The following is a 57,671-nucleotide window of genomic DNA, read 5'->3' on the forward strand; positions in this document are numbered from 1 at the left end:
CTAAAATAGGGCATTAGCGTAGGGTGGGTTAGGCGGCTAAAACCTAGACTGTGAAAGCAATCTATCAATCCGCCGTAATATCAAGTTCGCTTATTCATGTCCGCGAAGCGGAAATACCCTAATTAAAAATCCAGGGAGCAAGATGCTCCCACTCCAGTCATCTCAAGGGATTTGAGGAGTGCGGGCATCTTGCCCGCTTCTTAACAAATTTTCATGTCCGCTTGCGGAAACCGGACTTGATATAACCCACCATTTTAGGGTTATCACGGCACTACCCATCTGACCCCAAAAATCAACCTTTCTGAAACACAACCGAAAGATTATTAGCTGGCATTTCTATCGTCTCTAAATGACGTAAATCGTGACTCTTAGCAACCTCAATCACATCCTCTAAATTCCGCACACCCCAAAGCGGATTAGAAGCGCGTAGAGAGCGATCGAAAGCTTCATTACTCGCAGCCGTATGTTCCCCATTTTGTTTATAGGGTCCATATAAATATAAAATCCCTTCAGAAGGTAAAACCTGTTCAGCGCCAGCCATCAACCCCAAACACACCGCCCAAGGAGAAATATGAATCATATTAATACAAACGATCGCCGCAATCTCTGCTTCATAACCCTTTAAATCCCAAGGTATATTTTCGGCATCTAAACCAATCGGAGGATACAAAAAATCACAAGGATCGTCCCCTTGCCAAGCCTTAATACTCTCTAGAGACTGGGGATTGCAGTCTGAAGGTAACCAAGATCTCGGTTGTAAGCAAGGGGCAAAAAACACCGCATGTTCCCCCGTTCCACTAGCCACTTCTAAAACTGTTCCTGTAGGGGGCAATACCCGTTGTAAAATCTCTAAGATCGGTTCTCGGTTCCGTTGAGTTGCGGGGGCATATTGTCGTAAATTAGCAGTCATAGATTCAGAATTGAGTTAACTTCAGGTAATTTTTATTTTAAGATTACCTGACTAATATTGACAATCCCTTTTACCTGTGCCACAGTATGCAAAATCTCACCTGACAATCCTGATTATGGTTTACCTAAAAAAAAATCCTTTTTTTCCTTAATTTTGGCTGCCCTGATTTCCACCCCTCTGTTAATTAGTTGCAACTCAGCATCCGATTCAGAAACAACCGCCACAGAAGCTGAAAATACAACCCTTCAATCAGGTGAAGCTTGCGCCCCAGAAATAACTGAGATCAAATTTGGAATTTTAGCGGCTGAATCAGAAGAGAATTTAGACGCAATATGGACTCCCTTATTAGAAAAAATGCAAGAGGCGATCGCCCGCCCAGTTTTACCCTTCTACGGAGACTACAATAACCTCATTAGTGGCATGGCAGAAAACGAAATTCAAATCGCTTGGTATGGCGGAAAATCCTATATTGAAGCCGTAGAAAAATCCCAAGCAGAAGCCTTTGCCCAAACCGTCAGCAGTCAAGGTTATTTAGGGTATTATGCCCATTTAATTATGCATAAGAATAATTCATTGTTGGAGCAAATAGACCTCGAAAAAAGCAATGGAGATCAAGTTTTTTTACAAAATTCAGAGAATTTGAACTTTGCGTTTAATGACCGTCAATCTACATCCGGTTTTCTCGTTCCTACCTATTATCTATTCATTCAAAATAATCTTGAACCCCAAGATATCTTTCAATCAGTATCCTTTTTAGGCTCCCATGAAGATACGGCTTTAGCAGTTGCCAATCAAGAAGTCGATGTGGCAACGAATAATAGTGAAGCCCTACAGCGCCTACAACAATCGAATCCAGAAGCGTATGAACAGATTCAAGTCATTTGGACTTCTCCCGTTATTCCTGGAGATCCCCTAGCCTATCGTCGAGATTTACCCGATTGTCTGAAAACCGAAATTCAGGACTTTTTCTATAAATTGACTGACCCAGAAATCTTGGAACCTTTGATATGGTCAGGATTCGATCCAGCCACAGATCGTACTTGGAATGTGATTCGAGAATTGGAAGTAGCTAGAGAGATTGAAACGGTTAAACAGGATGATACCCTCAGTACAGAGGAAAAAGCGACTAAACTAGAAGCATTGCAAGAACGACTTAAAGAACTTCAGTAAACCATGTCTATTCGTGTCAAATTTATCCTGGTTACTCTAGTGTGTTTAGTGGTTGTCATGGCCACTGGCGCTTGGTATATCAATCAACTACAAACTCAGGTTTTGGAAAAAGAAGCCCAAAACCGGACTGAACTGGTGCTGCATTTTACGCAAGCCACCCAAGACTATATGACCCACTCCCTACGACCTGCGGTAGAGCAAATAACGGATAATCTACCCATTGAGGTGTTATCTGCTAATTTTGCTACTCGTGAAGTGGTTGAGGAGTTCAATTTAGCCTTACCTGAGTATACTTACAAACCGGCCACCATTAACCCAACCAATCCTATAGATACTGCTAATGAATTTGAAGTCAGCATTATTGAAAAATTTCGTCAAAATTCTCAGCTAGAAAAATTAACCGGTTACATAACATTAGATCATGAAGAACGGTTCTATTCAGCCAGTCCAGTTCAAGTTTTTGCGAGTTGTTTGCGATGCCACGGAGATCCAAAGATTGCACCTAAACCTGTTATTCAACGCTATGGATCTATCAATGGTTTTGGCTGGAAAGTGGGCGATATTGTCGGAGCTTTAATGATTTATGTTCCCATTGCTGATTTGCGAGCTAATTTTGCTTCTACTTTGAATAATCTATGGATAACTTTTGCCCTATTAACTATAGTAGCCACTATGGTGATTTACTTTGGGTTTGGCCAATTGGTTGCTCATCGTTTAACCCGGATTTCTGGAGTGATGAGTCAAACCGCAGCTAACCCGACTTCTAAGTTAACCCTTTATGACCGTACTAAAGATGAAATTGGTCTGATGGTTCGGTCATTTAATCGTATGTCTGAAGGTCTCTATATTCTCTATACCCAACTTGAAGATAAAGTGCGAGAAAGGACTGCACAGTTAACTGAAGCGAATGACCAAATTAAAACTCTAAATCATAAACTAAGTGCGGAAAACTCTCGGATGAGTTCGGAGTTGGAAATACTCCAAAAAATGCAGGCAATGATTTTACCAAAAGCTTCGGAGTTATCGAAAATAAAAGATTTAGATATTTCTGGATTTATGCAGCCAGCAGAAGAGATTGGCGGTGATTATTATGATATTTTGGAAACGGAAGGAGGGGTGACTATTGGCATTGGAGATGTAACCGGTCATGGCTTAGAGAGTGGGATTTTAATGGTGATGACACAAACGGCGATTCGGACCCTGAAAGAAAGTGGTGAACAGGATTTGATTAAGTTTGTTGATATCCTCAATCGGACGCTATATGATAATGTGCAGAGGATGGAAGCGGATCGAGATTTAACCTTATCAATTTTGAATTATGAGCAGGGAACACTACAAATTACTGGACAACATGAGGATATTATTGTGGTTCGTGCATCTGGAGAAATTGAGCAGGTGAGTACGGTTGATTTGGGTATTCCCATTGCTTTTGATGAAGAAATTATGCCGTTTTTAGATCAAGTCTCTCTTGAGTTAAACCCTGGAGATGGGATGGTTTTATATACGGATGGGATTACGGAAACAACAAATAGTCAACAACAACCTTATGGAATAGATCGTTTATGTGATGTCATTCATCGCTATTGGAGTTTAAGTGTTGAAGAGATTAAACAAGCGATATTGAATGATTTTTATGAGTTTGTTGACCATCAAAATTTAGTGGATGATATTACCCTTTTGGTGATTAAGAGGAAGGAACAGAACTGAGTCCGGCTACTTGTAATTTATAGGGAGGTTATGGTAACAACAGAAAAGTGAATCGCGATTGCGGATAGTTGCTGATTATTTTTTTTAGTGCTATAATCGAGGATTAGAGGAATTTTGATGTCATATTGCAAGAGGAACAATGACGATTACAGAAATACGAGAGGATGATTACTGTATTCAATATGATTCCTCATTAACTACAGTATACTTTGAAGGTAAACTAAGTCTCAGAGATCCTTCGGAGTACAGTCCTATCACTGACTTTCTTGAAAATGTAGTCAGTTCCCAATCAGGGGATTTAACCTTAGATCTTCAGAAGCTGGAATTTCTTAATAGTTCTGGAATTCGAGTCCTTTCTAAATTTGTTTCTAATATCCGAAAAAATAAGATAGATATTCAGCTAAAGGTGTTAGGCTCGAAAGATATTGCCTGGCAAAGTAAGTCTTTGAGAAATTTACAGAAGTTTATGCCAAATTTGGTTTTGGCGATTGAATAGTATCAGGGGTAAGAAAAGGAGGATAAAACACAAAAATTGACTTTTGTTGTTGGGTTTCACTACATTCTACCCAATCGGTCTATTATCTATCTTGTTTGTTTAATTTATTACTAATGTTTATGGTTGACTCCCTCGATTATCTTGAATTTCCGTCCTCTAGTCCATCCCCCCAGGGTGTAGTCATTTTTCTCCATGGTTGGGGAGCAAATGCCCCAGATTTATACCCGTTAGCTGAAGTGCTGAATTTACCGGATTATCATTTTATTTTTCCTAATGCGCCTTTTCCCCATCCGCAAGTTCCGGGAGGACTGATGTGGTATGACTTAAATTTTCCTAATCCTCAACAACTTGAAGCTTCTTATCAGCAGCTCAAAGGGTTTTTAGAAGGGGTATCAGAAGCCACCGGAGTTCCTTTAGAAAAAATGGTTTTAGCTGGATTTTCGCAAGGGGGAGCAATGACGTTGCAAGTGGGGTTTTCTTTACCCTTAGCGGGGTTAATTTGCATGAGTGGTTATTTACATTCAGAGGTTAAATTTTCTTGTCAACCTCCGGTGTTTATTTTTCATGGTCGTTTTGATCCGGTGGTTCCCCTGGCTAAAGGAAAAAATGCCTGTGAGGAGTTACAAAATAAAGGAATTGCGGTAACCTATGAAGAGTTTGATATGGCCCATCAAATTATTCCTGAAGAGTTGGAGCGGGTGCGCCAAGTGTTGCTTGATTTGTTGGGATAGTTTAGGAAATTAAGGGGAAGTTACGGATGGTGAATGTAAGACAAAGAATCTGGAGTTGGGGGGCGATCGCCGCTTTAGCTGTCTCTTTTACGGGTTGTGGCTCTTCTCCAGAGGAGATGGGTGCTTCTCCTGCTCCTGTGGAACCGGTGACGCTGACTCCGGAAGAAGTGCAAAATTATGCTAGAGTGATTCTAGAAATTGAACCGATTCGCGAAGTGGCCCTTGGCCAAGTGCAAACCTTAATTGATAGTGGTGTCGCGCCGATTATTATTTGTAACGATCCCCAAAGTCTGGCAGGTTTATCTTCGGAAGTGACGGAAGTGATAGTTAATTATTGTACTCAATCTAAGGAGATTAATGCTAAATATGGCTTTACTCCTACGCGCTTTAATGATATTACCCGTAATTTAAATACTGATGCTCAACTGAAAGCTCAAATCGATCAAGCCCTGTTAGCGCAAGTAATGAACCCAGAGATGACAGCACCGGAGGCTTCTCCATCAGAAACACCCCCACCGGAAACTCCAGACTTAGGCCTGTAAATTTAAGCTGGAATTTAAGCTTGAAACTGTTGCATTAACCAAGCGGTGGTAGCTGACTGATTTTCTTGACGCGATCGCACTAAAGCTTGCTCTAGGATCTCTAACCGCAATCCCGGTAATACTTGCGACTCGCGGATGCGTCGAGAACTGCCATCGGGGGCGATCGCAAACGCGATAATTTCCTGCTCTTGCACATTCACAATCCAATATTCGGGAATTCCTAACTCCTCATATTGCAATCGTTTTGCTCCCAAATCGTCCCCTAGAGAGGTATCCGAGATTTCAATCGCCAAACTCGGTAAAGGGTACATCTCTACATCAATCACCCTCGTTCCCCAAGGAATGACATCTGCATTTTCCCCAATATAATAAGACGCATCCGGCTGAAACTCAGATACTCCTGATCGACGATAGGAACAATTATCTTTTGCTGTCATTGGTATGCGCTGATGAGCCGCAAAAAAGGAAAGAGCAAACAAAATTAAAGCATGATCGTTAGAATGATCGGAGCCAGTAGCCATGGTTTCAAATCTCATCCTTCCCTGATAATAATAACTTTTGAGCTTGTCTGATTCTGGGGAATCAGCCTGTTGTACAAACACATCCCAGGGAGCAGATAGCCAAGTATTTAACGGGATTTCTGTGGTTAATTGCAATAGAGTCGTCATATCAATTAAAAATTAAAAATTAAAAATTAAAAATGGTATAACCTGCAAGTACGATTAGGTTGATTATAGCTTCACTCCTTGAGGTTGGAGAAATGGAATAAGAATCTGGGCAGTTGCGGGAGCGAGTAGTACGCCATTACGATAATGTCCAGTAGCAAGCCATACTTGCTCATGACCGGGAAGTTGACGAATAATGGGCGCGGGTTGGTTGTGGGGACGGGGGCGTAAACCTGACCATTGCTGGGTAATATTTAAATGTTGGAGACCGGGACAAAAGCCGATCGCCGCTTCAATCACCCCATTAAGCAACTGCTCATCTGCCATCACCTCACCTTCTTCGTCCGGAAATTCCACCGTAGCCCCCACCCAATAGCGACCTGCTTCTAACGGAACGAGATGCACATCACCAGAGGTAATCACGGGTTGAAACTCCGGATCGCCTAAAATTTCCCCTTCATAGGCGATCGCCTGACCCAAAACTGGGCGAATATCTAGAGGACTCTGCAAATATTGGGCGAGAAATGGACTGCCTAAACCCGCAGCAATAATCACGCGATCGCCTTGCCATGCCTGAGATGCCGTTTGCACAGTATAACCCCCATCATCCTCCGCCACCAGATTAACCACCTCTTCCCCAAACTCAAACCGCACCCCCCGAAGTTGAGCCGCCTGAATCAAACATTCGGTTAAAATTTGGGGGTGAACCTGGCGATCTTGGGGAGAATACACCGCTCCCAGACAACCCTCAACCATCAAATGGGGACACCGTTCTTGTAGGGTTTCTCGACTCCATAATTGCAGATCCCATCCTTGTTTTTGGCGAGTTTCGGCTAATTTCTGTTTTTGCTGCCACTGTTTTTCATCGCTACAGAGCATCAAAATCCCTTGGCGGTTATAGGGAATTTCCCGCTCACAGAGGGCTTCTAGTTCGGGGATTAAGGTATCATAGCGGCGAATACTGGTCTGTCGCATTTGCCAGGCTCTACCCTTAGTTTTCTGGCTAATGCATCCCATCAGCACTCCCAAGGCGGCGCTAGTACAGCCTTGCACTCCAGGGGTGCGATCGATGACGGTAATTTCAACTTCTGCAACAGAGGAGAGTTCATAGGCGATCGTTGCCCCAATTACACCCGCTCCAATAATGAGGATTTGCGTCATATCAAGTTCGCTTAAATACCCTAATTAAAAATCCAGGGAGCGAGACGCTCCCACTCCAGTCATATCAAAGAATTCGAGGAGTGCGGGCATCTTGCCCGCTTCTTAACAAATTTTCATGTCCGCTTGCGGAAACCGGACTTGATATCATATCAAATCCAGCTAAACAGTTGTCATTGCGATCGCACAGAAGCAATCCCTGAGATTTGGATATTGTAGAGATTGCTTCATTCCGCTTCACTCTATAGCTAGTCTAAATGAGTTGTACAACATCAGGCGTTTTTGAGAAGATTCCTAAAATAATAGCTTCTTGCCGGTGAATAGCAACGACTAATGCCGGTCTGAGCTTATAACTAGCGAGATTACTAAAAGGAAAAGCCACTAACCAGATTTCATGAATTTTAGGATTCATAAATCTCTTCCTCTGGATCGTTCCATTCTGGGAAACCGGTTTCAGCCAGTTGCATGAATTCTTTGGCTTCCAGAGCTTCTCTAATTTCCTCAATCAGTTGATTAATTTCTTCTACCGGTAATTGTAGAATCATAGATTTGATTTGTTCTTGAGTCATGTTCTGAGTGGCCATAATCACTCAACGAATATAAAGTAGCAATCTATACACTTTGTCGTCTTAGAAAGGGAATCAGAGCCTCGCAGACTTTTTCCGGCCAGTCTTCTTGGGCATAATGACCCACTTCTTCTAAGGCAATAAATTCGGCTTGGGAGACCTTAGAAATTGCCTCTTTTGCGCTCGACTGTAATAACCAGGGATCGTTTTCTCCCCAAATGACTTGCAAGGGTTTTGACCATTGGGGGAGGGTGCTGCTAATTGTGGCTAAACTCGATTTTAGGTTCAGATTTCGCAAGGTTGCCAGTAGAGCGCGTCCAGCGGCCGAACTTTCCAGGAAGGGACGACGATAAACATTAAGGTCTTTGTCATCGACTTGATAGGGCGATCCTCCTTCCAGGGTGCGATCGACAATGAGGGGATCTTGGGTCATCATTTCCCCGGCTAGGGGTAGAGTAAATTGCTGGATTTTCCAGGGGAGTTTGTCCTGGGGACTTAGGGGCATGTTAATCAGGCTGAGGCGATGGATGCGATCGCCATTTTCCAGAGCATAAAGCAGTCCGGGAACACTGGTGTAGCCTTGCAGCACCAGGGAAACTTGCTCCAATTCTAGACTATCGATGAGGTCACCTAAAGCTTGAGCAAAGGCTTCTGGAGTATAGGCAAAGTCCCGCTTTTCTGGTTGTGATGATTTCCCCGCACCGATCCAGTCGGGGGCGATCGCCCAAAACCCTTGTTCCGCCAAAGACGGCATCACCTCCCGCCAACTATAGCCTTGGGAGAGTAACCCATGGAGCAAGAGAACCGGGGGTTTATCAGTAGCTTGCATCGGTTGCGCTTGGCGATAAAACCACTCTAGGGAACCGACTTTAATTTGCTTCTCCTCTATAGACACGCTTGTTGCTTGGCTCCATTTCATTGTACTGGCACGGAGTTAGCATACCGTGGTTTTTGTCTCCCTGAATAGCCCATCCTTCCTGAGTCCAATTGTTAAATTTTGTTAAAAATCGTCATTTTGTAGCGTTGACTACAAAATTATCTGATATAGTTAAAAATGTAAGGAAAAAACCACTTAATAAAACAACTGGAGAAAAATTATGTTATCTACTAACGATCAAGCCCGCGCTTTAATGCACCGCCATCATCACCTCGTAAAAAACCGTCAACAGTCCATGCTCAACCGCTCTGCTGCTGAAGTAGGACTAGACACAACCGGCGACTACTGGAATAACATTCAAGGCAAACCCGTTGGCGGAGTTAGTGAAGCTTATGACCGCAGTGGTTCATCCATGAGCTAGATCCCAAAGGGATGAGAAACTTAAATAAACCCTTTGTATTTGAATAATATCGGTAGGACGTTTCTGAATCAGAAGCGTCCTTCGTTTTATGGGATGCCAAGAGTGCGGGCATCTTGCCCGCTTCTCTTTTCCCATTACCCGCTTCTCTTTTCCCATTACCCGCTTCTCTTTTCCCATTACCCGCTTCTCTTTTCCCATGAACCGCTTCTCTTTTCCCATGAACCGAACTTGATATGAGAAACCCGGTTTTGATCGCAACAATCTAAGCGCTGCCCGCTTTCACCAAATCAACCGGTGAGCTGGGTTGATTTTTCTGGTAATCGGTGACAATTTTGCGGAATTGATCGCCCTCGATGGTTTCTTGGTCTAATAAAATATCCACCAGTTGATCCATTAAGGGACGATGTTCTCGGAGCAATTTCCGAGCCTGTTCATGACAACGGACAGCAATTTCCCGCACTTGGCGATCGATTTGGGTGGCGACTTCTTCCGAATATTCGGAACGAGTCATTAAATCTCGGCCTAAAAAGACCTCACTATTGCCACTTTCGAGGGCTAGAGGCCCCAAATCAGACATGCCATAACGGGTGACCATTTCCCTAGCGAGTTTAGCCACACTTTCGATATCGCCACTGGCTCCTTTGGTGACTTCGGCATAACCAAATACTTCTTCTTCAGCCGCTCGTCCACCGAGCAAGATAGTAATTTGATTGAGTAACCAAGCGCGGCTGTAGAGTCCACTGTCGATGATATCTTCATTGAAGACTTGTTGGGCAAAGCCGCCAATGCCTCCGGAACGGGGAATGATGGTGACTTTGTTCAGGGGATCGGCTTTTTTGAGCAGGGTCATTAAGAGAGCATGGCCGGTTTCATGGTAGGCAATGAGGCGCTTTTTCTTGCTGTCGAGCAGGGGATTTAGGGTGAGGCCGATGGTGATGCGATCGATCGCATCATTAATTTCTAGAGGAGTGATGGCTTCCTTGCGCCGTCTAGCGGTGAGAATAGCCGCTTCATTGAGCAGGTTAGCCAAATCTGCACCAGAAAAACCAGGGGTGCGTTGGGCGATCGCCTCTAAAGACACATCCGCCGACACCTTCTTATTGCGAGCATGAACCTCTAGAATCCCCAACCGGCCCTTATAGGTGGGTAAATCCACCGTTACCTGACGGTCAAAACGACCGGGACGCAACAAGGCCTGATCCAGCACATCCGGGCGGTTAGTCGCGGCAATTACAATCACGCCACTGTTACCTTCAAACCCGTCCATTTCCGTCAACAATTGGTTCAGGGTTTGCTCCCGTTCATCATTCCCCCCGCCAATACCCGCACCCCGTTGACGGCCCACGGCATCAATTTCATCGATAAAGACTAAACAGGGAGCATTTTCCTTCGCTTTCTTAAACAAATCCCGAACCCGCGAAGCGCCGACTCCGACAAACATCTCCACAAACTCGGAACCGGAGATGCTGAAGAAAGGAACACCCGCTTCACCGGCGATCGCCTTCGCCATCAGGGTTTTCCCGGTTCCCGGAGGCCCCACTAATAACACCCCCCTAGGAATTTTCGCCCCAATCGCCGTAAACCGCTCCGGTTGCTTCAAGAAGGTGACCACCTCTTGCAACTCTTCTTTGGCTTCCTCCACTCCAGCCACATCATTAAACACCACCCCAGTTTTGGCCTCCATCTGGAACTTGGCCTTAGATTTGCCAAAATTCAACGCATTACCGGCCGACTGGGAAGAGCGCTTAATAATCATCATTAACCCAATCACCACCAACAGGATTAACAACAAATTGGCCACACTACTAACCACCATCCGATTATCAGCGCTGGCCTGTTCCCCAAAGCTCACTTTATTGGCTTTCAGGGCTTCAATCAATTCGGGGTTGCGCTCAAAAATCACCACATTTTGCTGGCTCTCCGATCCCTCTAACTTGACTTGGGCGCGGTTTTTAGTGGGGTCAATGTCCACATGCTCCACTTCTCCCGCTTCAATTTTGTCCAACAATTGAGTATAACTGAGGGGCTGGGACTGAGCCTGGACGGGACGATTTAAGAGACTCCAGGTGAACAACAGGGAACTACTCAGGGCTAAGGTAGCGCCCAGAGACATTCCTTTACGTTTGAAGGTTTGAGCCATGGTTTTGAATTGAGAACTGTTCATAGCGTCAGATCGGGTGGTGCGATCGCCCAAGAATAATTAAATGGATACTTTCAGTTTAACTGGGTTATGGGTTATGGGTCATTTCTCTCCATCCCCCCATCCCCGAATCACCCCTTGACCCCGGAGTAAGCCCGTATTGGCTCCCGGACAGATATACTCTAAGGGTTGATCTTTAAAAATCTCGCGCAACCGTTGGACGCTGGCCAGTTGTCGCTTCCAGTGGAAGGTTTTGCTCGTGCGTAGGGGAGTGGGATAACCTTGGCTATTGGGGAGCAGATGGCGACCCGTAAACAAGATTCCCCCTAGGGAAGGATCGTAGAGACATGACGATCCGGGAGAATGGCCTGGAGTCCATAAGGCTCGCATTTGTTCCTCAGAAAAGGTTAATTCGTGGTGGAATGGGGTTACACTCAAGTTGGGTAACAGATAAGCCTCTTGTTCTTGGATGATGACTTCACAGTTAAAGGTTTGTTGAATTTCACGAACTTTGGCGATCGCCCCCCGATGAGTCAAAAATAGAAACTGTACTCCTCCTTGGTTTTGTAAGAAGTCTTGGTTGGTCTGATTCCAAGCAGGACAATCAATGAGGATATTGGCACAGTTGCCTACAATAAAATAAGAGGTTGCTCCCAAGGTCTCTCGATTGGGGGGAAAGGCGAATCGGTTTTCTAGAATTACCTTGGGTGATTTCGGAGACTGGCTTTGCTCCTTGGGATTTGCATGATTTAAAGATGCCATGATTTTGTTATTTCTACTGTTACTTGGACTAATCACTTATTTCATTGTGCAGCGTGGTGTGGCCAGCAGCACAACGACTCCCGTTTGGATGTTGTGGTTGGTGATGATGACTCCAGCTCTGGCCTGGACGCTGTGGATTTTGATTCAAGGAGAGGATCAACCGCCACCTTTGGGGCTGATGATTGCCTTGTTCCTCATTTCTTCTTTGTTATATTTATATCTGATTCAGGCGGGACGGTCTTCACCGCCCGATCCTGCTACAGATGAAGGTCAAGAGCAGTCTAGAGTTACTTCTACGTCTAGTTTAACCGTAGAACAACAGAAACAATTACAACAGTGTTTTCCTTGGTCTGCCTATGCGCTTCATGAGACGGAGTTTAAGGGCCAGGTAGTCATTTGTCGCGGTCAGTTGCGGACTTCTTCGGAGGTGGCCTATCAGACGGTGCGGGAGAAAATTGAGGCTCAGTTTGGCGATCGCTTTTTGATTGTGTTTCAAGAGAGTTTCGAGGGTAAGCCGTTTTTTATCTTGATTCCCAATCCCCAGTTTGAAGCGAAAACCCCCCAACCTCGCCTGACTCGACCGATGACTGCTTTGGGATTGTTGGCGCTGACAGTGTTAACGACGACATTGATGGGAACTCTGGCATTTTCCGATCTGGTGTCTCCAGAATTGGAAGCTAACCCCAATTTACTGTTGGAAAATCCTAGTCTTCTGGCTCCGGGTTTGCCCTATGCGATCGCCTTAATGACCATTTTGGGGATTCATGAGTTAGGCCATTATGTTATGGCTCGTCGTTACAAAATTAAGGCCACATTGCCCTATTTTATCCCTGTGCCCTTTTTCCTGGGAACCTTTGGCGCTTTTATCCAAATTCGCTCCCCCATCCCGAATCGTAAGGCCTTATTTGATGTCGGAATTGCTGGCCCCTTGGCCGGTTTGGTGGCAACCCTTCCCATCTTTCTTTGGGGATTGTCCCTCTCGGATGTCATTGCAGCCTCGGAAAATACGAGCATGTTTAATTTTGATTCCCTCAATCCTAAAGCAACAGTGGTGTTAGCAATTTTGAGTAAAATCGCCCTGGGAAATCAGTTAACGGGGGATATGGCCCTGAATCTGCATCCGGTGGCAGTGGCTGGATTTTTAGGTTTGGTGATTACTGCTCTAAATTTGATTCCCGTGGGTCAATTGGATGGGGGTCATGTGGTTCATGCGATGTTTGGTCAACGAACGGCGATCGCCATTGGTCAAATTTCTCGCTTATTGGTGTTAATTTTGGCTTTTTTACATCAAGAGTTCCTCTGGTGGGCGATCTTTTTGTTGCTGATGCCGATCGCCGATGAACCGGCATTAAATGATGTGACAGAATTGGATAATGGGCGGGATTTCCTGGGATTATTGGCTTTGGTCATTCTGGTGATGATTGTCCTACCCGCTCCCCCTACTTTAATTGAATGGTTCTATGGCTGAGGATATTCGACAGTGGTTAGATCAAATTCGTCAATTGCAAGAGCAAATGAGGGATTTGCAACAGGAGTGCGATCGCGCTTACGCTAGTGCAGCTAATTGGCAGCGTTTGTATGAAACGGAGGCCCAACAGCGCCGTAATGATACCCAGCGCACGGGAGAAAAGATTAAGCAGCTTAAAAGTCGGGTGCAGAGCTTGCAGCAACCTAAAGCTCAGTTATCTGGGAATATTGCTCCAGTGGAAGAGGAGGTAGAGAACTTGTCCCCAGAGGAGATGAAGGTGAAGTTAGTGGAGATCTTACAAGAGCGCGATCGCCTTTTGCAAACGGTTAGCGCTCTCTCCCAAGCCCTGGAAAGGGAGAAAGAGCAACACAGTCAAACCCGTCAGAACTTAACTTCAGCCTTGGGAGATGCGATCGAGCGTTTGAATCAATTGAAAAATCGGTAAGCTCTATGGGGATGTTTTCCCTTGGCTGGCTTCACAAGGGTTATCCTCGAATCTTTACATCATTTTATTAGGATGATTCATCTTCAAGAGGCGATCGAGTTTCTCGTTAGATACTCTCCTCTGTCTTCACTTTTCATCCTCAGCATCTGAAGGCAAGGCTAACTTGATGTTGATATCAATAGAGATGGTATGTTGTTCAACCCCTAAATTGACAATTTTGACCAATGGCTCAATAGGTACAGAAGAATTTGTCTTAGATTTTACAGCAGATTCAGATTGCCTTTTGTATCCCGCATCTTCCAGCAAGTTATCAATATTTCTCCAGTTCTCGATCTTCTGGCTCGGTACATCCGGAAGTTGTTTGAGGTATGGATATAAAGTTTTACAAACATAGACTTCGACTCCCTTGCCACTGAGAACCAGTTTCTTGGCTATCTCCCTAGGACTGCAACCACAGAGCAACCCCCGCAAATACAGCTTTTCCCGTTCAGTCAATCCCTTTCTAGCACGAGGTACACACTGCCGTTTTGCTTCTGCTAAATCTCGGTACAGCCGTTCGAGATCCCAACGATCTGCTGCCTCAGAAAATATCTCATCGGTAGACATTGCAAGGAGTTTAGGTATCTTGATAGTGTAATCCTAACCAAAACTTACAGTCTCGGTTAGTCGTTGAATAGTAGTAACTAGCTTAACATGGGTAGTGGCGACCAGTCTATTTTCAGTCTAAGTGAATTTTTCTCAGGGCGATCGCTCAAAGGCAGCCAAAGACAGGGTAAGCATGGAAAACATGGCAAAAGTAACAGAGTGTAAAGTTTTTGAGTATCAGCCCAAGCACAGTGGCTTGAATATCGCTTTACTTCCTCAATCTCTGCTGGACAAGCTGCGTCAGCTTTGTGATACCGATCCTGTCTTTGTGGAAATCACATCAGTTCCTAACGGTACGATAGCTTATGGCTATGCCTGGTATGAAGAAAATGAGCATTTGGAGAATCCTAGCACCGATCAGTGCGCGATCGGACTAGAGCCAACTTTGATGGATACTTGCTTAGTCAGTCCGGGGGATGTGGTTCAATTAAGAGCGTTGAGAACAGATGAAATTCAAAATGCAGTTAGCTTAGAAGTACAATTACTTGGTGAAAACAAGGACAAAATCCAGACTGAAGAAGATTTAGAATGTGTCAAAAATCGTATCCTAGGAGGGGACGTAATCTTAGCTAAAGATAGCCGATTTATTGTACCAACACGAATTGCTCAAGTAACGCATCAATTGCTTTTTCGAGTCTTAGAAGTAGAACCATCAGATATACCCGTAAGATGTTACGACAAAACAATCATACAATTTAGGGATATATCTATCAAAGCTAAAAAATCGACCGTTAGCTTTGCCGATGTTGGCGGATTGAAAAAGCAGATCGGTTTACTCCGAGAGGTAATTCAGCTACCGATGGAGTACCCAGAAGTTTTTGTGAAATTGGGCATTAGTCCCCCCAGAGGTATCCTTCTCTATGGCCCTCCTGGTAATGGAAAGACCCTTCTAGCTCGCTCTTTAGCTAATGAGATAAAAGCAAGTTTCCATACTATCAATGGGCCAGAATTAATGTCTAAATTTGCTGGCGAAGGAGAAAGAAAGCTGAGGCAGGTTTTTGAAAAAGCTCGCCAGAATGCACCCAGCATTATTTTCTTTGACGAAATTGATTCTTTCGCTGGTAAGAGAGATTCGTTTACAGCAGAATTTGAAGTTCGGTTAGTTGGTCAACTCTTGTCCATGATGGACGGATTAGCAGATCGAGGTAATGTGGTGATCATTGCAGCTACTAATCGTCCAAATTCTATAGATCCTGCATTACGCAGGCCTGGCAGATTTGACCGCGAAATTGAAGTTAGCTTGCCTTCGGAATCAGATCGACTAGAAATTTTGCAAAAATATGTTAGAGGTATGGATTTAAATCCAGACATTAATCTCCAATCTTGGGCTAAGAAAACTTCTGGTTATGTTGGAGCAGATTTAGCGGCTTTGGCAAGAGAAGCAGCTATTCGTTGTTTAAGGCGAGTGTTTGAGCTTGCACCAACAGGAAATTATGCTCAAATTGGAGAAGTTTGTATCACTAATCAAGACTTTTCAGAAGCATTCAAAGAGTTACAGCCCACTACTTTAAGAGGTTTACCCAGTCAGTCCGATCCTAAATCATGGGATGAACTGCTAGGCTTGACTAGCATTAAAAATAGACTTTTAACTCTGATAGAGCCACCGATTAATACTCCAGAGCAACTCAAAGAGATAGGATTAACACCACCGACAGGAGTGCTTTTAGCAGGTTCTCCTCAATCAGGAAAGAAATCTTTAGCTTTAGCTCTAGCGGCTAAACTCAATATTCAGTGCATTTCTGTAAAAGGCTTGGATTTTATCCATCCAGACCCTAATAACTCACTACCAACACTGGGAGAGATATTTCGTAAAGCTAGGTTATCAGCACCAGCCATTATTTTGCTAGACAAAATAGACCTAGTATTCTCCACACAGTTTAGAGAAACAAGAGAAAGCTTTTTGTTCGCGGAGGATTTAGTTGATGAAATAAGAAGAAATCGGCTGTATGAAAATGTCTTTGTCATTGCTACAGCCAGAACGGTTGAAGGTTTACCACAAATTTTGCTCGATCCCTCTGTATTCGGTCATGTCCTTTATATACCCATTCCTTCCCAGGAGGATTATGAAGTGATTATCAGATCTAAACTGGGTAACTCCTTCAGATCTGACATAGAGTACAAGGACTTAGTAAAAGCTGTGAAAGGTTTAAATAGTGGAGAGGTAATTTATGTTTGTGAAGAGTGTCTGAGAATGTCTCTGAGAAATGGGACAGCAAGTCTTGATGATTTTAAGAAAGCTGCCCAAATCGTAACAGAGAGTAAGACCAAAATTTGTTCGCCATAATGACAACAAGTATTAAGTTAAAGAGGAGTATATCACGATGGATCAACGACAACAACAAGAGCAACTTCAGTTTAATCTTCAGATAACTGACGATACATGGGAACGTTTACTTTGTGCATTGGAACGTTTGGAACAAGTAACTGAAGGTCAGCAGAGTCCCCATGCAGTTGCTACTCGTCTAGATCGACATAAAGACAAAGGCAATATACAAGAGTCTGTCCATGAAGTAGAGCTTGAAGTACAATTGCAGATTCAGGCATTCAAATATGTAGTCTCTCCTGTACGTGGAGAAGCTGTACCATGGCTTGTGAAGGACTTTGCTGGTTGGATGGCAGGGCGTAAAAGACTGCCTTTAGGCCCCACAGATGATTACGCAATACCAGTTCTTCAGTGCATTATTGGAGAAAAATTCACCCTTCCAACTCTTACCGAGTTACCATCGACTCCAACTTCTGAACATGATATTCGAGAAACAGTAGAGCAAGTAGGAAAAGATCTTCATGAAACTGATAAAATTCAGGACAGTTTTTCAACAAATCAAAGTCAAGAAGCTTCTCAGCACCTGCATGAACGAGGTGGATTTGTGGATGGAATGGATCGTATAAAAGAAATTGCAGAGTCGCAAAGACAACATCGCTGGTTCAAGCGTTTTTGTGATGCCAAATATTGGAAGACAACAGAATAAATCTAAATCTCAATAATTTTACCTATAGGATGGTTGTTTTTCAATCATTTTTTTGAAAAAACTTTGAAAGCATAGCCCTTACAAATGACCACATATTACGATTTAAGAATTCGCTGTCCTGCTTGCATGAATATGGGGTTATCTGGGGGCGTTCCTTCCTATTGGTATCACGATGGATGTGGTGGAAGGCTTCAGGTTGGCAATAATGCTTGCTATAGATGCAGTATTTGTGGATATACCTCTCACATCAAAAACTGGCGATATGCTTGTGCATCTCATCAAGGTAGTTTTCGGGAAACTAGAGCGAATCACTTCGCTACTGCTATTACAACTGCTGCTCAACTGGTAAATACTGGTGGAAAACTCTGGCTGCTCACACTTTTACACAACTTGGAAGATTGGTAGACTCATTAATTTATTAAAGGATGAGGTATCTTGAAATGGCTACTTACTATGATTTGATAATCCGCTGTCCTGCTTGTCTAGCTGATAACAAGGAACCGGGACCGGCTTCCCAATGGTATCATGGAAAACCTGGTTGTAATGGTAAAATTCAGATTGGGGACGATGCACAAATGAAGTGTGCTAGTTGTGGGGAGGCTTTTCACCTCAAAGTTGCACGATATGCACACGAAGGCTATCACTCTGATTATAGAGCAACTACACCAGCACACTTTGCTAGTGCTATTTCCACAGCAGGTCAAGTCACAAGCATTGCTGGAAGACAATGGCTGATCAAGCTACTTGAAAACATGGGAGAGGATTGGTAAACACGATGTCTACAGATCAAGATCAACCAACAACCGTTGAATATCATGACTTAGTGGCCTATCCTCCTGGGTCAGAATCGACAGAACAGCACCAATGGTTACATTTCCAATGTGAAAATCCTCTTCAGATTGGAAATGATGGCACAATTCGCTGCGAAAAATGCAATATACAGCAATCAGCATTAACTTGGTACAGAAGAGATGAAATTCATTTATCAGAAACTGCTCCGGAAGTCAAACAACTAGATATGCCATCTGTCGTATCATTTGGTGGTCAGATAGCAAGTATAGCTGGGGCAAAATGGCTGAGAGAATTTCTGAGTCGCTTGACGGAGGAGGAATAACGAGGGAAACTTGTAACCATCTTTCCGCTTGGTTGGGAAGTGTCTATAACCAACAAGAGGCGATCGCAGCGATCGCCTCTTGTTGGCACACTTTGAGTCAAATCTGATTCAAGGCTTCATCGACAGATAAAATGGGAATCAGTATATTTGGAAAACCTGTATCACGAGTTACAACTCCATCTAAACCTTGATCCATGGCACATGCGACCTGGACAGCATCTTCAAAATCAGTACAACCAACAGTCAATGCTGATTCTAAAGTTTCTCGATTAACTGGACAAATGGCCATTATGTCAAGTGTGGCAACAACAGCCTGTTGAGCCTTATCAATACTTGCTGTATGCCTTCTGGCAATATAAAAAATATTGGTTAGAGTAGTGGCAGTAACATATCCTATAATGTTATTGTCATGAATGGCTTGAAACAGTCGTTCTGCATCTTGATAAAATGGTTCTCGTTGCAATAAAAAATCCAATACAATATTAGTATCGATTAAAAATTCCACCTAAAAGTACCTCGCAGTTTTTTGTGCCTAAAGATACTTATTTATCCGCCTCTCTTCTAGCATCGCCTCCACTTCCTCATCAGTCGGTGCAGGTTTATCGGTTTTTAACAAGCCTCGCATTTGTTCAATTGCCTTAGAGCGTTCTGCGGTAGAACTCCTCGATTCGGGTAGAGAATCAATGATAAAACTGACTAATGATAGACGTTCTCTCACCGAGAGCTTTACTACTTGCTGTTTAACTTCTTGTAGTGACATAACACTTCTGGAATTGACTGGATCTTGTAGTTAGTAGTATAGCCTTTCTCGATTACATGAGATATCGCCCTCTCCCCCAACCCCCTCTCCCACGGGAGAGGGGGCGAAAAATTTTTCGCCCCTACAGCTCTGATTCTAAAACCAATCAATTCATAATCTCAATTTCACCCCCCTTGTCAGCCACCTCATAGCCAAAAACGCGGGAATAAAAGTAAAATTCCCCATCAAGAGCGCGTTTAATATTTTCGGCTTTGCGGAAGCCATGTTGCTCTCCTTCAAAGGCAACATAAGCAACGGGTAAACCCTTTTCTTTTAAGGCATTAACCATCATTTCTGCTTGGTTGGGGGGCACGATTTTATCTTCGAGTCCCTGGAAGAAGGCGACGGGACAGGAGAGTTGTGCGGTAAAATGAATGGGCGATCGCTCAACATAAACCTCCTTACATTCAGGATACGGCCCAATCAAGCCATCTAAATAGCGTGATTCAAACTTATGGGTATCCGTGGCTAGAGCTTCTAAATCGCTCACTCCATAGTAACTCGCTCCCGCCTGAAACGTATCCCGGAACGTTAGAGCGCACAGGGTGGTATAGCCTCCCGCGCTTCCCCCAGAGATGGCTAACCGATTTTCGTCTACCTTACCCTGCTCGGCCAGATATTTGGCTCCATTGGCGCAGTCATCCACATCCACAATACCCCAAGCGTCATTTAACCGTTGACGATACTCCCGACCATATCCCGTACTACCGCCATAATTAACATCCAAGATAGCAAAGCCGCGACTTGTCCAATATTGCAGCTTAAGATTAAAACTACTCGAAGTTGCAGCCGTGGGGCCTCCATGACTTTTCACCAATAAGGGCGGTTTTTCCCCTGCTGGTGCTTGATAGTCCTTATTTTGGGGCGGATAATAGAACCCATAAGCGGTTAAGCCGTTTTCTGTGGGAAAGGAAATGGACTCTGGAACGGAGAGATAACCGGGATCGATCGCAAGCTGGCTAGACTTATAAATAATCTCTAGATTGTCGCCCGATATATCCAGTTGAATTAAGGCACTCGGTTGGGTTGCTGATGCTGCTGAGAGGATAATCTGATTTCCGCGCACTTGGGGAGCAGACAGACTCGTGTAGGGAGTGGAAATAACCTCTAAAGTTTTGCTGCGGGTGTTCAGTTTAGCCAGCGTATCATTGCCATTTTCCGAATAAATACAGATGATGGTTTCTGCATCAGCAAACGTATAGGTACTCATGCCAAATACCCATTGAGGAAGGCCAAACTCTGCGTTTTTGGGGAAGAGAGGGTCTACAGCACTACCTTTCCAGCGATAGAGATTCCACCAGTTGGTGCGATCGCTCACAAAATACAATACCCCATCCGGTGACCATTGGGGTTGAAAGATCGATTCCGTCGTACTTCCCGCCACCAAGGTTGCTGTGCCTAATGTACCATCCTCATTCACTGGCGCAATCCATAGCTCAGTTCCGTCCCAAGGCATATTGGGATGATTCCAGCAGATCCAGCAGAGTTGGGAACCATCCGGACTTAACCGGGGACAAGCGTAAAAATCATAGCCTTCAGTCAGAGTAGTAGGGTTACCCGTTTCTAGGTCAATGCTAACGATGCGGTTAACTGGTTCTCCCTCACCGCTATGGTCTTCTTGCACAGAAATCAAACCGTTGCGGCGCGAGTCTAAACGGAAATCAGCATAACGGCATGAACCTTCACCTGTCAAGGGTTTGGGGTCTTCCCCCACCGGTTGCCGATAGAGCCGTTGATCGGAAAAATTCACAAAATAGACCACTCGTTCGTCTATTAAGTAAGCGCCTCCTCCATATTCATGAACCCTGGTTCGCACATTGTAGGAAGTGGGGGTAATATCCTGGGTTTGTCCGTCTGGAGTGCGTTGGACAATGACGCTACGTCCTCCTTCACTCGGACGACCTTCTGACCAGTATAAGTAATCTCCATCGATTCGAGGGCCGCCAAGGGCGATCGCACCTGCCACAATTAAGTCTGAGGTAATGGGAGATCTCCAAGATCCATAGGGACTCATTTGGGGTTCAGTCATAGGGGAGAGGGTCATAAGGTCTGCACCGTTTATGGTAATCGGGAATGGGAAAATGGGAAATAGCACCGTCTTGGTGTTAACTATCTTTCTTATAATCTGAGTGAAGTTTAGAGGAAGTCTAGTCTGATGTCTGATGTGATTACGGCTCAAGTGAGCGATCGCATTTGTAAGCATATGAATGAAGATCATGCTGATGCGATCGCCCTATATGCAAAAACCTTTGGGCAAATGCCCTTAACCGATAGCGCTAAGATGGAGGCTATTGACCCGGATGGCATGGATCTGACCGCTCAGGTCGAAGGTCAATCAGTTTCCTTACGGATTGCCTTCGACCATCAATTGGTGGATTCTGAAGATGCTCACCAAACCTTAATCGCGATGGTCAAACAAGCCAGGCAAAAGTCTTCGGCTTAAGGGTTGGGGCGATGGGTTAGGCGAGACCACTCCATCGCCCATTCTGAGAACAAAATGATAGACTTTGTAAAGTTTTGTATCATTTTCTTTCTCACTTCCCATTATGCAACTTGAATCTCACCGATCCTTATCCTACGATCTGCACCAGTGGAGCCAAGGTTATCAATCTCAACCCCATGAATATGATTATTGGATCGAAGATATTGAAGGGGAGATTCCCCTAGAATTAGACGGAACTCTGCTACGCAATGGCCCCGGACTCTTAGATATTGGTGGATATCCGATCGCCCACCCTTTTGATGGAGACGGGATGATTAGCGCGATCGCCTTTCGGCAAGGTCGGGCCCACTATCGTAATCGCTATGTGCAAACCCAAGGATATGTAGAAGAACAAAAAGCCGGGAAACCCTTATATCGGGGTGTATTTGGCACTCAAAAACCCGGTGGATGGTTGGCCAATCTCTTTAACCTGCGACTAAAAAATTTAGCCAACACTCATATTATTGATTGGGGCGATCGGCTGTTAGCTTTATGGGAAGGAGCAGAACCCCACCGTCTCGATCCGCAAACCTTAGACACCTTGGGATTAGACCGTCTTGACGGCCTATTAAAACCCGGTCAAGCCTTCTCAGCTCATCCCAAAATCGACCCCTGTGGCGATCGCTCTCAACCCTGTTTCGTCAACTTCTCCATTCAACCCGGTTTAAACAGTAAAATTACAATCTGGGAATTAAACCTCAAGGGTAAACCCCTACGCCAAAGCACCCATGAAATTCCCGGATTCTGCTTTATCCATGATTTTGCCATTACTCCCCAATATTATCTATTTTTGCAAAATCCAGTCTCCTTTAATCCCCTTCCCTTCTTATTCGGCTTGCGCGGCCCCGGAGAATGTATTGACTTCGATCGCCAAAATCCGACCCAAGTTTGGGCTATTCCTCGTTCAGGGAATGAATCTATAAAAATGATAGAAATTGACTCTGGTTTTGTCTTTCACCATGTCAATGCCTTTGAAGAAGAAAACCAAATTATCCTAGATTCAATCGGCTATGAATCTTTTCCGGAAGTCGAGCCAGGCAGTGATTTTCGTTACACCAATTTCAATCAACTTGCACCTAGCCAATTATGGCGTTTTCGACTAGACTTAACTCACAGAAGAGGAAATCGCCAACTCTTAGAACCCCGCTGTTGTGAGTTTCCCCAAATTCATCCCCAATGGGTAGGAAAATGCCACCGCTATGTCTATTTAGGAGCTGCTCACCCCAATCAGGGTAGCGCTCCTTTACAAGGGATTCTCAAGCGGGATAACCAGTCTGGAGAAACACAATTTTGGAGTAGTGCCCCCCATGGTTTTGTCAGTGAACCCGTCTTTATTCCTAAACCTGGCTCGGAAGTTGAAGATCGAGGCTGGCTGATTTCTGTGGTTTACGAAAGCCAAAAACATCGCTCTGATATCATCATTTTAGATGCACAAAATCTAGAAAAGGGGCCACTCGCACAACTCCATCTCCAACATCATATTCCCTATGGATTGCATGGAAGTTGGGTATCCAAGCAACAACTGGGAATCGGTTAATCGGTGGTGCAAGGCGATCGCTCTTTTTGCTGTCCTTAAAACCCAAAATTGCTGATGAAATTTAGCATCGTCATTTCCACATACAACCGCTTATCCTTGCTCAAGCGATCGATCGATTCAGCCTTGAATCAAACTGTACCCTGTGAAGTGGTTATAGCTGATGATTGCTCTCCAGACGACACCCAAACCTATGTCGAAAGCTTAGGAGAGCAAGTCATCTATCATCGTAATAGAGTCAATAGCGGTCATTCAGCCACCGTCAATGCTGGAGTTGCAGCCGCATCGGGGGATTGGATTAAATTTGTTGATGATGATGATTATCTTGCACCCAATTGTATCGAAGAGATGAGTCAGGCGATCGCCCTCCATCCTGAAGCTGTCATTTGCTCCTGTCAAGCAGCCCAAGTCGATCTCGAAGAAAAAGTCTTAAGTGTTACAAGAAGGTCTGGCCCCGGAAAAGTCTTCTACATTCCTCAAGAAGATATTCATTATGGAATGCTACTAGAATTAGTGCCCTTTGGAACCCCCATTCAAGTCGCCTGTAAACGGGATTCTTTTATCCAGTCTGAAGGCTGGGATTCTAGTTTAGATGCTAATTGTGATGACATCAACTCTTGGCTTAAAGTTGCCCAATTTGGAGATGCTTTATTTATTAATCAAACCTTAGCCTACCGAACGGTTTGGCCAGGAGCGTATAACAAAAAAAATTCGATTTCTAAACGCTTAGAAACCAATCTTTTAATTAAAAGCCAAATTTATCCATTAGTTACCGATAAACACCGACAAGAAATTCCCAGGATGGCAGAAATTGAATCCTATCTCAATATTCATTGGGGATTAGCTGCCCTAAAACAGAAGAATGTTTCAGCAGCTATTTATATGATTCTCCCTAATCTTTTATCCATTTCCAGTTGGAAATTGTTGATTCAGTCCCAAATGTATCGTCGTAATCCCGATCGTTTGAGTATTCATCCGATCTATAATAAGCTAGTTAATAATATTAACAATTCTTCTTTGACAGAAGGAAAACAGAATAACCAAAACATTAAAACCTTACAAGCCAGAATAAAAATTAGGGCCAGCCAATTAGCTTGGAAGCAGGGGAAAATAATTTTAGCCATTAAAATTGCATTTCCCATCTTTCTGAAGCCTCAGTTTTGGCCGTTATTGAGTCAAGCCGAAGACTCAGAGAAACCCTTAAAATTTTCTTTGAATTCCACTCAATATGATGACAAACAATCAGTTAATCTCAAGCAAAAATTTTATCGCTTTTTACAAAAAAACGACCGATCCTCTATTCCTGAATTAGCAGAAGTTCAAGACTATTTAAGATTACACTGGGGTCTTTTAGCCTTAAAAGAAGGGCAAATCAAACAAGCCTATTTACTGATTTTTCCAAGCGCCTTTTCTCCAGTGGCTTGGAACATTTTTTTAAATGCTCTCAAAGACCGTTTAGGTCTCTCTAGCACTGGAAAAGTCCGGAAAATTGTCTTAGTCAAATCTTAAGTCTCCACCCTTATAGAGTAGAGGGAATTCGTGCAAGTTGCTTTTCTTTCCTCTTAAACTCTTTTAACTGCTGCTGAATATCATCACGGACAATCTCTCGATATACCATAAAGTGTTCGACATGGGCACAAATGGTTAAATAATGATCCCAAATTGCTGGATTATGGCGCAGAATTGAAAATAAATGATGCCAGAATTTCCAGCGTGTTTTCCGTTTCATGCCTTGTCGCCAAATAATAATACTTAAAGCTCTAAGATCTTTCCAACTGGGGAATTTGCCTGGAGGGGTGGCTTTCGGCATTCTTAATTTCAGGAAACAGCGATAGGTACGATCTAAAAAGACTTCTGGATCGTATAATGTCCAAAAGGCATCAATATATTCTTCGGCAATTTCTTCGATGGGACGAGTGGGAATAAAGTTCATTAATGCCCGTTGGTTGCCATCTTGTTTACCATCATAAAAGAGCCGCCCTTCTTTTTCTAGTCGATCCCATAATGCGGTTGTGGGCAGAGCTTGTAACATGCCAAACATGGCGGTAGGAATAGCCGCTTGTTCTACAAAGCGAATGATGCGATCGGCAGCGCCTTTTTTCTCGCCATCGAAACCGATGATAAAGCCTGCCATAGGTCGCAAACCATGGCGAGTGATGGTATCGACGGCTTCTAGTAAAGAGCCTCTGGTATTCTGGAATTTCTTAGTTAAGGTTAGGCTATCTTCATCTGGGGTTTCAATGCCTAAAAATACAGCATCAAAATAGCATTCGCTCATGAGATCCATCAGTTCTGGATCTTGGGCTAAATCAACGGAGGCTTCGGTGTTAAATCGGAAAGGATAGTTATGTTCAGCTTGCCAAACTTTGAGTGCTTTGAGGAGTTGTTTAACATTGCGCTTATTGCCGATAAAATTATCATCGACCATAAATACGCCTCTGCGCCAACCCAATTCATACAAATAGTCGAGTTCTTTTAACAGTTGTTGAGGGGATTTGGTGCGGGGTTTACGACCATAGAGGGTAATAATATCGCAGAATTCGCATTGAAAGGGACAACCACGGGAAAATTGCACGGACATGGAGTCGTAGGCATCGAATTCTAGCAGGTCATATCGAGGGACGGGAGTTATGGTTACGTCAGGTTTTTCTGTGGCTCGAAAGATGCCACTGGTTTCCCCTTTTTCTAAGGCTTCGACGAGTAAAGGTAGGGTAATTTCGCCTTCATCTAATACGAGAAAGTCGGCTCCAGCCGCTTGTGAATCACTGGGAACGGAGGTGGGATAAGGGCCACCAACAGCCACTAATTTCCCTCGTTTTTTGGCTTCTTGAATTTGGTCAGTGAGGTCTTGTTTTTGGACGATCATGGCGGAGAGGATGACGAGATCGGCCCATTCCCATTCGGCTTCGGTGACGGGGCGCACGTTGCGATCGCATAATTTAAATTCCCACTCTTGCGGTAGAATGCCCGCTACGGTGATCAGTCCTAATGGGGGAAACAACACTTTGAGGTCTACTAAGTCCAGCAGGGTATCATAAGACCAAAAGGTTTGTGGAAATAGGGGATAAATTAATAAGACCTTCACGTTTTACGGTTTCCTCACAGCCAAAATAACGACTTACAGCTTAGTTATAACAATAAAATTAGGATTTCATCCGATCGCCCTTGGAAAATACCGAGCAAACACAGCTATGACTTTTGACCCCCAACTGGCTTCTCCTCCCCAGACGGCGATCGCCTGTGATGCCGATCCCGGATTTATCGAATGGCTCGCTAAGGCTAATCTTAGTCTGATTTTAAGCACTTATCAAGCGGGTAGTGTGGCGGTCATCGGATGGAATGGACAGCAGGTTAATCTACTCTTGCGTCAGTTTGATAAACCCATGGGTTTAGCGGTATCGGGTTATCGTTTGGCGATCGCCACCCGTCATCAAGTGATCCTCTGTGCGAACTCCCCCACCCTAGCCACACACTACCTAGAGCATCAACCGGGGCGTTATGATAGCCTCTATTTACCTCGCGTTAGCTACTGGACAGGAGATCTGAATATCCATGACCTCAGTTTTGGCCAAGAGGACATTTGGATCGTCAATACTCGCTTCTCCTGTTTAGCCACCCTCAGCCCTGATTTTAGCTTTGTTCCTCGATGGCAACCCCCGTTTATCACTGAACTTGCGCCGGAAGATCGCTGCCACTTGAATGGCCTAGCTATGGTTAACGGAAAACCCAAGTATGTCACTGCTCTGGGTAAAACGAATACTGTTGGGGGATGGCGATCGAATAAAGCCACAGGCGGCATTATTCTGGACGTAGAGAGCAACGAAATCATTCTAGACGGTCTGTCTATGCCCCATTCTCCCCGATGGTATCAGGGGTATTTATGGGCGCTTAACTCTGGTACGGGAGAATTGTGGCGTATCGATCCTAAAACCTGCACTTACGATGTGGTTTGTGCTTTACCTGGCTTTGGTCGGGGTCTAGCCTTTGTGGGAAACACGGCATTAGTGGCCCTATCCCAAATTCGCGAAACCGCTATTTTTGGGGGGTTGCCTCTGCAAACGCGATTTCCAAGTTTAGTCTGTGGTATCGCCTTGATTAACCTGGACACTGGACAACCCATCGGTTCCTTAACCTTTTCCAGTGGCACTCAAGAGTTGTATGATATCCAAATCCTGGCTGGAGTCAATCGTCCAAGCCTGTTAAATCTGGAAAAACCCGCAACTCGCCAAGCCTTTACCGCTCCTGACTTTGCCTACTGGTTACGTCCGTCCTCAGAAATACGAGATTCTGGCGATTCTGGCTAGAGAAAGTTTGGGTAGTCTGGGATGGGAGGTCATCATGCTGGGTATCGCACTCTGCGATCGCCCAAGAGAAATACCCACTTAATAGAACCTTAAAATCCTCTCACCCGTAATTATTAAACTCTGTGGTGATGTTCTCCAAAAGAGAAATCTGTTGATAACATTGACTCGAAACAGATTATCCATAACCTGGTGCGATCGCACCCTATTCCTTGCATTTACCTATATTCCCCTAGGAGAGAAAACTGATGGCTATCAATCCAGTTGGTTCAGAATTCAAAGTTAATAGTACGACAGCAAATCGCCAAGAGTCCCCAGCGATCGCGATCGATGCTGATGGTGATTTTGTCATTACTTGGGCCAGTTATAACCAAGATGGCAGTCAAACTGGAGTCTATGCTCAACGCTACAACAATGCTGGAGCCGCTCAAGGTTCAGAATTTCGCGTTAATACTCAAACCAATAGTTTCCAGTTTCAGTCATCTGTGGGCATAGACACAGATGGAGACTTTGTAATTGCTTGGACAAGTTATGGACAAGATGGCAGTTTCAATGGGGTTTATGCCCAACGGTATAACAATACTGGAGCCGCTCAAGGTTCAGAGTTCCGAGTCAATACAGAAACAAACAGCTTTCAGGAAGCTCCTGCTGTTGCTTTAGGTGGTAATGGCAATTTTGTGATTACTTGGTCGAGTTTTGGCCAAGATGGTGATGGCAATGGTATTTATGCCCAACGATATAATGCTGATGGCAGCCCTGCGGGAGGAGAATTTAGAGTTAATAGCTTCACCACGGATTTTCAATCCTTCCCCGCAGTCGCCATGAATGCCAATGGCAATTTTATTATTGCTTGGCAGAGCAACGGGCAAGATGGTAGCGGTGCTGGAATTTATGCCCAACGCTATGACAGTAATGGCAGCCCCGTGGGAGGGGAATTTAGGGTAAACTCCTTTACGGCTGACGATCAGCGCAGTCCCTCAGTTGCGATCAATGATGATGGGCAGTTTGTCATTACCTGGGAAAGTGCCAGTCAAGATGGGAGTGAGGCAGGGATTTATGCCCAACGCTATGATAGCGATGGGGCGGCTGTAGGGCCTGAGTTTCAAGTTAATACGTTTACTGCGGGCAACCAGCGATCGCCGGAAGTCACCATGGATAATAATGGGGGCTTTTTTATTACTTGGGAAAGTGCTGTCCAAGATGGCAGTGAAGACGGGGTTTACGCTCGGCAGTATAATTCCCAAGGACAACCGCAAGGGGCGGAATTTAAGGTTAATACGTTTACCACTAACGATCAGGATAATCCCGCGATCGCCATCTCTGATAATGGGCAACTGGCGATCGCCTGGCAAAGTCAAGGGCAAGATGGCGATGGTACAGGAGTCTACGCCCAACGCTATGTCTCCAATACCCTGATTGAATTCTCAGAAGCCACCTATCAAGTCAATGAAGATGGCAGTCTCGTCAATGGCGAAATTACCCTCAACCGCACCGGTAATTTAGACGTTACCTCCCAAGTTCAGGTGGAGATCGCTGGAGGAACAGCGACCGGGGGCGCAAATGGAGATTATGACAACAGCAACTTCCCCCTCACCCTCGCCTTTAATCCCAACGAAACCACCAAAACCGTTCCCGTTACCATTCAACAAGACCAAGAAACGGAATCTACAGAAACCGTTAATTTTAACTTGGGTATCATCACTAATGGTGAACTCGGACAGCAGAGTACCACCGTTTTAGAAATCTTGGATGATGATATTCCGGGTTTGAAACTGGAACCAGATACCGGATTAACCACCACAGAAGCCGGGGGAACAGCGAATTTTAATGTCTCCCTCAATACCCAACCCACTGCTAATGTAACCGTAAATCTTACCAGTAATGACACCACTGAAGGGACGGTCTCTCCAGCCACATTAACCTTTACGTCCCAAAACTGGAATGTTACCCAAGCGGTGACCATTACTGGAGTTGACGATCAAATTGCGGATGGCAATATCGAGTATACCATTACCGCCAGCGCCAGCAGTAGCGATACGAATTACAATACTCTCACCCCCGGACAAGTGACCGTCACCAATGTGGATAACGATACCGTCGGCATTACTGTTAATCCGACATCAGGACTGAGGACGACAGAAGCGGGAGCAACCGCAGAATTTTCAGTCGTCCTGAATACTCAGCCCACAGCTAATGTCACCATTCCTGTCAGCAGTAGTGACACCACAGAAGGAACGGTTGCCCCCCAAAGCCTGGTGTTTACCCCCAGTAACTGGAATACAGCGCAAACAGTTACCGTTACTGGAGTTCCCGATAATATTGATGATGGCGATGTTGCCTATCAGGTGTTGTTAGCGGCTGCTACCAGTACCGATACTAGCTATAACGGGATTAATCCTAGCGATGTCTCCGTCATTAATGCGGAAGTCGGACGGGTGATTTTAGAGGAGTCTGGGGGGACTACAGCGATCGCCGAAGGGGGCAGTACCGACACCTATACCCTACGCCTGAGTCGTCCCACAACGGGTAATGTGATTGTTTCTGTCGCTGCGGATACTCAATCTACAGCCGTACCCTCAACGGTTGTGTTTACTCCCAATAGTTGGAATGTTGCCCAAACGGTTACCGTCACAGCAGTGGATGATAATGTGGCGGAGGGAACTCACAGCAGCACCATTCAGCATACCGTTAATGCTCCGAGCGATCCGGGTTATAACAATTCTCCTGTGCCAACGGTAACTGCTACCATTACGGATAATGATGGCTCTCCTCCGACGCCAACGCCAACGCCAACGCCAACGCCAACTCCGACTCCGAATAGTTCAGTTAGCTTTGTGGAATCTGGGGGTAGCACGAATTTGGTTGAAGGAGGGGCAACGGACGATTACACAGTGGTGTTAACTCGTGAACCTTCTGCCAATGTGATCGTTTCTGTAGTTCCTGATGGCCAGGCCCTGATCACCCCATCGAGCTTTACCTTTACTCCGGCCAATTGGAATACGCCACAAACGGCAATGGTACGAGCGGTGGATGATACAGTAGCAGAAGGCAATCATAGTAGTGTGATTCGCCATACTAGCATTAGCACGGATGCGAGTTTTAATAATATTACTCTGGCGAGTGTGACTGCGGCGATCGCCGATAATGACACCACTCCCACCCCAACCCCCACTCCTACCCCAACGCCAACCCCAACACCTACTCCCACTCCTTCCGATCCGGTTGCTCCCCCCTCCGATCCGACAACGCCAACCCCAACGCCAACCCCAACCCCAACCCCTGGAGATGCAGGCAATAACATCATCTTTGGTACACCAGGCAATGATGTAATTGATGCGGGAGATGGAAACGATCAAGTTTCCGGTTTGCAAGGCAATGATATTATCTCTGGTGGCTCAGGAAATGATGGCATTAACGGCAATGATGGCAATGATGGCATTAATGGTAATACTGGAAATGACCTGCTGTACGGGGGTCAAGGCAATGATGTCGTCCGGGGTGGCCAAAATGACGATACCCTTTATGGTAACCAGGGAGCCGATCAACTCTTTGGAGACTTAGACAACGATCTGCTCTATGGCGGCCAGGACAATGATACCCTCAATGGCGGCGATGGTAATGATACCCTAAGCGGTGATTTGGGTGCAGATATCCTTTTTGGAGGTAATGGTGCAGATATTTTTGTTCTGCGTACCAGTACAGCCGTTAATCAAATTCCACAAGCTGATTTTATTGCCGATTTCCAAGTGGGGGTCGATCGCATTGGCTTAACCGGTGGCTTAACCGCTCAGAATCTACTGCTGGAAAATGTCGCCGGAAATACGGTGATTCGGGTGAATCCATCGGGTCAAATTTTGGGCATTGTTGCCAATACCCCACCGGCTGCTCTCTCTGTGAATAGCTTTGTGCCGGTTAATATTGGTGTGGTTTAAGCCCTATTGATTCTGTAGGGGTGAAAGATTTTTGCACCTCTACAGAATCAATACTCAACTGAGTAAGGAGACCCTAATGAACTTAACTGCTACTCAATACAAATACATAGAATTGAATGAAAGTGACGTTCCCTACATTGCGGGAACAACGATGAAAGTTATTGAATTAATTGCCGGTCATCTTGCTTTTGGCTGGAGTCCTGAAGAAATTAAATTTCAACATCCCTATTTAAGCATGAGCCAAATTTATTCAGCATTAGCTTACTATTGGGATAACAAAGAACAACTAGATGCTGATATTCAGGAACGATTTGAGAGGGTTGAAAAGTTGCGGCAAGAAGCTGGTGAATCTGCTTTGGCTAAAAAACTCCGCAATCAAGGTCTAATTAAATGAGCATCGCCCTCTACATGGATGAGCATGTTCGTTGAGCAATTACCAATGGTTTAAAATTGCGTGGAATAGATGTTCTGACAGTACAAGAAGATGGTCGAACGGGTACTCCTGACTCAATTTTACTCTTTAGTTAACCAAGTTCAATATCTACCGTTGTAACCCAGTTGGATATCAAGGGATAACTCAATTTCGGTTATCCCATAGAGCATTTAATCTTCAGGCAATTGGTAATCGACTCCTTGCGCTTCCTGAATGGTACGGATCTGACTCCAATCGATTTGATAGTCGATGGGGATAAATTTATCCTCTCCTGTGCCAGAAAATTCGCGCTCTAAGCCTGTTCCTGACCAGTTAAAGGTTAAAAAAGCCTTTTCGATCGCCTTCACCAGTTCTGGGTCAAGATTGTAGGCATAGCCATAAGCTGCATTGGGAAAGGTTTGGGACTGGTAGAGGGAGCGGAATTGACTACAGTCGGCTTCTTGGCGATTGCACATCAGTTGCAGGACATCGTTGGCAATGGCTGCTGCTTCATAGGTTTGGTTTTGAATGCCGAGGATGGACTTTTCCTGAGAGCCAGAAAATATGGCTTGATAGTCTCGATCGCCTTTGAGGTTATAGCCTGCTTCTAGGAGGGCGCGGGGTAAAATGTATCCTGAATAGGAGTTGGGATCGGTAAAGGCTAACTGACCGCCGGATAAGCTTTCTAGGTTATCGAGAGGGCTGGAAATATGGGTGATGATTTCCATTTCATAGCCAAATGTGCCATCGGAAGCGGCCATCATGGCAAAGGGGATAAAACCGGCTTGGTTAACGGCAATGGGAACGGTGCTAGTGCTAAATCCAGCAATATGGAGTTGACCTTCTTTTAAGGCTTGGAGTTGATCGGCTTTTGAGTCTAGGGCGAGGAATTGGACGGTTTTGCCGGTGGTTTCGGATAAATGGGTGATGAATTCCGCCCAAACGGATTCGTATTTGGCGGCATCGGGAATGGGCAGATAGGCAAAGATGAGGGTGTCTGGATTAACCCATTGTTCGGGATCTTCTGGGGGATCGGCAACGAGGTTTTGGTTGCGATCGCAATATCGCTCATCCATGGGTTCTGGGCGATCGCATTCTTCTTGAGGGGTTTGGACGGTCTCCTTTGGCTCCTTTGGCGGATTTTGAGAGGGGCTACACCCTGCCAAACTCAGGAAAACTGCGCCACCGATCAGGAGGAGAGAGACTGGGTTAATCCCGATTCTTTGAGTTGCATTCATAGTTAAAACATCCTGGAAAAATCAGCCATTATACTTAAGCTCTCGTCGATGAATATTGCACTGTGTAAAGAGTCCTAAATTTGTGTAAACAATGCTGGCACTCTGAAAAAACTATGCTATTGTAAACAATATAGACACCAAAGCAAGCAATTAAACCATTAAATTTGGGTTCTAGAGTCGGTGTCTATCGTCTAGAGTCCGGTCGCAGTTGAACATAGCCCTAAACCCAGTGGCAAACCCCCTGCAACGTCAGCGGTTAAGCCAAACCTCAAGTCCGGAAAGACAGGGTTATGGGAAAGCCAAAAAGGTGTGGCTGCGAAGTATGAAAACCTTAGTAAGTCAATCGTACTTGTCCATTTTATTAACTCGTAAAACCCTGAAAATTAGAGTTTCTCAAGAATGTTTAGTCAAGGTCTAGCCGCCTCCGGTTAGACCTTAGACTATTTTAAAGGGAATTTAGAGTAAAACACCGGCAATACAAGCGGTCATACAACAGGCGAGAAATCCACCGATCATGGCTCGCAAACCTAATTTTGCTAAATCGGATTGTCGGGAGGGAGCGATCGCCCCAATGCCTCCCAACTGAATGCCGATCGCCCCCAGATTAGAAAACCCACAGAGGGCATAAGTGGCGATCGCCGCAGTGCGATCGGAAACCTGTTGATTGCCAATCAACTCGCTCAAATCCACATAAGCGATAAACTCCGTCAGAATGGTCTTTTTCCCCAGCAGTTCCCCCACCACCAAACAATCTGTCCAAGGAATTCCCATCAACCAAGCCACCGGCGCAAACACCACGCCAAAAATCCCCTCTAAAGATAAAGTGGGTAAGCCAATAAATCCTCCCATCCAAGCCAAAAGAGCATTAATAAACGCCAGCACACCCAAAAACGCAATCAGCATCGCCGCAATATTCAGGGCTAACTTCATCCCCTCGGAAGCCCCTGTAGATAAGGCATCAATACCATTTACATAGGTTTTCTCGATCTCAATAGACACCGTTCCCATGGTTGGAGAACTTTCTGTTTCCGGATACATGAGCTTCGAGATTGCTAACGCTGCGGGAGCAGACATCACCGATGCAGTAATCAGATGTTCCGGAGCAATGCCAAAAGAAATATAAGCCACCAAAACCCCTCCTGCTACCGTAGCAAACCCACTGGTCATGATCGCATGGAGTTCGGACATCGTAGTAGTCGAGACATAGGGTTTAATCAGCAACGGTGCTTCCGTAGAGCCGACAAAAATATTCGCGGCTGCGGTTAAGGTTTCCGATCCCGAAGTTTTCAGGGTATATTGCATCAACCGGGCGATCGCCTGCACCATGCGCGGTAAAATGCCATAGTAGTAAAGCACACTAATAAACGCGGAAAAGAAAATCACCGTCGGCAACACCCGAAAGGCAAAAATATACACCTCATTGTTCACCAACTGGGACGAAAACACAAACTCAGACCCCACATCCGAGAATTCTAAAAAGGTCTGGATGCGATCGCCCAAAAACCGAAAGAGCGCCAAGCCAAAGGGAACCTTGAGGATTAACACCGCTAAAACAAACTGTAAACCCAGTCCCATGGCTACCACTCGCCAACGCACTGCTGCACGGTTCACAGAGATCCCATAGGCAAAAGCAACAAAAAAACCGAGTCCTAATAGGGAAATAATACGTTCCATCATTAAAATCATGCACTTGATTGAGTAAAATAAGAAAATATCCAACCACTAGCTTATGCCCCGTCGCGATCTCTATCATGATATTGTCCGAAATGCTCTGATTAAAGAGGGCTGGACAATTACTCACGATCCGCTTATTCTAGGGAATCTTGAACTACGAGTTTATCCCGACCTCGGCGCGGAAAAAAAACAGAGCGATCGCCACTCTATGACTGTTGCTATTGAAATTAAAGTGTTTGGCAGTATTGGGCAGATTTCAGAACTGGAAAAAGCAATCGGGCAATATATTTTGTATCGTTCTATTTTACACAGAAGTGGGTCTGCCCGCCAACCTTATCTTGCAATTAGCTCAACCATTTATCAACAACTCTTTCAAAAGACAATTATCCAGAATCTCATTGAAGATGAGAAGATTCATCTTCTTATATTTAATCCAAATTTGGAGGAGATTGAGCAATGGATCGACTAGAACACTACCGTAGTATTATTCGTACCGTTTTAGCCGAACATCTGGAATGGTCGAAATCCAGGGATATGGACGAAACCATAGCTATTTGTGACGAAGAAACGGACAACTATCTGCTGATGAGTGTGGGTTGGCATGGCGATCGGCGCATTCACGGTATTCTGGCTCACCTGCGTATCATTGATGGGTTAGTTCATGTCGAACAGAATAATGTGGAATACTTTGCTGAAGATTTAATTGAGCAAGGAATTCCTGAAGAAGTCCTGGTTCCTGCCTTTTGCTATCCTCCAACCCAAGAGGCGATCGCGATTGCCAACGACCAGCGCGGGGGGTAAGGGCAATGACCTGATTTCTGGCGGTGCAGGTAATGATCTAGTTGCATTTAATCCTGGCTCAAAGAGATCCTTATTGCTAGTTTGAGGCGATCTTATTGCGGGCTGCTACACCTAGTCTTCGGTGGGTAAGAGCGCTTCCAGGGACTGAAGGAGTTCGGGAATGCTGGTTTGAATAATTTCCCACACACGGTAGCTATTAATCTGGCGATAGTCGTGGACGCATTTATCGCGCATTCCGGCAATTTTCTTCCAGGGAATCTGGGGATTTTGGGCACGGAATTCGGGCGAAAGTTTCTTGGTAGCTTCGCCCATGACAGTGACGGAATAAATCACGGCTCTTTGGGTGATCGTGTCTGCTGCAAAGCTGGCTTCGTCCATACCCTGAACAAATTCCACCACATCTTGCCCGTACTGATAAATATCAAGCAGGTAGGAGAGATCGCGATTCATAAATCACCTGATGGTTGTTGAGAATTTCGTTGCGGCGAATCCAGTTTCGATCCTGTTTAACAGTTTCCTTTTCAACCAGATCGACTTCTCGGTGTAGCCACTCTTCTAGGTCTTGTTCTAAGCCAACAAAATCGAGCAGGCTGATTTTGCAGTCGGGGGTGAAGGTGACGAGCATATCTATATCACTATCGGGGCGAAAGTCGTCGCGTAGGATGGAGCCAAAGAGGGCAAGTTCCGTGATTTGCGCGGTTTGGCAAAACTCGGCGAGTTCGGTGGGGGTGATGCCTAAGCGATGATAGAGGGTTTCAATGTTCATGGCTCACCCAAGACAGAAATGAGATACAATGAAATGCTTGGCTAAAATCTCTAAACATATTTCTAAACCCTAAAAACGTCCCTATGAAACTGCCTATCGTTGCCATTATTGGCCGTCCCAATGTCGGTAAATCTACCCTAGTCAATCGGTTAGCCAAAAGACAAGAATCGATTGTGTTTGATGAACCCGGTATTACTCGCGATCGCACTTATCGTTACTGCTATTGGCGCGATCGCGAATTTCAGGTGGTCGATACCGGTGGCTTACTCTTCCATGATGATACCGAATTCTTGCCCCTGATTCGCGAACAAGCTCTGCTCGCCTTAAGCGAATCGAGTGCCGCCATTTTCCTCGTTGATGGTCAAACTGGCCCCACCCCAGCCGATGAAGAAATCGCCCGATGGTTAAATCAACAATCCATTCCCGTGCTGTTAGCGGTGAATAAATGCGAATCTCCAGACCAGGGACTGATTCAAGCGGCCCAATTTTGGGAATTAGGCTTAGGTGAACCCTATGCTATTTCCGGCATTCATGGCAATGGAACCGGGGATCTACTTGATGCTTTAATTCCTCACTTACCGGTGATTGAAAACTGGGAAGAATCCACAGAAACCAAAATCGCCATTGTTGGCCGTCCCAATGTGGGCAAATCTAGTTTACTCAATGCCTTTTTAGGGGAAAAACGGGCGATCGTTAGCCCCATTTCAGGAACGACGAGAGATGCGATTGATACGGTGGTGGAACATGAGGGAAAAACCTACCGGTTGATTGATACTGCTGGAATTCGTAAGAAGAAAAATGTGGAATACGGGCCGGAATTTTTCGGCATTAATCGCGCATTTAAGGCTATTCGGCGATCGGATGTGGTATTGCTGGTGATTGATGCGCTTGATGGAGTGACGGAACAAGACCAAAAATTAGCCGATCGCATTGCGGAAGAGGGCCGTGCTTGTGTCATTGTAGTGAATAAATGGGATCGGGTGGAAAAAGACAGCTATACTATCTTGCACTATGAACAGCAAGTGCGCGATCGCCTCTACTTCATCGACTGGTCAGAAATGATCTTCGTCAGCGCACTCACCGGCCAACGAGTTCCCAAAATTCTCAAGTTAGTCGATAATGCCGTCAGCGAACATCAGCGCCGGGTTTCCACTGCGGTTGTTAATGAAGTGCTGCAAGAAGCCATCAGTTGGCACACTCCCCCCACCAACCGCCAAGGGAAACAGGGCAAAATTTACTACGGCACGCAAGTAAGTATCCAACCGCCGAGCTTTAGTATATTTGTCAACGATCCCAAGCGGTTAGGAGAAAATTACCGCCGCTATATTGAGAAGCAAATCCGTCAACAACTCGGATTTACCGGTACACCCATTCGTCTCTTTTGGCGCGGTAAAAAAGCCCGCGAAATCGAAGCCACAGGAGCCAATCGCGCTATTCGGGTTTAAGCATAAATCCCTTGATGTTCACTGATGAATAGGTTTGCTCTAAAGCAGTTGTACAACTAACTGGAAATGCCCTCTCCCTTTCATGTCCGCAGGAATATCCCTCTCCCGTGGGATTCTTGACTTTTTCCCCCTTCTCCTGTGGGAGAAGGGGGTAGGGGGATGAGGGGCAATGATTTATAACTCATTTAGAATTGCTATATTTATGAAGACTTCATGAAAACTTTATCCTGTCTAGAGAGTGAGTCAGTAGTTTTTGCCTAGCATATCGATAATAAAACGACAAAATTCTCAGGAGTTTCAATCAGTAATTATACTCTTCTCAAATCCCTCTCTATCAGTTTATGGTGATAATAGGCAGAGTTCTAGAGTTGTAATTCCTAAAAAAATCTATTCCGAGAAAATTACTCAAAAGTTATTATTTCTTAAGCATCTCCCCATACAGCTCAGTTCTCTCTGCCTCTTAACCCTTCTTGAGACCAGAGTCTCCATAACTATGGCAACTACCGACTTTAACGTAACCTCAGCATTTGATAGTGATGTAATCGTTAACTATACCAGTGGCACAACCGATACCACTCAAACTCAAATTGATGGCTCCAATTATGCCGCCGTTACCCAGTCTTTTGCCCAATATAAAGATCCCACCTGGGGTAATGGACTGCCGGATGATGGTTCCTTTGCCGCTAACAGCTATCATCCCACCATTAACCTCAATTACAGTAATGCCAATAATGGTAATAATGCCCGTTTGATTATCGGCCAAACGAGTGGCACAACCTTCAATGTTCCCGTCACTCAAGGACAGTATAACTATGTGCATCTAGCCCTGATGTCCACGGAAGGCAGTAGCGATGTAAAGGTTACATTTAACTATACAGATGGCTCATCAACAGTTAGCTCGATAGCAACGGTTCCCGACTGGTATAACGAGATTACTGAATCGGAAACCCTCTATTATCTCGCCGATGGTCTAGACCGTAGTTTTACAGATGGCACGGGGTTTGATGATGCCGATGACCCTGCCTTGTTTGGAGCCAGATTTACGGCCAATTCAGCCAAAACCCTACAAAATCTCACGGTTCAGGTCACCAATTCTACAGCTACGGGGCAGTTAGCCTTTTTTGGCGCAACTGGAGAAACGCTTAACCAAGCACCGACTGCGGTCAATCTGAACAATTCCACCACCAGTTTACCCGAAGACACCAACACTACTAGCGCCATAAAAGTGGCTGATATTGCCATCACTGATGATGGACTGGGAACCAACACCCTTAGTTTAAGTGGTGCGGATGCCGGTAGCTTTGAAATTAGTGGTTCTGAACTCTATCTGAAAGCGGGGACAGTTCTGGATTTTGCTACGAAGTCTAGTTATGACGTGACGGTGGAAGTGGATGACACGACGGTGGGTGCGACTCCGGATGCGACTACTGCTTATAGTTTGGGCATTACGGTAGTTATTACGAATGCTGCACCGACTGCCGTAGCTCTGAACAATTCCACCACCAGTTTACCCGAAGACACCAACACCACCAGCGCCATAAAAGTGGCTGATATTGCCATTACTGATGATGGACTGGGAACCAACACCCTCAGTTTAAGTGGTGCGGATGCCGGTAGCTTTGAAATTAGTGGTTCTGAACTCTATTTGAAAGCGGGGACAGTTCTGGATTTTGCTACCCAGTCTAGTTATGACGTGACGGTGGAAGTGGATGACACGACGGTGGGTGCGACTCCGGATGCGACGACGGCTTATAGTTTGGGCATTACGGAAGTTATTACGAATGCTGCACCAGTTGTCCAGACTCAGATAGCTGACCAAACTGTAGATGAAGACCATCAATTTACCCTTGATATTGCCGCAAATTTCAGTGATGCTGATGGAGATGAGTTAACCTATAGTGCTACTTTAGCCAATGGTGCAGCCTTACCCAGTTGGTTGAACTTCAATGGCAGTCAGTTTAGCGGGACAGCCACAGGTGTGGGAGCGCTGGAGATTAAGGTAACGGCTGATGATAGTCAGCAAACCGTTGAGGATACGTTTAAGTTAACTGTAAATCAGAACGTCAACGATCCTGTGGTTCTGATTCAGCCCATCCCTGACCAAACCGTAGCTCAAGGGAGTGAGTTCAGTTTAGATGTGTCTTCCTTTTTCAGCGATCCTGACGGCGATCCGATAACATACTACAGCTTTGCGGGCTGGAATAGACCGGAATGGCTAAATTTGAATGGCAGTACGTTCAGTGCTACGCCAACCCAGGCAGCAGTGGGAACTCACTCGATTGAAGTAACAGCAGTAGATCCGGACTGGAAAGGAGTGACAGGAGCTTTTCTGTTAACTGTAAATAACATCAATGATGCTCCCATTGTAATCAAGGAAATTCCTGACCAGACTATACGGCAAGGCTATTTTGATTCGGATCTTGGCGATCTTAACTCATATTTCAGCGATCCGGAGGGAGAGCAGTTAACCTACAGTGCCGAGGTCTTACCCGATGGGTGGGCGTTCGATGAAAACAGTTGGATTATCTCCGGTATAGCCAGCAATGACCAAGTGGGAGAGCAGGAGGTAACTATAGCGGCTAGTGATGGTAAGCTAACCACTCGTCAGACGTTTAAGGTAACTGTCACTAACGTCAACGACGCTCCGGTTCTGATTCAGCCCATCCCTGACCAAACCGTAGCTCAAGGGAGTGAGTTCAGTTTAGATGTGTCTTCCTTTTTCAGCGATCCTGAAGGCGATCCGATAACATACTACAGCTTTGCGGGCTATCCCCATTATAATAGACCGGAATGGCTAAATTTGAATGGCAGTACGTTCAGTGCTACGCCAACCCAGGCAGCAGTGGGAACTCACTCGATTGCAGTAATGGCAGTAGATCCGGACTGGGCAGGAGGGCAAGAAACTTTTACCTTAACGGTCACCCCCGAAGCCATTGCCCAAACTATCCAAGCCAACGCCCAAGACGGCCCCATCTCTGGAGCCACTGCCTTCCTCGACACCAACTTCAACGGCATCCAAGACAGCAACGAACCCGGTGCAACCACCGACGCGGCGGGTAATTTCACCCTGGATATCTCCGCCAACTTCGACCTCAATGGCAATGGCACTCTCGACCCCGACGAAGGACAATATGTGGTGGTTGGCGGAACTGATGCCATCACCGGCCAAGCCTTTACCGGCACATTGCGAGCCGTTCCCGGTTCCACTGTGGTGACTCCGCTAACAACTCTCGTCGCGAGTCTCGTAGATACCGGACTCACCCCAGAAGCAGCACAAACTCAGGTGAAAACCGCCCTGGGACTGCCCAGTAATATCGACCTCTCCACTTTCGACCCCATCGCCCAAGGGGGTTCGAGCGCAGCGCAAGCGGTCTTAGCTGCCCAAGTAGCGGTGCAAACTCTAGTTAGCCAAGTGAGCAACGCCATAGGGACGAGTCTCGGTATCGGTGGCAATACCTTAGACGCTGAAGTGACAGCTAACTTGGCCAAGCTTGTACAATCGGGTAGTGTAAACCTGAGCGACTCTAGCGCCATTCAAAGCCTGGTCAATACCACCGCCAGCACTCTGACGGAGTTGGACGATAGCTTAAACCTAGACCAAGTGACGAACAACTCGGCACAACTAGCCCAAGTTATCGCTGCCAGCAACGAGCAAATCCTGACGGCAACCACCACTGATGGTATCTTCCAAGCCCAAAAAGTGTCCCAAACCAGCGTCACGGAAGACCTAACTGCCGCCTTCAGTGGCACAAAATCCTTCAGCGAAGTGGTGGCAGAAAATACGGGTGCAGCTCTCACCAGCCAAGTGAGCGCTGCCACCATCAATGGTTCCGTCCTCACGGAAAATACCACATTTGCCACTAACTCGACTCAACCCTTTACCGACCCAGTAGCGCCAGAGTCCACACCAGTACAGGCTTCCACCCTGTTTAACCCGGAAGCCTTAGAAGCCTTAATCAACACTTTAAACTACGCCGTCACCCTCAACAGCCCCCCTCCCCACGACTTGATTTTGGGAGATGCGAGCGCCAACATCCTAACGGGTGGCGTGGGCAATGATACCTCATTTGGGGGTGGTGGTGCGGATTACCTGCTCGGCAATCAAGGAGAAGATGTCCTGCATGGCAATGCCGGAAAGGATACCATCCACGCGGGACAAGGGAACGACTTAGTACGGGGTGGTCAAGATGATGACTGGGTTTGCGGCGATTTGGGGGATGATACCCTAGGCGGTGACTTGGGTAATGATACCCTGCTCGGTGGTATGGGAAATGACCTAGTAGCGGGTGGTGAGGGTAATGACCTGGCCCACGGCGGTCAAGGCAATGACCAAATTTCTGGCGGTGCAGGTAATGATACGGTCTCCGGGGATCTGGGAAATGATACCTTGTCTGGCGGTGCAGGGGCGGATCAGTTTGTCCTGGGAACTGGTCATGGCTCCGATGTCATAACGGATTTCGCCATTGGTGAGGATGTGTTGTACTTGATGAATCCCCTGACCTTTAGGGATTTAACGGTTACTCAAGTGACGGGGAGTTCGGGCGTGGAAACTCAGATTCGCGTCAGTGCCAGCAATGAGTTGTTGGTGACGTTGACGGGGGTTTCTGCCGATGGGATAACGGCGGCGGTGTTTGGAGTATAGCTGGGGAGTCATATCAAGTCCGCTTAATTGGTTAAGAAGCGGGCAAGATGCCCGCACTCCTCGAATTCTGTGATATGACTGGAGTGGGAGCATCTTGCTCCCTGGATTTTTAATGTGTAAGGTGGGCACTGCCCTTAATTGGTTAAGAAGTGGGCAAGATGCCCGCACTCCTCGAATTCTGTGATATGACTGGAGTGGGAGCATCTTGCTCCCTGGATTTTTAATGTGTAAGGTGGGCACTGCCCTTAATTGGTTAAGAAGCGGGCAAGATGCCCGCACTCCTCATAACGATCTGGGGTTAGTGCGAATGCGGTAACGGCGGAGGTGTTTGTGGTGTAAGATTGCCCTTAATCCCCCTTTTTAAGGGGGAATTGTTCATCTTGATTTTGAGGTTGGATGGAATGGATTCTCAAGTTAAGATACAGTTGTCATTTTTATATGAAAAAGATTATTACCTTTGGCTAGAGACAACGGTGGCTCAGTTGCAATGTAATGATATGGAAGCCGTCGATCTCGAACATTTGATTGAGGAGTTAGAAAGTTTGGGGAAACGGGAGAAACGAGCCATTTCTAGCTATTTAATGCGACTTTGCGAACATCTGCTCAAGATTCAGTATTGGGATGCAGAGCGAGAACGATGCTTGCGAGGCTGGAATACGGAAATCACCAATTTTCGGATTGAAATTGCAGAAGAATTGGACAGTAGTCCAAGTCTGAAACTATTTTTAGAGGAGAATTTTGTTAAGCAGTATCGAAATGGAAGAAAGCTCTTTCTGAAAGCGAGCGAGTTGGATGAAGGACTGATTCCCGATTCTCCTGAGTTTACCTTAGAGGAGGCTTTGGATGAAAATTGGCTACCCTAAAACAATTGTTCTTGGATTATGACTAACCTCCATTTTCTCTATCTGACTGGACTCCCTTGCTCTGGAGGGAGGTTTTTGAGCCAACTGTTGAATCAGCACCCAGAGGTGTATAGTGACTTAAGCGCTTCTCCCCTGTGCGATCTAGTTGTTAATTTCCGGTCGTTTATTTCTACTCATTCCCATGTTAAGGACTTGTTGAGCCAGGATTTTCAGGGGACAATGGGGCGATCGCACCACGGTATCCAAGGCTTTATCCAGGGTTGGTACTCCCAAGTGTCTGAGCCTTGGATCGTTGATTTTCATCCCCAATGGCTGCAACATTTAGACTTAATCTATTTACTCGATCCTAATTGTAAAATGGTGGTCTGTGTGCGAGAATTAGGACAAGTGTATGCCACCATTGAACGCCAGCATCAGAAGACTCTGTTGTTAGATTTTCCAGAGAAAATCACCGATCTCTCGCGCACTGAACGCGCTAAACAACTGTTTTCTGCTTCCGGTCGAATCGGTTCTTTTCTGAGTGCTTTAGAGCAAGTGCAAGACTTAGAAGAAACGTTGCAACAACGGCTCTTTTATGTGGTGTACGAGCATTTAATGAGCGATCCTGAAGAGGTGTTGACGGATCTGGTCAAATGGTTAGACCTTGCCCCCATTTCCCCTGATTTAGGGGGTTCTGCGCTGTTGTCGAGGTCTCCAGAGCGGTTCAGTAAGTATGGTGAAGAAGCCTATGATGGCGATCGCCCTCTACCTCACTATCCTCTGCCCAACCGGTTTGAAGTGATGATTAAACAAAATTTCAGTTGGTTTTATCGTTTATTTTATCCGGGTTTGTTATAACAGTTTATTAATGTTATGGAGGGCGGGTTTACAAAAGCGATCGTTATAGCAGTTTTCTTTCTCTATGCGGTACATCTCGATCCCCCCAACCCCCCTTAAAAAGGGGGGCAGTAAAACTCCCCCTTTTTAAGGGGGATTTTCCGCAAGCGGACATGAAAGGGGGATCAAAATGTACCGCAGAACAGCGAAAAATACTGTATTCCATCGAAGATTTGGGTGAACCCGCCCCTACCCCGAAAAATGATTATGGATCTTAAATCACTAATTCTCCACCAAGGACGGTCTCTGACTTTGAGGCGAACCCAACCCAGTGATGCTCCTTTGCTGTTTGAAAAAATGTACTCACGCTACGAGTTTATGCGCTTAGTTCGCCTGAACGATCTCGCAGACAGTGTAGAGGAAGTGCGAGAAAGACTGATTGAGCGATCGCGCTCTAGCCCTGCCCAAACCGGTTACCTCGAATGCTTGATCATTCACAAGACTCATGGGGCGATCGGCATTATTGCGGCCGCATGTTATTCGCCATTGCATCGAAAAGCAGAATTATTAGTTGGGATCTTTGAGCAGGAACATCGCTCGATTAGTAATGGTACAGAAGCTTGTTTGTTAATGATGGATTTGGTATTTAACACCTATAATTTACATCGTTTATATGCCTACTCCTATGGGTATAACCATCCTGCCCATGCTGCATTAACAGCCGGAGGCTTCCAACTCGAAGGCATCATGAAAGAAGATTTATACGATCCGGTTAGCAAAGAGTATGTGGATATGCATATTTTTGGGATGAATCAAACTCAAATGCGTCAACACTCTCGACTCGCTCGCTTATCTAAACGCTTAATCGGGCGCGATATTACTCAACCTTTAACAGCGCCTTTACCTCCTCCTGATTTATCCAAGATTCCTGAGTGTGAACGGTTGCGTACTGCCCCAACTTGGGTCAAATCAGGAGCATTGATCCCACATCCCAATTAACTTAAATCTACTGAGGAGATCGCCGTTCTGGAACTCTGGGTGTACGATGAAGAGAGATAGGTGTGGGTGCGTTACGCTTTCGCTAACGCACCCTACGAGATCTGAACTAGATTGCTTTTCATTGTTCATTGTTCATTGTTAATTCATGACTGTAGAGAGCCAAACGCCAACGGAAGATCTGACTGTAGACCCTCTGGATGAATTGCCTAATGATGTTGAAATGTCGTTGTTTGACCATTTGGAAGAGCTGCGGCAACGGTTTTTCTATGCGCTGATTGCGGTGGCGATCGCCGTGGTAGGCTGTTTTCTACTGGTCAAACCCATTGTCCAATTCCTGGAAATTCCCGCAGGAGATGTAAATTTTTTACAATTGGCTCCGGGAGAATACTTCTTTGTTTCCCTGAAAGTAGCCGGCTATAGCGGTATCATTCTCGCCACTCCCGCGATTCTCTATCAGATTATCCAATTTATTTTACCCGGACTGACGCGCAGAGAACGGCGCTTAGTGCTTCCCGTGGTAGTCGGATCGAGTGTCTTATTTTTAGCCGGATTACTCTTTGCCCAAATGGTGTTAATTCCCGCAGCACTGAACTTTTTTATCACCTATGGCGCGGAAGTCGTCGAGCAAGCCTGGTCAATTGACCGCTATTTTGAGTTTGTGCTGCTGCTGATGTTTAGCACCGGATTAGCCTTTCAAGTCCCCGTGATACAAGTGCTGTTGAGTGTCTTAGGATTGGTTTCATCCCAACAAATGCTGGCCGGATGGCGCTATGTGGTGATGGGTGGGGTGTTGCTCGGTGCGATTCTCACCCCATCCACCGATCCGGTAACCCAAAGTTTACTCGCGGGAGCCGTTTTAGGGCTATATTTTGGGGGAGTGGGGTTAGTTAAGGCGATCGGTCGTTAAGCCTTACTTTAGAATAATTTAGGGCGATCGCATCCCCACTAAACTTTCTTGAGAAAACCTCTATGACTCTAGACACCCCCTCTCCTGATACTGTCCTCCATCAACTCCAGTGGCGCTATGCCACCAAAAAATTCGATCCCACCCGTAAAATTCCCGATGCGGTATGGAACGTCCTAGAACAAAGTTTAGTCCTGACTCCCTCTTCCTTCGGACTGCAACCCTGGAAATTTTTTGTCCTCACCGACTCCCCCCTGCGCCAGCAGTTAGTCGAGCATTCCTGGGGCCAAACCCAAGTCGTTGAAGCCTCCCATTTAGTCGTCTTAGCGATCAAAAAAGACTTTGGTGTAGCGGAAGTCGATCGCTATATTCAATACATGGCCCAAGTGCGAAATACCACCCCAGAGCAGCTAGAAGGATTTGGGAGTATGATGAAGGGGTTTATTGGGCGATCGCCCGATCAATTCAACGTCAACGACTGGTCAACCCGCCAAGTCTACATCGCCCTCGGTCAACTCATGACCACTGCTGCCATGCTCGGTATAGACGCTTGTCCCATGGAAGGCTTCATTCCCGATAAATACGATGAAATTTTGGGATTAACCGACAAAGGCTATCACAGTGTACTCCTCTGTCCCGTAGGATATCGCGCAGAAGACGATAAATACAGTGAACTGCCCAAAGTTCGCTATCCCACCGAAGAAATTGTAGAGTATATTTAATAGTTCTCTAGGGGCAATTTGATGAATTGCCCCGACCATCGCTCAAGATTCATTCTCTCTTAAACCAACCTTCATGCTAGATGACCTGCTAAATCCCAAAAAAGCCAGGAAGACCTTTAAAAAAAGCTTCTTGACTCTTGAAAAAATTGCCACTAATAGTTTAACTGATAAAGAAATCGCGGACTTAATCTATAAAGCCAGGAAAAACGGCTTAAGTGATGAAGAAGTGGCCAATTTACTCGAACAAGGCATAAAAGGCTATAAATTCATTCAAGAAAACTTCATCAGCAAGAAAAAGAAAAAGAAAAAAGAATATTTTTGATTGCTGATTCCCTAGGGCGAAACTTTACCGTGGTTTTCGCTTCTATGGGGTAGATCATTGAACAGTTATATCAAGTCCGGTTTCCGCAAGCGGACACGAAAATTTGTTAAGAAGCGGGCAAGATGCCCGCACTCCTATAATCCCTTGATATGACTGGAGTGGGAGCATCTTGCTCCCTGGATTTTTAATTAGGGTATTTCCGCTTCGCGGACATGAATAAGCGAACTTGATATTATAGGGTGCGTTACGCTGTCGCTAACACACCCTACCATTCAAAGGGAATCCCTTAATCTCGGCCAAAAATAGCAATCAGCAGGCGCAAGATAAAGACAAACAAATTAATGTATGTCAGGTACATCGACAAAGCTGCTGATAGATATTGTTCATCTTGATAGGTACGGGGGAGAATAAAGAAATCCACCACCGCAACCCCACAGAAGAGGAAAACCCCAAAACCGGAAATAGCAATTTCTAGCCAGTTGGGGGTATAAACGCCAAACAGAGCAAAGATAAATTGGGCTAAAATCACCACGACAAAGGCAACTAAGGCCATTTGAATGGTTTGAGTCAGAGCCAAGCCATCTTGCTCAGAGAGATTCGATCCAATTTGGCGAGCAAGGACAAAAGCCACACCACAACCGAGAGCCGCAAAAGCAATGCCTTGTATTCCGACCCCATCAGTCCCTAGGGCAACGTAAACTAAGCCACTCAGGGTATAACCCGACAGTAGGCTATAGGTTGCCAACAAGGGGAGAGCGGTGCTGTTATTGGCTTTTTCTGCCACTCCTCTAGCGATAAAGAAAAGCACTAACTCAGCAATCATGGCCGCAATAAAGCTGGGCATGAAGATACCGGGGTTCGTGTTGATGACGGTTAAGCCACCATAGGTTCCGAGGGCGGTTAAAACTAGACCTCCGCCGACATAGGGAAGGGCGTTAGGTATTACATTGGGGCCAACAACGAGTTGTCCCTTTGCTTCGCGAATGTCATTAAGAAAGTTAGAACTGTTACTCATGGGTGTTTAAGTCAAACGTCACAACGCTATATCTTCTATTGTGGCGCAAAGCTCTGTAGAGTTTCCACAAATCACCCAGTTTGTTTAATCTAAATCAAGATCAGCAGGACAATGACGGTCATCAGGGCAAGGATGAGGGCGGAGGGGCGATCGCCTTCATAATCTTGATAATGGCGATCGTAATGGCGATCGTGCCGATCCAAAGATCGCTCTAATCCACATTTCAAGCAAACGTAGCGACGGGGGTTTCTGGGATCTTGTACAAAAGGACAATAATTTTGGGAACAATCGGTCAAACAAGTTTTTGGAGGCATAAGTAGAAGTCCTCAACCCTTATATACTTGTCTCCTGCAAAGGGCTTAGGGTTCCTTCCGGATATTTAGGTAGGACTTTTGGGAAGGTGACGGACAATAACTCGGCAACGTCTGGCTCAACTGGTTTGGGGAGGAACTGCTTCTAGTGGCGGGTTAATTGGGGTCAACTAACATCTTCTGGTGGTGGATGTCGCCCAATTTCATAATCTGCTGCTCGAATACCTAAAATTCGTTCTCGATTCAAGGCTAATGCCTCAATAGTAGCTCGTCCAGTGGGAGTCATACCAATAAGTTGTAAACAATCGTCAGACCAACGGAAATGTTGCCGCCACTGATCGCACCTTGGATTATATAATGCAACGCTTTCCCCCGATTGAGGATCGATCGCAGCTTGAGAGCGACCCTTGCGACGGTTGCAGTGAAAACAGGCCAGAGCCAGGTTATTCAGGTCATTAGAACCACCTTCAGCCAGGGGAACAACGTGATCGATGGTAAACCGAACATATTGCCACTGTTCTGAAGCATGACAGTATTCACACAAGCCTTTAGCCCGTTGTCTGACTTCCACCTGTATCTGTTCAGAAATCCAAGGACGAGACATGATCAACTTTTAAGATTGAGGACTAGAAGACAGCGCCAGATTGCGAATTGTGCGATTCACAAAGCTCAAATAATCATCAACTTCTTCATAAGCATCTAACTCCTGTTCTTCTAACTCAGTTAAACCTTCAAACTTTTGCTTATCTAAGAGACTCTCGATCCGAGATTGTACATTTCCTGACGCTCGAAAAATAGGAATTCCAGATTGTAACTCAATTCGGACGGCTCCCTCTAGGGGTAGGGAAGCGGGTAAAGCGTTTAAAGGGGGTAGGGTAGAATTGGATGATATCATGATTTCTTGGTTTCATTAGTCTAGTTTTAGGTAGTGTTTGCTGTTCAGATCGCTAATTACGTTGAGCGCGAATTTCTTCGGATATAGAGAAAGCTTGCTGATGATCCCTCATCATTCCTAAATCCTTAAAATGGTTTATAGCGTTTTCAATATATTCTAATGCTTTAGTAAAGTTATTTCTTGCTTGTTCTAACTTCGCCTGAGAAACTGCACAGTAAGCAATTCGCCTTTTATCCTTATTATCTTCGACTTCTTCAGCAACAGTTTCTAATAACTTTTCTGCATATTCTAATTTGCGGTCATTGATGGCAATCTCAGCTAAAATTCTTTTGACATAATTAGCATTCCGTGAACCTGTTACTATTTTACTGGTACTTTCAATAACTTTTTCACATACCAATTTTGATTCGTCATATCGTTTTTGCATAAACAGTAATTCTGCTCGTTCACGATCAATGTAGATTTGGTACTTCAGCTTTTGTTGATCGGATAACTTCAAGTTTTCGTCTAAATTTTGTTGTTCAATATCGAGCCAACCATGAGCTTCTTCATATTTTTCTAGGCGATTATACAATCCGGCCAAATGATTAAGTAAATAATCTAAATCTTCAAAGTTGCTATGCTGACGTAAATCCCAAGCTTTCAATAATAGTTCTTCTGCTTCTTGCAATTGTTCAGGTTTTCCCATTAATAGTAAGGTTCGTCCTCGACGAGATAGAATATTAACAGCCGTTGAGTAATCTTCTTTAATCAAAGACCTTTCACTGAGATAACTCAGCCAAGACAATCTATCTTTCCAACGACCACGCAAGTTTGCATAATTATTGAGATATGACCAAATTTCTTTCAACTGTTCATAACGATTATCATCTTTACAAAAAAGCAAAACACCAACTATATTAGTCCATTCTTTCTCAATTTCTTTATAACCTATCTTAAATCTCTCAGGCTTGTTTTCATATTGTTCATATTGTTCTTTGGCAAATTGAATATACCAATCAACCCATCGATCGAGTGCCTTTTTTTTGAATTCTTGATTTTTTTGCAGTTCAGCTAGGGCATACTCTCTTGTTAACGGTAACATCCGATATCGACCATCGGTATGTCGGATCATCGAAACTTGGCGTAAACGTTCAATTCCATCATCAAAAATTTTAGATCGCTCATTTTCTAATCCCGCAACAAAAAGAATACTTTGTTTAGGAGCTGGGCTTTTATAAATAGCAATGGACATTAGTATGTAATAAGCTACCTTGCTTCTCTTTTGAAGATCACTTACAGCTTCCTTAAAACAAAAAGCAACTAATTCATCATCTTGGAAATCTAAGCTTGCCCACTCTTCTTCTTGATTAGGTAATAAATCCTTTTGTCTTTGAATTTCTAAGGTGTTCACGATTGCATCTATATCACTTCCTATGGCTAAACGTCCTATACTATAAATAATTGCCAGTGGAATTCCTTTAGTTGCTCTATATAAAGTTTTTTTCTGTACTGGACTTAAATCAGTAATACCTTTTTCTTGAAGTTGTTGCTCAATAAGTAAGAGGCTTTCTTTTTCCGTTAAAGCATCTAATCGAATTGGTGCATATCCATAGCGCTCGCGAGTAGTTATCACAGACTTAATCGGCAACGGATCTAAAAAAGCGAAAATTCTATCTTTTTCTTGGATTGTCTCCAAATTATCAACAATTAGCAGTACATTGCCTTTGCTCTTTAAAGATCTTTTGAGGATTGAAATATAATTATTGTTGCTGTTTACATCCATATTAATAATTGCTGGATCGTCCAACACATCAGCTATAGTTCGATAAATCTCTTGAAGAGTTCTGGACACTGTGAGCTTTTTAATAGATTTACCGTTTAACAATTCCGATTCTTTTGCTGAAACAAAAATAATCAAGTCAAATAAAGGGATTTCACAGCCTACATCACCTTTTTGACCGATCGTATTTTGCGTTTGTCCATAAACTTTATACTCAAGGCAGCAATATGCGGCCTCTAGAACCAAGGCAGTTTTTCCTACTCCTGCAATCCCATCAACTTGAATAATCTTGCTATAATCTGGTGACAGGTGGTTCATAAGTTTACATAATTTATCTTGACGACCAATGAAGGGATTGGCTTGAGGAGGTAAGTTATGATCGTCACGCTGACTGAGTGCAAGTCGATTAGGTACAACCTCAGTGTCTGGGGGGGATTTGCGTTCTTGCTTAACTGCTCTAAACACAATCTGCCATTCTTCAGGATCGACAACATCTTCAGGTTGTAGTTCTAACACTTCAGTGATTTTTTGTACTGTCAATGGTTCTGCTTTTTTATTCTTGGTAATAAAATTGTCAACAGAGCTTTTACTAATACCTCCATTACCATATTTGGTATTGGTATATGTCAATTCCGAAATCTTCTCATTGGTCAAGCCTCGATCCTTTCTCGCGTCTTTTAGTCGCTGAATACCTTCAGGAGTTGCTGCGATGCCTCTAGGTTTGGAGGATGTGTTCATTTTCAGAAAGCCTCACTCATCCTTGTCCAGGATATCTCAAGAAAGGGTAAGAAAAGGTAAGTTTAATAATCTTTAACGATCTTACCTGAATGTCTACTGACAAATACTTAGACTTCTTGCCATGCTTGAGTTGTAGAACTCAGAACTTGATTATGCAACACATTAAAGAGATTCTTGCCAACATGACAGCTAATTCTCTGTCTGTGCATCATGAGCAGTTGCCTGCGATGGTTGAAAAGGCGATCGCCACTTCTCAAGTCCCTGTTCATACTTTGGGCTATTCGCTGATTTGGCACGTTCCTGCTACCCAACTTTCCGCCGCGCAACCGCATATCCACGGACTGATTGAACCCTATTGTGGTTATAATGCCTCTCTCTCTGATGGCAACTGGTTTGATCGGAAAAATAATCGCTGGTGTCCTGAACCCATTGTACTCGTTAAATCTTATATGACGGGGGATGTGTTACAGCAGCATTTACCCACAACTTTACAGCGTTCGTACTCAATGGGTAAAGCATTGGAACAAAGTGCGATCGCCCTCGAAATTATCCCAAATAATCTTATGCTCACTATTCCTACTGATGACTAATCTCAGAAACTGGGTTTCTGGTTATAAGGAGGTCAAAGGAACCAAGTAGGGTGGGCAGATGATTTGGCGATCGCTCACGACTCATTATTTCAACTTGCCCACCCTAAGCTCTTAATTGTTGAGTGGCATAATGATTGGAATAGTTTGGTTTCTGTGTTTCCGATAGATTTGAAAATCACTATCTAGGGTGATAATCTGGCTATCTTCATATATCTCGCTCATTCTCACTAAACAGGCATCGGCTAATGACATGGGCACTGAAGCATAGCGTTGCATAAGATCGTTTACAGCTTCTATCTCTTGGTTTAGGCTAAAGGGGATGACCATATGTCCTTGTTGAATTAATTTTAAGATCGTTGCTTGTCCTTGATGAATTCTTCGGGCCAGAAAACAGGCTTCTGTGATCACAGCTTCGTTAGTTATAACGGGGGCGGTGATGTTTGAGAATTGGGTAACTGCCCAAGTGTGAAATTTATCTTTTGGCAAGAGAAAAGCAATTAAAGCTCCCGTATCTACAATAACTTTCGTACTCATTGACCCAATTCTTCTAAATATTGGGGATTGTGGGACAAATCCTCTAAGTCACTATCGAGACAACCGATAAATTCTTGAGCGGCTTCTGCAAATGACACTTGAGAATTGTCTAGGGTTTTAGATGTTTTTTGCTGCTGGCTAGATTGGTATTCTAAGAATTCTAAGAATTCAATCACCTTTTGCCATTGCTCAGGGGGCAGTTGTTGGATTTTTTTGATGGCTGTTTCTAGGGTAGGCATGGTTATGGATGAGACATTTTGTAGATACTGTCTTGGATGTCAAGGGGCGGGTTTCAAACCTGCCCCTACAATAGACTATTTTATTGCCCCAATTCAGATTCAGGTAGCTTATGGGCTGAAGTATTTGGAGACGGGATGGTGGGTGATAATGGCGCTGGTGGATTGTTCGGGATAGATTTGATCGCTCTCGTCCATGTACATATTAATGCGATCGCTCCCCAGCAGCTCCAATTGCTTATACTGGTCTTCCATATTCGGACAAGCGGGATAGCCGAAACTATAGCGGGAACCGTGATAGCGCTGTTTGAACATATCGCGCACATTATCCGGTTCTTCATCTCCAAAGCCTAATTCGCGGCGAATTTTGGCGTGCAACCATTCCGCCATCGCTTCGGCAGTTTGCACCGCCATGCCATGGAAATAAAGATAATCTGTATAGCGATCGCCCGCAAACAACTTCTGCGCGTATTCCGTTGCCACTTCTCCCACCGTTACCGCGTGCATCGGGAACACATCCATCACCCCGCTCTCCTTCGGTGCAAAGAAGTCCGCAATACAAAAGCGACGGGAGCGTTTTTGCCGGGGAAACTCAAAGGTATGTCGCACCGTTTTCGCCATTCCCCCCTTCATCTCCTCGGCATCATAAACAAACACCGTATTGCCTTCCGACTGGGCTGGAAAATAGCCATAAATCGCTTGGGGCTTCAAGATATTTTCCGTTAAAATCTTCTCTTTCCATTCCTCTAAGATGGGATGCACCGTCTCTTGCAAGAACTCGTCATATTCTTCGCGGGATTGTTCTTTCGGCTTGCGGAATTGCCATTGCCCCACAAACAGCGCTTGCAAATCTAAATACCAAAAGACTTCTTCTAAAGGAATATCTTCCGGTTGCAAAATCCGACTGCCCCAGAAGGGAGGAGTCGGACGAGGAATATCAATCTCAACCGCTTCCGAGCGCCGAGTATCAATTACTTCTGGTTCCGAGGATTTGGCTTCTGTTGCTGTGTCTTCTCCCTTCTCCTCGACTGCATTGCCATTTCCATTCTCAGCTTCATCCAAAAAGCCTTTGAAATCATCCCAATTATTGGCCGCTTTCGCAGGCATCAACTTATCCATAAACGTCAAGTCAGAAAAGGCATCTTTCCCGTAAATCACTCGACCTTTATAGGCATTTTGACAATCTTGATAGACAAACTTGGGCGTTAGAGCCGCTCCCCCCAAAATCACGGGGACTGTAATTCCTTGCTCGTTAAACGTTTCCAAATTATCCTTCATAAATGCTGTCGATTTCACCAGCAAGCCACTCATGGCGATACAGTCGGCGTTATGCTCGCGGTAGGCATCAATAATGTTATCGACGGGTTGTTTAATGCCCAGGTTTACTACTTTGTAACCGTTATTAGACAGGATAATATCCACCAAATTCTTACCGATATCATGGACATCCCCTTTCACTGTGGCAATCACAAAGATTCCTTTGGCATTATTGCCCGATTCTGATTTTTCCATGAACGGTTCTAGATAAGCAACCGCCGCTTTCATGGTTTCGGCTGATTGCAACACAAAGGGAAGTTGCATCTGTCCGGAACCGAATAAGTCCCCGACGACTTTCATACCATCGAGTAGGAAGACGTTAATAATTTCTAGGGGTGGATATTCTTCTAGAGCCTTTTTCAAGGAGTCTTCTAAACCAATGCGCTCGCCATCGATAATATGGTTTTTGAGGCGCTCGTTAATGGGCAGATTTTCATCCACGGAGCGATCGCGCTTCGCTTTCTTCCCGGCAAAGATTTGGGTCAATTCCGCCAGGGGATCGTAGGTGCAAATCTCGCCATCAAATTCCCGTTGGTCGTAGATCAGTTTGCGGCAGACCTCTTGATGTTCGGGTTCAATTTTCGCCAGGGGTAAAATCTTGCTGGCACTGACAATGGCGCTATCTAATCCCACTTGCATGGCTTCATGCAAGAACATGGAATTGAGGACAATCCGCGCTGCTGCATTTAAGCCGAAGGAAATATTAGAAACGCCGAGTAAAATATGACATCCGGGCAATTCTGCGCGAATGCGGCGAATCGACTCTATGGTTGCTTTTCCGTTTTCTCGGTCTTCTTCAATCCCGGTAGAAATCGGTAGAGCCAAAGTATCAAAGAATATTTCATGGGCAGGAATTCCATGCTCGATCGCTTGGTCATAAGCCCGTTTAGCAATGGCAAACTTTTTATCAGCCGTTCGCGCCATGCCATCCTCATCAATGGTTCCCACAACCACACCCGCGCCGTATTTTTTCGCCAGTTCTAAGACTTTCAAAAAGCGGGGTTCTCCATCTTCGTAGTTGGTGGAATTTAGGATACATTTTCCGCCCACAACTTTTAACCCGGCTTCCATTTTTTCCCACTCGGTGGAATCCAACATTAAAGGTAGGGTAATATTGTTCACCAAACGGGAGGCGAGTTCCTTCATATCGCGCACCCCATCTCGACCCACATAATCGACGTTCACATCTAAAATATGGGCCCCTTCTTTGACTTGGGCTTTACCTAAAGAAACTAAGCCATCCCAGTCTTCATTGTTGAGTAGGTTGCGGCATTTTTTGGAGCCACTGGCGTTGAGTCTCTCACCGACAATGAGAAAGGAGTTATCTTGATCGTAGGGTTGGGCGCTATAAATGGAAGCGGCTGAGGGTTCAAAGACGGGATGGCGTTCTTTGGGTTTGAGGGTAGCGCCAATTTCGGCTAATTGTTGAATATGATCGGGACGGGTTCCACAACATCCGCCAATGATTTGCACGCCCCAATCTTCAACAAACCGATTGAGGGCCATGCGTAATTCCATGGGGGTGAGTTTGTAATGGGCATGACCGCCAACATTTTCGGGGAGTCCGGCGTTGGGAATGCAGGAGACGATGAAGGGGGAATGTTCGCAGAGATATTTGATATGGTCGGCCATGCGATCGGGGCCGGTGGCGCAGTTTAGGCCTAAAATATCGATGTTGTAGGGTTCGAGAATGGTTAGAGCGGCGCTAATTTCGGAACCAACGAGCATGGTTCCCATGACTTCCATGGTGATGGACACCATGATGGGGCGGCGTTCTCCTTTGCGTTCAAAGACTTTTTCTACGGCGTTTAAGGCGGCTTTGATTTGCAGAACGTCTTGACAAGTTTCAATAATAAAGAGGTCTACGCCTCCATCGTATAAGCCTTCAGCTTGTTCAATAAAGGCCGTTTCTAAAGTATCAAAATCAATATGGCCTAATGTCGGTAATTTGGTGGTTGGCCCCATGGAACCGGCGACAAATCGGGGTTTTTCTGGGGTGGAGAATTCGGCAGCGATGCTTTTGGCCAGTTCTGCGGCGGCTTTGTTGAGTTCGTAGGCTTGGTCGGCTAGGTCATATTCAGCGAGGACGATGGAGGCTGCGCCAAAGGTGTCGGTTTCAATGACATCACAGCCGGCACTGAGGAAATCACGGTGAACTTTGGCGATCGCCTCTGGTTTGGTTTTGATTAAATATTCATTACATCCTTCATATTCTGGGCCTCCAAAGTCCTCTGCGGTTAAATTCTGGACTTGGAGGTTGGTTCCCATCGCGCCATCGAATACGATGACGGGACGTTCTGGACTGTGTAGACGGTTCAGGAAGGCACTATTCATGGGAACGGTTTCGACAAGGTTGACAAGCATACTTTCCCATTGTACCGGCGATCGGGGAATGGGGGAATGGGGGAATCAACAGTTACGGATTCCCCCATTCCTGATTCCTGATACCTTAATTAAATAGGGAAAGTTAGATATCCTGTAATTAGTTTTCCCCGTGATTCTCAGGCCAATCCCATGAATGAAGAGCATACACCTAACCCGCTTTACTCGTCCTCTGAATATGAGCCAACTCCTGAATCGATCGCCGATCGGTCGGCGATCGAACCGGATGAAACTGGAAACCCAACCCATCTGGCTGAATTTACGGATGTTTCCGTAGAGCTAAATCTAGATGCCATTACCCATGAGAGTCTGAACTGGCAAGAGATCGAAGAGTCGGTGAATGAAGGGATTGCTCCAGAAGTTTTAGAGGCTCTGCAACAGGAAATGGAGCAAGTGTTACATAAGAATGTGGCGCTGCTCGATCGCATCAGTCAACTCGAAAGTGCCCTCGCC

55 protein-coding genes and 2 pseudogenes (1 of these 57 running past the window's edge) are annotated in these 57,671 nt (G+C 45.2%); 32 read left to right on the plus strand and 25 right to left on the minus strand.

Translation table 11 applies throughout. The annotated features are described in order from the left end of the window. Nucleotides 1-292: 292 nt before the first annotated feature. Complete coding sequence (locus PMG71_RS11405; protein ID WP_283753808.1) at nt 293-910, minus strand: DUF938 domain-containing protein; 618 nt, start codon at nt 908-910, stop codon at nt 293-295. A 57-nt stretch (nt 911-967) separates the two neighbouring features. On the opposite strand from PMG71_RS11405, the gene phnD (PMG71_RS11410) reads away from it, so the two are divergent. The 5 genes from phnD (PMG71_RS11410) (at nt 968) to PMG71_RS11430 (ending at nt 5,556) form a co-directional block, all read left to right on the plus strand. Beyond that, complete coding sequence (phnD, locus tag PMG71_RS11410) at nt 968-2,080, plus strand: phosphonate ABC transporter substrate-binding protein (RefSeq protein WP_283753809.1); 1,113 nt, start codon at nt 968-970, stop codon at nt 2,078-2,080. A 3-nt stretch (nt 2,081-2,083) separates the two neighbouring features. Then, the gene (locus PMG71_RS11415; RefSeq protein WP_283753810.1) at nt 2,084-3,787 is read left to right on the plus strand and encodes a c-type heme family protein; all 1,704 of its coding nucleotides are present in this window, start codon (nt 2,084-2,086) and stop codon (nt 3,785-3,787) included. A gap of 139 nt (nt 3,788-3,926) precedes the next feature. After that, complete coding sequence (locus tag PMG71_RS11420) at nt 3,927-4,283, plus strand: slr1659 superfamily regulator (protein WP_283753811.1); 357 nt, start codon at nt 3,927-3,929, stop codon at nt 4,281-4,283. 119 nt (nt 4,284-4,402) lie between these two features. Beyond that, nucleotides 4,403-5,014, plus strand: a complete 612-nt coding sequence (locus PMG71_RS11425) for an alpha/beta hydrolase (RefSeq protein ID WP_283753812.1) — start codon at nt 4,403-4,405, stop codon at nt 5,012-5,014. 26 nt (nt 5,015-5,040) lie between these two features. After that, a complete protein-coding gene (locus PMG71_RS11430; RefSeq protein ID WP_283753813.1) occupies nt 5,041-5,556 on the plus strand; it encodes a DUF4168 domain-containing protein in 516 nt (171 codons plus the stop codon). A gap of 14 nt (nt 5,557-5,570) precedes the next feature. Here PMG71_RS11430 and PMG71_RS11435 read toward each other — a convergent pair whose 3' ends face one another. The 5 genes and pseudogenes from PMG71_RS11435 to PMG71_RS11455 form a co-directional block, all read right to left on the minus strand. Next, on the minus strand, nt 5,571-6,224 hold the full coding sequence (locus tag PMG71_RS11435; RefSeq protein ID WP_283753814.1) for a Uma2 family endonuclease: 654 nt from the start codon (nt 6,222-6,224) through the stop codon (nt 5,571-5,573). A gap of 63 nt (nt 6,225-6,287) precedes the next feature. After that, nucleotides 6,288-7,382, minus strand: coding sequence for an NAD(P)/FAD-dependent oxidoreductase (locus PMG71_RS11440; RefSeq protein WP_283753815.1), 1,095 nt, complete (start codon nt 7,380-7,382; stop codon nt 6,288-6,290). A gap of 271 nt (nt 7,383-7,653) precedes the next feature. After that, nucleotides 7,654-7,791: pseudogene (locus PMG71_RS11445) on the minus strand (type II toxin-antitoxin system PemK/MazF family toxin); the annotation flags it as partial. Then, nucleotides 7,781-7,963, minus strand: a complete 183-nt coding sequence (locus PMG71_RS11450) for a hypothetical protein (protein ID WP_283753817.1) — start codon at nt 7,961-7,963, stop codon at nt 7,781-7,783. The pseudogene PMG71_RS11445 and the gene PMG71_RS11450, both read right to left, overlap by 11 nt. A gap of 28 nt (nt 7,964-7,991) precedes the next feature. Continuing rightward, a complete protein-coding gene (locus tag PMG71_RS11455) occupies nt 7,992-8,840 on the minus strand; it encodes an alpha/beta fold hydrolase (RefSeq protein WP_283753818.1) in 849 nt (282 codons plus the stop codon). Between the two features lie 202 nt (nt 8,841-9,042). Between PMG71_RS11455 and gifA the strand changes: the two genes are divergently transcribed. After that, nucleotides 9,043-9,243, plus strand: coding sequence for a glutamine synthetase inactivation factor IF7A (gene gifA / locus PMG71_RS11460; protein ID WP_283753819.1), 201 nt, complete (start codon nt 9,043-9,045; stop codon nt 9,241-9,243). 262 nt (nt 9,244-9,505) lie between these two features. On the opposite strand, the gene ftsH is transcribed toward gifA, so the two are convergent. After that, nucleotides 9,506-11,407: an ATP-dependent zinc metalloprotease FtsH gene (ftsH, locus tag PMG71_RS11465; RefSeq protein ID WP_283753820.1), complete on the minus strand. Its 1,902-nt coding sequence runs from the start codon at nt 11,405-11,407 to the stop codon at nt 9,506-9,508. Between the two features lie 78 nt (nt 11,408-11,485). Continuing rightward, nucleotides 11,486-12,145: an MBL fold metallo-hydrolase gene (locus PMG71_RS11470; protein WP_283753821.1), complete on the minus strand. Its 660-nt coding sequence runs from the start codon at nt 12,143-12,145 to the stop codon at nt 11,486-11,488. Between PMG71_RS11470 and PMG71_RS11475 the strand changes: the two genes are divergently transcribed. Both PMG71_RS11475 and PMG71_RS11480 read left to right on the plus strand, forming a co-directional pair. After that, complete coding sequence (locus tag PMG71_RS11475; protein ID WP_347179257.1) at nt 12,144-13,613, plus strand: site-2 protease family protein; 1,470 nt, start codon at nt 12,144-12,146, stop codon at nt 13,611-13,613. The two genes, PMG71_RS11470 and PMG71_RS11475, sit on opposite strands and share 2 nt — an antisense overlap. Then, on the plus strand, nt 13,606-14,058 hold the full coding sequence (locus tag PMG71_RS11480; protein ID WP_283753823.1) for a hypothetical protein: 453 nt from the start codon (nt 13,606-13,608) through the stop codon (nt 14,056-14,058). The genes PMG71_RS11475 and PMG71_RS11480 overlap by 8 nt, the downstream gene beginning before the upstream one ends. 126 nt (nt 14,059-14,184) lie before the next feature. Here the strand turns inward: PMG71_RS11480 and PMG71_RS11485 are convergent, their stop codons facing one another. Next, nucleotides 14,185-14,664 carry a helix-turn-helix domain-containing protein gene (locus PMG71_RS11485; RefSeq protein ID WP_283753824.1) on the minus strand — a complete coding sequence of 160 codons (480 nt, stop codon included), beginning with the start codon at nt 14,662-14,664 and terminating at the stop codon, nt 14,185-14,187. Nucleotides 14,665-14,836: 172 nt separating this feature from the next. On the opposite strand from PMG71_RS11485, the gene PMG71_RS11490 reads away from it, so the two are divergent. The 5 genes from PMG71_RS11490 (at nt 14,837) to PMG71_RS11510 (ending at nt 18,786) form a co-directional block, all read left to right on the plus strand. Next, on the plus strand, nt 14,837-16,987 hold the full coding sequence (locus PMG71_RS11490) for an AAA family ATPase (protein ID WP_283753825.1): 2,151 nt from the start codon (nt 14,837-14,839) through the stop codon (nt 16,985-16,987). Between the two features lie 37 nt (nt 16,988-17,024). Further along, nucleotides 17,025-17,672, plus strand: a complete 648-nt coding sequence (locus PMG71_RS11495) for a hypothetical protein (protein WP_283753826.1) — start codon at nt 17,025-17,027, stop codon at nt 17,670-17,672. Between the two features lie 84 nt (nt 17,673-17,756). Further along, nucleotides 17,757-18,077 (plus strand): hypothetical protein, encoded by a 321-nt coding sequence (locus tag PMG71_RS11500; RefSeq protein ID WP_283753827.1) that lies wholly within the window; start codon nt 17,757-17,759, stop codon nt 18,075-18,077. A gap of 35 nt (nt 18,078-18,112) precedes the next feature. Next, nucleotides 18,113-18,442 carry a hypothetical protein gene (locus PMG71_RS11505; protein ID WP_283753828.1) on the plus strand — a complete coding sequence of 110 codons (330 nt, stop codon included), beginning with the start codon at nt 18,113-18,115 and terminating at the stop codon, nt 18,440-18,442. A gap of 5 nt (nt 18,443-18,447) precedes the next feature. Further along, nucleotides 18,448-18,786, plus strand: a complete 339-nt coding sequence (locus tag PMG71_RS11510; RefSeq protein WP_283753829.1) for a hypothetical protein — start codon at nt 18,448-18,450, stop codon at nt 18,784-18,786. A 97-nt stretch (nt 18,787-18,883) separates the two neighbouring features. Here PMG71_RS11510 and PMG71_RS11515 read toward each other — a convergent pair whose 3' ends face one another. From PMG71_RS11515 to PMG71_RS11525, 3 genes are all read right to left on the minus strand, one after another. Further along, nucleotides 18,884-19,291, minus strand: a complete 408-nt coding sequence (locus PMG71_RS11515; protein ID WP_283753830.1) for a type II toxin-antitoxin system VapC family toxin — start codon at nt 19,289-19,291, stop codon at nt 18,884-18,886. 27 nt (nt 19,292-19,318) lie between these two features. Beyond that, nucleotides 19,319-19,546 (minus strand): hypothetical protein, encoded by a 228-nt coding sequence (locus PMG71_RS11520; protein ID WP_283753831.1) that lies wholly within the window; start codon nt 19,544-19,546, stop codon nt 19,319-19,321. A gap of 145 nt (nt 19,547-19,691) precedes the next feature. Beyond that, nucleotides 19,692-21,614 carry a S9 family peptidase gene (locus tag PMG71_RS11525; RefSeq protein ID WP_283753832.1) on the minus strand — a complete coding sequence of 641 codons (1,923 nt, stop codon included), beginning with the start codon at nt 21,612-21,614 and terminating at the stop codon, nt 19,692-19,694. A gap of 126 nt (nt 21,615-21,740) precedes the next feature. Here PMG71_RS11525 and PMG71_RS11530 point away from each other — a divergent pair, with 126 nt between their 5' ends. From PMG71_RS11530 to PMG71_RS24125, 3 genes and pseudogenes are all read left to right on the plus strand, one after another. Beyond that, complete coding sequence (locus tag PMG71_RS11530; protein WP_283753833.1) at nt 21,741-22,028, plus strand: DUF2470 domain-containing protein; 288 nt, start codon at nt 21,741-21,743, stop codon at nt 22,026-22,028. Nucleotides 22,029-22,131: 103 nt separating this feature from the next. Further along, nucleotides 22,132-23,604, plus strand: a complete 1,473-nt coding sequence (locus PMG71_RS11535; RefSeq protein ID WP_283753834.1) for a carotenoid oxygenase family protein — start codon at nt 22,132-22,134, stop codon at nt 23,602-23,604. Nucleotides 23,605-23,658: 54 nt separating this feature from the next. Further along, nucleotides 23,659-24,555, plus strand: a pseudogene (locus tag PMG71_RS24125) (glycosyltransferase family 2 protein); the annotation flags it as partial. A gap of 565 nt (nt 24,556-25,120) precedes the next feature. Here PMG71_RS24125 and PMG71_RS11545 read toward each other — a convergent pair. Beyond that, nucleotides 25,121-26,686 (minus strand): B12-binding domain-containing radical SAM protein, encoded by a 1,566-nt coding sequence (locus PMG71_RS11545; RefSeq protein ID WP_283753836.1) that lies wholly within the window; start codon nt 26,684-26,686, stop codon nt 25,121-25,123. A 106-nt stretch (nt 26,687-26,792) separates the two neighbouring features. Between PMG71_RS11545 and PMG71_RS11550 the strand changes: the two genes are divergently transcribed. From PMG71_RS11550 to PMG71_RS11560, 3 genes are all read left to right on the plus strand, one after another. Then, complete coding sequence (locus tag PMG71_RS11550; protein ID WP_283753837.1) at nt 26,793-27,905, plus strand: TIGR03032 family protein; 1,113 nt, start codon at nt 26,793-26,795, stop codon at nt 27,903-27,905. A 245-nt stretch (nt 27,906-28,150) separates the two neighbouring features. Continuing rightward, the gene (locus tag PMG71_RS11555; RefSeq protein WP_283753838.1) at nt 28,151-31,834 is read left to right on the plus strand and encodes a Calx-beta domain-containing protein; all 3,684 of its coding nucleotides are present in this window, start codon (nt 28,151-28,153) and stop codon (nt 31,832-31,834) included. A gap of 76 nt (nt 31,835-31,910) precedes the next feature. Then, nucleotides 31,911-32,228, plus strand: a complete 318-nt coding sequence (locus PMG71_RS11560) for a DUF433 domain-containing protein (RefSeq protein WP_283753839.1) — start codon at nt 31,911-31,913, stop codon at nt 32,226-32,228. Nucleotides 32,229-32,437: 209 nt separating this feature from the next. On the opposite strand, the gene phnD (PMG71_RS11565) is transcribed toward PMG71_RS11560, so the two are convergent. Next, nucleotides 32,438-33,484 carry a phosphate/phosphite/phosphonate ABC transporter substrate-binding protein gene (phnD, locus tag PMG71_RS11565; protein ID WP_283753840.1) on the minus strand — a complete coding sequence of 349 codons (1,047 nt, stop codon included), beginning with the start codon at nt 33,482-33,484 and terminating at the stop codon, nt 32,438-32,440. A 456-nt stretch (nt 33,485-33,940) separates the two neighbouring features. Continuing rightward, on the minus strand, nt 33,941-35,158 hold the full coding sequence (locus tag PMG71_RS11570; RefSeq protein WP_347179258.1) for a NupC/NupG family nucleoside CNT transporter: 1,218 nt from the start codon (nt 35,156-35,158) through the stop codon (nt 33,941-33,943). 55 nt (nt 35,159-35,213) lie between these two features. Here PMG71_RS11570 and PMG71_RS11575 point away from each other — a divergent pair, with 55 nt between their 5' ends. The 3 genes from PMG71_RS11575 to PMG71_RS24130 are packed head-to-tail and all read left to right on the plus strand — an operon-like array spanning nt 35,214 to nt 36,044. Beyond that, the gene (locus PMG71_RS11575; RefSeq protein ID WP_283753842.1) at nt 35,214-35,627 is read left to right on the plus strand and encodes an element excision factor XisH family protein; all 414 of its coding nucleotides are present in this window, start codon (nt 35,214-35,216) and stop codon (nt 35,625-35,627) included. Then, nucleotides 35,615-35,959 carry an element excision factor XisI family protein gene (locus PMG71_RS11580; RefSeq protein WP_283753843.1) on the plus strand — a complete coding sequence of 115 codons (345 nt, stop codon included), beginning with the start codon at nt 35,615-35,617 and terminating at the stop codon, nt 35,957-35,959. The genes PMG71_RS11575 and PMG71_RS11580 overlap by 13 nt, the downstream gene beginning before the upstream one ends. Next, nucleotides 35,934-36,044 (plus strand): hypothetical protein, encoded by a 111-nt coding sequence (locus PMG71_RS24130; RefSeq protein WP_430540957.1) that lies wholly within the window; start codon nt 35,934-35,936, stop codon nt 36,042-36,044. The genes PMG71_RS11580 and PMG71_RS24130 overlap by 26 nt, the downstream gene beginning before the upstream one ends. Nucleotides 36,045-36,070: 26 nt before the next feature. Here the strand turns inward: PMG71_RS24130 and PMG71_RS11585 are convergent, their stop codons facing one another. Together PMG71_RS11585 and PMG71_RS11590 are read right to left on the minus strand one after the other, a co-directional pair. Further along, entirely contained in the window at nt 36,071-36,409 is a 339-nt protein-coding gene (locus tag PMG71_RS11585) for a HepT-like ribonuclease domain-containing protein (RefSeq protein ID WP_283753844.1), read from the minus strand. Then, a complete protein-coding gene (locus PMG71_RS11590) occupies nt 36,381-36,725 on the minus strand; it encodes a nucleotidyltransferase family protein (protein ID WP_283753845.1) in 345 nt (114 codons plus the stop codon). The genes PMG71_RS11585 and PMG71_RS11590 overlap by 29 nt, the downstream gene beginning before the upstream one ends. Nucleotides 36,726-36,808: 83 nt before the next feature. On the opposite strand from PMG71_RS11590, the gene der reads away from it, so the two are divergent. The 8 genes from der (at nt 36,809) to PMG71_RS11630 (ending at nt 47,438) form a co-directional block, all read left to right on the plus strand. Then, complete coding sequence (gene der / locus PMG71_RS11595) at nt 36,809-38,170, plus strand: ribosome biogenesis GTPase Der (RefSeq protein WP_283753846.1); 1,362 nt, start codon at nt 36,809-36,811, stop codon at nt 38,168-38,170. A gap of 493 nt (nt 38,171-38,663) precedes the next feature. Next, entirely contained in the window at nt 38,664-42,812 is a 4,149-nt protein-coding gene (locus tag PMG71_RS11600) for a putative Ig domain-containing protein (protein ID WP_283753847.1), read from the plus strand. Nucleotides 42,813-43,213: 401 nt separating this feature from the next. Further along, on the plus strand, nt 43,214-43,675 hold the full coding sequence (locus PMG71_RS11605) for a DUF29 domain-containing protein (RefSeq protein ID WP_283753848.1): 462 nt from the start codon (nt 43,214-43,216) through the stop codon (nt 43,673-43,675). Between the two features lie 18 nt (nt 43,676-43,693). Further along, nucleotides 43,694-44,512, plus strand: a complete 819-nt coding sequence (locus PMG71_RS11610; RefSeq protein ID WP_283753849.1) for a sulfotransferase — start codon at nt 43,694-43,696, stop codon at nt 44,510-44,512. Between the two features lie 246 nt (nt 44,513-44,758). Further along, nucleotides 44,759-45,490: a GNAT family N-acetyltransferase gene (locus PMG71_RS11615; protein WP_283753850.1), complete on the plus strand. Its 732-nt coding sequence runs from the start codon at nt 44,759-44,761 to the stop codon at nt 45,488-45,490. A gap of 145 nt (nt 45,491-45,635) precedes the next feature. Further along, the gene (tatC, locus tag PMG71_RS11620; RefSeq protein WP_283753851.1) at nt 45,636-46,397 is read left to right on the plus strand and encodes a twin-arginine translocase subunit TatC; all 762 of its coding nucleotides are present in this window, start codon (nt 45,636-45,638) and stop codon (nt 46,395-46,397) included. 62 nt (nt 46,398-46,459) lie between these two features. Further along, nucleotides 46,460-47,116 carry an NAD(P)H-dependent oxidoreductase gene (locus tag PMG71_RS11625; RefSeq protein WP_283753852.1) on the plus strand — a complete coding sequence of 219 codons (657 nt, stop codon included), beginning with the start codon at nt 46,460-46,462 and terminating at the stop codon, nt 47,114-47,116. Nucleotides 47,117-47,189: 73 nt separating this feature from the next. After that, nucleotides 47,190-47,438 (plus strand): hypothetical protein, encoded by a 249-nt coding sequence (locus tag PMG71_RS11630; protein WP_283753853.1) that lies wholly within the window; start codon nt 47,190-47,192, stop codon nt 47,436-47,438. Nucleotides 47,439-47,724: 286 nt separating this feature from the next. Here PMG71_RS11630 and PMG71_RS11635 read toward each other — a convergent pair whose 3' ends face one another. The 5 genes from PMG71_RS11635 to PMG71_RS11655 form a co-directional block, all read right to left on the minus strand. Continuing rightward, a complete protein-coding gene (locus PMG71_RS11635) occupies nt 47,725-48,453 on the minus strand; it encodes a Bax inhibitor-1/YccA family protein (RefSeq protein ID WP_283753854.1) in 729 nt (242 codons plus the stop codon). Nucleotides 48,454-48,542: 89 nt separating this feature from the next. Continuing rightward, on the minus strand, nt 48,543-48,767 hold the full coding sequence (locus tag PMG71_RS11640) for a hypothetical protein (protein ID WP_283753855.1): 225 nt from the start codon (nt 48,765-48,767) through the stop codon (nt 48,543-48,545). Nucleotides 48,768-48,930: 163 nt separating this feature from the next. Further along, nucleotides 48,931-49,368 (minus strand): HNH endonuclease, encoded by a 438-nt coding sequence (locus tag PMG71_RS11645; protein WP_283753856.1) that lies wholly within the window; start codon nt 49,366-49,368, stop codon nt 48,931-48,933. 9 nt (nt 49,369-49,377) lie between these two features. Continuing rightward, entirely contained in the window at nt 49,378-49,659 is a 282-nt protein-coding gene (locus PMG71_RS11650) for a hypothetical protein (protein WP_283753857.1), read from the minus strand. Between the two features lie 52 nt (nt 49,660-49,711). Next, nucleotides 49,712-52,159, minus strand: a complete 2,448-nt coding sequence (locus PMG71_RS11655; RefSeq protein WP_283753858.1) for a helix-turn-helix domain-containing protein — start codon at nt 52,157-52,159, stop codon at nt 49,712-49,714. A gap of 152 nt (nt 52,160-52,311) precedes the next feature. Here PMG71_RS11655 and PMG71_RS11660 point away from each other — a divergent pair, with 152 nt between their 5' ends. Next, the gene (locus PMG71_RS11660; protein ID WP_283753859.1) at nt 52,312-52,749 is read left to right on the plus strand and encodes a hypothetical protein; all 438 of its coding nucleotides are present in this window, start codon (nt 52,312-52,314) and stop codon (nt 52,747-52,749) included. Between the two features lie 111 nt (nt 52,750-52,860). On the opposite strand, the gene PMG71_RS11665 is transcribed toward PMG71_RS11660, so the two are convergent. The 3 genes from PMG71_RS11665 to metH all read right to left on the minus strand — a co-directional run bounded on the left by PMG71_RS11665 (nt 52,861) and on the right by metH (nt 57,170). Then, entirely contained in the window at nt 52,861-53,283 is a 423-nt protein-coding gene (locus PMG71_RS11665) for a type II toxin-antitoxin system VapC family toxin (RefSeq protein ID WP_283753860.1), read from the minus strand. Further along, a complete protein-coding gene (locus tag PMG71_RS11670; RefSeq protein WP_283753861.1) occupies nt 53,280-53,522 on the minus strand; it encodes a DUF2281 domain-containing protein in 243 nt (80 codons plus the stop codon). The genes PMG71_RS11665 and PMG71_RS11670 overlap by 4 nt, the downstream gene beginning before the upstream one ends. Before the next feature lie 108 nt (nt 53,523-53,630). Continuing rightward, complete coding sequence (gene metH, locus PMG71_RS11675; protein WP_347179259.1) at nt 53,631-57,170, minus strand: methionine synthase; 3,540 nt, start codon at nt 57,168-57,170, stop codon at nt 53,631-53,633. Between the two features lie 180 nt (nt 57,171-57,350). Between metH and PMG71_RS11680 the strand changes: the two genes are divergently transcribed. After that, nucleotides 57,351-57,671, plus strand: the 5' portion of a protein-coding gene (locus PMG71_RS11680; RefSeq protein ID WP_283753863.1) for a hypothetical protein. It continues 1,029 nt past the right edge of the window; 321 of the gene's 1,350 nt are visible here — the first part of the coding sequence; its start codon is at nt 57,351-57,353; its stop codon lies beyond the right edge, outside the window.

Origin of the sequence: Roseofilum acuticapitatum BLCC-M154 (genome assembly GCF_030068475.1) — a bacterium.
GTDB classification, from domain to species: domain Bacteria; phylum Cyanobacteriota; class Cyanobacteriia; order Cyanobacteriales; family Desertifilaceae; genus Roseofilum; species Roseofilum acuticapitatum.

Excerpts from the sequence above, each read along its gene's own strand:
- PMG71_RS11580 (WP_283753843.1), top strand. The coding sequence starts at position 35,615 with ATGGATCGACTAGAACACTACCGTAGTATTATTCGTACCGTTTTAGCC.
- PMG71_RS11520 (WP_283753831.1), bottom strand. The coding sequence starts at position 19,546 with ATGTCACTACAAGAAGTTAAACAGCAAGTAGTAAAGCTCTCGGTGAGA.
- PMG71_RS11605 (WP_283753848.1), top strand. The coding sequence starts at position 43,214 with ATGGATTCTCAAGTTAAGATACAGTTGTCATTTTTATATGAAAAAGAT.
- PMG71_RS11610 (WP_283753849.1), top strand. The coding sequence starts at position 43,694 with ATGACTAACCTCCATTTTCTCTATCTGACTGGACTCCCTTGCTCTGGA.
- gifA (WP_283753819.1), top strand. The coding sequence starts at position 9,043 with ATGTTATCTACTAACGATCAAGCCCGCGCTTTAATGCACCGCCATCAT.
- PMG71_RS11570 (WP_347179258.1), bottom strand. The coding sequence starts at position 35,158 with ATGGAACGTATTATTTCCCTATTAGGACTCGGTTTTTTTGTTGCTTTT.
- ftsH (WP_283753820.1), bottom strand. The coding sequence starts at position 11,407 with ATGAACAGTTCTCAATTCAAAACCATGGCTCAAACCTTCAAACGTAAA.
- metH (WP_347179259.1), bottom strand. The coding sequence starts at position 57,170 with ATGAATAGTGCCTTCCTGAACCGTCTACACAGTCCAGAACGTCCCGTC.
- PMG71_RS11590 (WP_283753845.1), bottom strand. The coding sequence starts at position 36,725 with ATGAACATTGAAACCCTCTATCATCGCTTAGGCATCACCCCCACCGAA.
- PMG71_RS11405 (WP_283753808.1), bottom strand. The coding sequence starts at position 910 with ATGACTGCTAATTTACGACAATATGCCCCCGCAACTCAACGGAACCGA.
- PMG71_RS11470 (WP_283753821.1), bottom strand. The coding sequence starts at position 12,145 with ATGGCATCTTTAAATCATGCAAATCCCAAGGAGCAAAGCCAGTCTCCG.
- PMG71_RS11670 (WP_283753861.1), bottom strand. The coding sequence starts at position 53,522 with ATGCCTACCCTAGAAACAGCCATCAAAAAAATCCAACAACTGCCCCCT.
- tatC (WP_283753851.1), top strand. The coding sequence starts at position 45,636 with ATGACTGTAGAGAGCCAAACGCCAACGGAAGATCTGACTGTAGACCCT.
- PMG71_RS11575 (WP_283753842.1), top strand. The coding sequence starts at position 35,214 with ATGCCCCGTCGCGATCTCTATCATGATATTGTCCGAAATGCTCTGATT.
- PMG71_RS11665 (WP_283753860.1), bottom strand. The coding sequence starts at position 53,283 with ATGAGTACGAAAGTTATTGTAGATACGGGAGCTTTAATTGCTTTTCTC.
- PMG71_RS11550 (WP_283753837.1), top strand. The coding sequence starts at position 26,793 with ATGACTTTTGACCCCCAACTGGCTTCTCCTCCCCAGACGGCGATCGCC.
- PMG71_RS11615 (WP_283753850.1), top strand. The coding sequence starts at position 44,759 with ATGGATCTTAAATCACTAATTCTCCACCAAGGACGGTCTCTGACTTTG.
- PMG71_RS11625 (WP_283753852.1), top strand. The coding sequence starts at position 46,460 with ATGACTCTAGACACCCCCTCTCCTGATACTGTCCTCCATCAACTCCAG.
- PMG71_RS11585 (WP_283753844.1), bottom strand. The coding sequence starts at position 36,409 with ATGAATCGCGATCTCTCCTACCTGCTTGATATTTATCAGTACGGGCAA.
- PMG71_RS11450 (WP_283753817.1), bottom strand. The coding sequence starts at position 7,963 with ATGGCCACTCAGAACATGACTCAAGAACAAATCAAATCTATGATTCTA.
- PMG71_RS11635 (WP_283753854.1), bottom strand. The coding sequence starts at position 48,453 with ATGAGTAACAGTTCTAACTTTCTTAATGACATTCGCGAAGCAAAGGGA.
- PMG71_RS11555 (WP_283753838.1), top strand. The coding sequence starts at position 28,151 with ATGGCTATCAATCCAGTTGGTTCAGAATTCAAAGTTAATAGTACGACA.
- PMG71_RS11640 (WP_283753855.1), bottom strand. The coding sequence starts at position 48,767 with ATGCCTCCAAAAACTTGTTTGACCGATTGTTCCCAAAATTATTGTCCT.
- PMG71_RS11655 (WP_283753858.1), bottom strand. The coding sequence starts at position 52,159 with ATGAACACATCCTCCAAACCTAGAGGCATCGCAGCAACTCCTGAAGGT.
- phnD (WP_283753840.1), bottom strand. The coding sequence starts at position 33,484 with ATGAATGCAACTCAAAGAATCGGGATTAACCCAGTCTCTCTCCTCCTG.
- PMG71_RS11420 (WP_283753811.1), top strand. The coding sequence starts at position 3,927 with ATGACGATTACAGAAATACGAGAGGATGATTACTGTATTCAATATGAT.
- PMG71_RS11475 (WP_347179257.1), top strand. The coding sequence starts at position 12,144 with ATGATTTTGTTATTTCTACTGTTACTTGGACTAATCACTTATTTCATT.
- PMG71_RS11650 (WP_283753857.1), bottom strand. The coding sequence starts at position 49,659 with ATGATATCATCCAATTCTACCCTACCCCCTTTAAACGCTTTACCCGCT.
- PMG71_RS11430 (WP_283753813.1), top strand. The coding sequence starts at position 5,041 with ATGGTGAATGTAAGACAAAGAATCTGGAGTTGGGGGGCGATCGCCGCT.
- PMG71_RS11495 (WP_283753826.1), top strand. The coding sequence starts at position 17,025 with ATGGATCAACGACAACAACAAGAGCAACTTCAGTTTAATCTTCAGATA.
- PMG71_RS11525 (WP_283753832.1), bottom strand. The coding sequence starts at position 21,614 with ATGACTGAACCCCAAATGAGTCCCTATGGATCTTGGAGATCTCCCATT.
- PMG71_RS11490 (WP_283753825.1), top strand. The coding sequence starts at position 14,837 with ATGGAAAACATGGCAAAAGTAACAGAGTGTAAAGTTTTTGAGTATCAG.
- PMG71_RS11415 (WP_283753810.1), top strand. The coding sequence starts at position 2,084 with ATGTCTATTCGTGTCAAATTTATCCTGGTTACTCTAGTGTGTTTAGTG.
- PMG71_RS11435 (WP_283753814.1), bottom strand. The coding sequence starts at position 6,224 with ATGACGACTCTATTGCAATTAACCACAGAAATCCCGTTAAATACTTGG.
- PMG71_RS11425 (WP_283753812.1), top strand. The coding sequence starts at position 4,403 with ATGGTTGACTCCCTCGATTATCTTGAATTTCCGTCCTCTAGTCCATCC.
- PMG71_RS11530 (WP_283753833.1), top strand. The coding sequence starts at position 21,741 with ATGTCTGATGTGATTACGGCTCAAGTGAGCGATCGCATTTGTAAGCAT.
- PMG71_RS11485 (WP_283753824.1), bottom strand. The coding sequence starts at position 14,664 with ATGTCTACCGATGAGATATTTTCTGAGGCAGCAGATCGTTGGGATCTC.
- PMG71_RS11500 (WP_283753827.1), top strand. The coding sequence starts at position 17,757 with ATGACCACATATTACGATTTAAGAATTCGCTGTCCTGCTTGCATGAAT.
- PMG71_RS11630 (WP_283753853.1), top strand. The coding sequence starts at position 47,190 with ATGCTAGATGACCTGCTAAATCCCAAAAAAGCCAGGAAGACCTTTAAA.
- PMG71_RS11560 (WP_283753839.1), top strand. The coding sequence starts at position 31,911 with ATGAACTTAACTGCTACTCAATACAAATACATAGAATTGAATGAAAGT.
- PMG71_RS11535 (WP_283753834.1), top strand. The coding sequence starts at position 22,132 with ATGCAACTTGAATCTCACCGATCCTTATCCTACGATCTGCACCAGTGG.
- PMG71_RS11505 (WP_283753828.1), top strand. The coding sequence starts at position 18,113 with ATGGCTACTTACTATGATTTGATAATCCGCTGTCCTGCTTGTCTAGCT.
- PMG71_RS11645 (WP_283753856.1), bottom strand. The coding sequence starts at position 49,368 with ATGTCTCGTCCTTGGATTTCTGAACAGATACAGGTGGAAGTCAGACAA.
- der (WP_283753846.1), top strand. The coding sequence starts at position 36,809 with ATGAAACTGCCTATCGTTGCCATTATTGGCCGTCCCAATGTCGGTAAA.
- PMG71_RS11440 (WP_283753815.1), bottom strand. The coding sequence starts at position 7,382 with ATGACGCAAATCCTCATTATTGGAGCGGGTGTAATTGGGGCAACGATC.
- PMG71_RS11480 (WP_283753823.1), top strand. The coding sequence starts at position 13,606 with ATGGCTGAGGATATTCGACAGTGGTTAGATCAAATTCGTCAATTGCAA.
- PMG71_RS11660 (WP_283753859.1), top strand. The coding sequence starts at position 52,312 with ATGCAACACATTAAAGAGATTCTTGCCAACATGACAGCTAATTCTCTG.
- PMG71_RS11510 (WP_283753829.1), top strand. The coding sequence starts at position 18,448 with ATGTCTACAGATCAAGATCAACCAACAACCGTTGAATATCATGACTTA.
- PMG71_RS11600 (WP_283753847.1), top strand. The coding sequence starts at position 38,664 with ATGGCAACTACCGACTTTAACGTAACCTCAGCATTTGATAGTGATGTA.